The sequence below is a fragment of the Candidatus Margulisiibacteriota bacterium genome (assembly GCA_003242895.1).
Taxonomy (GTDB): domain Bacteria; phylum Margulisbacteria; class Riflemargulisbacteria; order GWF2-39-127; family GWF2-39-127; genus GWF2-39-127.
On the sequence record QKMY01000020.1, the window covers coordinates 1 to 57,671 of the forward strand.

Sequence of the window (57,671 nt, forward strand, 5' to 3'; positions counted from 1 at the left end):
TAAGTTGATCTGCTATTATTTCCATAAGGGAATTCCTTTCTTGATATAGTCTGATTAACTAATATCTTATCAGGAATTCCCCCATCTTTGATGTACAGCCTTTTAAATGATTTGATTCGTTGAAATACATGATATTGACAAAATCTATTAATAGTAGTTAAGCTTATAGTGGGTCCGGAATGTTTTTAAAATAATTCCGGAGGTTAATTACAATTAATAGGCGGGCCACTATTATAGTTAAGCTATGGTAGTGGCTATTTTTTTATCTATACATAGTTTATCAGCAATAAAACTCTTATTAATTATATAACAAAGTGTCTGTGAAAGATATTAAGGGTGCTATCGCATGAAAAATAAAAAAGTAATTTTGGGAGGAAATAACTATATGAAGAAAAGATTTATTGCAACTATGATAATACTGACATTTGTACTTTCTAACTATGGATTTAGTGCGACAAGGACATACCAAAAAGTAACCAGAAAGAATGTTAAAGTTGTGCCGAAATCCGAAATACAAACAACATACAAGGATATTACTGACTTGAATACAAATACTGCACCTGCAAAGCCACCACTCCAAGAAGAGCCAAAGAAGGAAACTGAACCAGAAGAAACGATCACACAAGCGCCAGAACAAAAAAAGCCAGAACCACCTATATCACCGGATCTACCAGCTTTACAGTTTGGCATAAGGACAGGAGCGATTGCCCCAGCTTTTGGCATTATTGCTGATGCGACGGTGCTTCCCGTAGCATTATCTGAGACAGTGGCTCTTTTTTCACGTGTTAGTGTTGGCATGGCGCAGGAGAGAAGTGCAAGTTCCACCGTAGCATATATTAATGAGCTTATCAGGTTCAAAAACCAGAATAACCCGATAGCCTTCTATGCTGGTGCGGGAATAAACATACCCTTTGCAACTGGTGCAAGTACCGGATTTAATATCGTCCTTGGAGTAGAGCGAAAACTTTCGTTCTTAGGAATGAAAGATGAGGCTGTTTTCCTGGAAACAGGTCTGAACAGCTTCAAATCAGATGACACAAACAATTCTTTGATCAACTTCCTTGGAGGCTATATGTTCTCCTTTTAGTTCCCTATGGCACTGGGGTCCCCTTCTCAACCCCAGTGCACATCTAATTCTGTAAGGATAATCAGTATGCTTGAAGAACCAATAGAACATAAAAAAAGACAATCGGTTACAGATTTTGCTATTTTTCTTGTGATACCTTTACTCGCATATCTGATTACATTTGCTTATCGTGTAGGCTTTGCCCATTTCCTAAGACTCTCTTATATTAGTGTTTCTATTAATGCGATATCTATATACGTTACCACCATATTGCTTAGTACTATAGTACTCATGATACTGTTTGTCCGGGATGTTATTTTTCGGATTTTTCCAGAATTACGACAGATTACCTATATTTGTTTCCGAAGAATAATTATTCCTATCATGATTATTGGGTCTTTTTTGTTTCTTCACCGACTGTCATGGAATCATCAGTTGCAATTGATTGCTCTCTCATTTTGTATACTTTTTCTCTTACTCCTTTTTCTCATTAGTGAATTTGGCAGACCTCATAAAAGTTTTAAATTAGAAGACGGAGATATTATCAAAAAGCCAGCCGGCCTAGTTTTAAGTTGCCTCTATAATTCGATTGGCAAAAAGACTCTCTTTGTCATTCTCTGTATGTGGATTGTCTTATCTCTTTCGTATGTTGCCGGTAGAGCCACTGCTATGAAAAAGACCGGACCAACTGCCATAGCTATACAGTTCCAAAAGACTATTTGGGTTGCCTGATTTAAGAAAGGATTATATGGCGATTATAAATAAGACTTGTTTATTAACTCTTCTAATACCTTGGAGTCTCGTAATTCTAGTTATTGCCAGGGTTCTGCGTATGAAAAGAAAATCAGATTCTAGCGATTCACTGACCTCAGAGTTAAAACCTGAACTTTTAAAAAAAATCATTATTATGCACAAGAAATAAAAAGTAATTACAATGAATATGCTCGTTATTTCATCACTTATACTTATAATATCTTATCTTTTTATAGCCTGGGAGAAATTTCCTAAGACCACCGTCGCGATGCTTGGCGCAGCGCTCATGCTCATGATTGACCATACCCCAGCAGCAAAAGTCTTTGCTCATATAGATTTTGCTGTGATATTTCTACTCATAAGCATGATGATTATTGTCCATATAACCAGCCGAAGCGGTGTATTTAATTGGTTAGGAATTGAGATGCTGAAACATACCAAAGGCAGTCCCAAGCTAATACTATTCTCTTTAGCAATGTTTACTGCCTTTTTTTCTGCGCTTCTTGATAATGTTACAACTGTAGTGCTTATTCTACCGATTACTTATACTATCGCAAGAGAATTGAAAATTGATCCTATTCCATTCCTGATAACAGAAATTATTGCCTCCAATATCGGAGGAACTGCGACCCTTATTGGAGATCCGCCTAACATCATCATCGGTTCAGCAGCCGGTCTGACCTTTATGGATTTTGTCAGAGAATTGACTCCAGTGATTATTATTATACTCATTATTAGTGTCTTGGTACTGCTGTATATGTTCCGCAAAGATTTACAATCAAGTGTTGAACTTATGGAAAAGGTTGCCTGTCTTGATAATTCAAAGACGATAACCAATAAACCACTAATGATAAGGTCCCTCATAGTGTTATTACTGGTGATCGCAGGATTTATGCTGCACGAAATTATCCATATCGATGCTTATGTCATAGCCCTGTTCGGGGCAAGCATACTCATGCTCTTTGAGACACCACGCCAAGTCATGCACGAAGTTGAATGGACAACCATCTTTTTTTTCATAGGATTATTCATAATTATCGGCTCCTTTGCGGAACATGGTGGAGTTAAGTTACTGGCAAGTCAGGTTCTAACGCTCACACAAGGCGACCAAAAGTCAACTGCTATGCTTATTCTCTGGGCATCAGGGGTTTTTTCTGCAATAATTGATAATATTCCCTACACAGTAACCATGGTTCCTCTAATAAACGAGTTGAAAGCAAGTATGGATGTATATCCCCTCTGGTGGAGCCTTTCTCTCGGGGCATGCTTAGGTGGTAATGCCACCATCATCGGTGCTGCGGCAAATGTAATCATTGCTGAATCGGCTCATGCGTTCGGCTGTAAGATTTCTTTTTGGCGATTCCTGAAATACGGACTATTAATAACCTTTATTTCCTTTGTTATTAGTTCAATATTCTTATATATAAGATTTTTCCAATAACCAGGAAATTAATAAAACAGCTTACCAGAAAATAGTTTTTGATATAAAACAAGTAATTCCAGCACCGCAAATACCAACACGGTCTAAAGAATAGCTCGTTAACAGTAAGCTATTAGTCTTTATAGATGTTGTTTCTTATTGAAATACCAGATCGATTTATGGGTAAAGCATTAATAAACAGGAATATTCTGTTTGAACATCTCGGCAATAATATTCTCCATCGAGTATAGGCCAGCGGGCTGATTAACAAGCCATTTTGACGCAAATATTGCTCCCTGACCAAATACCGCACGATTAAAACTCTCATGAACAAGGCGCATCGTTTGGTTGGGTAGTCCAAAAATGATTTCGTGACGGCCTACAATACCGCCAACTCGAATTGAATTAATATGTTCTTGTTCGCTCAAGTTAAGTGCTTTAGCTATTTTCTTTGCTGTACCGGATACTTCTTTCTTTTCCCTGAAGTGTTCCTCAACGATTTCAATATCAGCATGCGGCGCAATTTTCTGAAGAATTTGTCCAGCAATTAACAGCACATTAACCCCAAGAGTAATATTGGGAGAATATAAAACCGGTGTTTGTGAACTTAATGATTTAAGCAGATCAAGGTCTTGCTGTTCGTACTTCGAGATGGCTGATACAATCCTTGTTCCCTGGTAAGCTGCTGGGGCATAGGAATAGATCCCAGTGGAACTGGAGAAATCAATAATAAGATCGGTATGATTTTTTACGTAGAAATCCTCAGTAATATCATCTATGGAATAAATCTCTCCACGGTCGAATTCAAAGCCAAGTAATCGGCTGGCATATTTGTGATTATCAGTACGACTCTCGCGGATGACCCATGAAAGGTGAAACTCATCGCTTTTTAAGAATTCTCCGGCAACAAGTCTGCCTGTTTTTCCAAAACCAAATACTCCCACAGTTAGTTTTTTCATTTATGCTCTCCTCGAAAATTATATTGCTTCCCAGATATTAGCAAGCATAAAAAAAGACCACTATCAAAACATAAAAATATGTTTTGATAGTGGCCCGCCTATCTTCTATTATCCTTCAGAGTTAATTTGTGGATGAACTCTGAACCCACTTTTATGATATTTTACCGGATTGAATTTGTCAAATCCTGCGACTGACGAAATCAACATTAATAACCCTGGCTCAATTTACTTTTTTTATGAACTGCGTATAATGCGTGCCAGGGAGGTGATGACACCTGAACACCAATACTTTTTTAGTCCGTAACCCTTCCTACCGGGGTATCGTTTACTTTTATACGAGGAGGAACTTTATGAAACAGCCTATTATGCAATGTATGCTTTTATTTTTAGGAATATTCCTTATAACAGCCTGCACAAGACAGGCAAGTGTAAAAACAGTTGAGCCTAATGCTGCAGCGTTTATTAATCCTGCAAACAAGAGCAAGGTAACTGGATTACTCTCGTTCAGACAGACGGACAATGGTGTTAGAATTAGCGGAACAATAACTGGGCTAACACCTGGGGTTCACGGTATCCACATCCATGAGTATGGCACCTGCAATGCAGATGCAAGTGCCGCGGGAGGTCATTTCAATCCAAACAAATCCCAGCATGGTTCTCCAGCTTCAAAGAGCAGACATGCCGGGGACCTTGGCAATATAACTGCTAACCAGAAAGGTGTCGCCTCAGTCAATACTATTGGCAAACACATCTCATTAGGAGGCAATAATAACGTTATTGGGCGTGCCATCGTTATTCATGAACGGGCAGACGATTATATAACCCAACCCTCAGGTAACTCAGGAAAACCTATAGGTTGTGGAACTATCGGAATAGCAAAACAACGAGAACAGTCCAATGCGAAAGCAAAATAAAAAAGAGGACAGACCGCAGATTTTATTCTCATCAAAAGCTCAAAAGAACTCTCCGGGTTCAAAGCCTATAAGGGATTGACAGAATTCGCACTCATTTATTATGATATGAATGGGTCTGGTATATGCGTTGCAAAATGCTCCGAAAATTAAACATAATCGACTATCGGGACTCTACCAAAACTAAGCTTTGAGTCGCAGTTTTTTGTTTCTGTCACAACTAAAAAATCGTTACTATTATTTCTATAGAGCAAAAGGAGGTGTCACAATTAATAGCGTTTTTTAGCTCGGATACTGCAAGAAATAACAAAACAGCTAAAAAGCAATAAACGTATTGATTGTGACATCGTCAGTAGACAACGGACAATATTATTTGTTACGAGATTAAGCATGGAGGATAAATATGTATAGAAAAATTATTATAACAGCCTTAGTATTAACTTTTGCACTATCAAACTATGGTTTCAGCGCAACAAGGACGTATCAGAAAGTTACCAGAAAAGCAGTCGAAATATTACCAAAAACGACAACAACAAAAACACCCTATCTTACTCAGGATATAAAAACAAATACTGCCCCCGCTAAACCACCGACAAAAGAAGAGCCTAAAAAAGAGGTAATACAAGAAGTTGCAGATGTTAAAGATCCAATTCCAGCACAACCAGTTGTAGTTAAGAGTGTTCGTGATCCATTGCCGGATTTTCAACTTGGACTCAGAATCGGCGCGATTGCTCCAGCATTTGGTATAATTGCGGACGCTACTGTGCTTCCGGTTGTTTTATCTGATACTACAGCATTGTTTACTCGAATTAGTGTCGGTACTGCCCAAGATGGCAGTACTAGCTCGACGGTAGCTTATATCACTGAGCTCGTCAGGTTCAAGAAATCGAAAGACCCAATGGCGTTCTACGCAGGTGCTGGAATCAATCTTCCTTTTGCCTCCGGAGCAAATGCCGGGTATAACATTGTATTAGGAGTAGAAAGAAGTATATCGTTTTTAGATATGAAAAATGAAGCTGTCTTCCTGGAAACGGGACTAAACAGTTTTAAAGCAAAAAATGTCGAAAAATCGATGCTGAACTTCCTTGGCGGATATAAGTTTTCATTCTAACTTTCATGAGGCACTGAGGACATTTCCCGGTGCCTCTATTTCTTATCTGGCAGAAACGATTATCTTACATTGAAGTGCATCAAAAAACCTGCTTCTTCGCGGGCGGTTAGGACGTTTGCTTATTCACCCGGCAATTATTAGCTCATTTTCTATTTCTGTAGTATATGTTACTATTATAATTCATGAAAAAGCATAAAGTTATTAATTTCTCTGCATTTAGCAAAAAAGAAAATCTCTTGAGAGAACTTCTGGCAACTTCTCCTTTCTCAAAAGCTGCCTATCAAAAAATAGACGAATTGACCAAAGAAGCTGATATTGACAATTTTCTTACCATTAAATTAAAATCGGCAAGCATAGACTCCATAGACTTAATCGGCTTTATTATAGAATCTTATGGAAAAGTACCGGCATCTCTGTCTCTGACCGACTATCTTAATAACGAAACCTATAGCTATTACCAAAAACACAGAGTTTACAAAATGGCGGAATTCTTTAAGCTTTCAGAGATTGCCGAGCCAAAAAAATCACCCCGTTATGAGCCGGGAAATGACATAAAAAAAACCAGTTTGCTCGAAATGCTCGATATCTCAGAACAAGGAGATATGCAAGCTGCCAGCGTCGTCAATACTCTTCTCGATTCTGCAAAGGCCCAAATACTGGACATGATCGACTATATTGGTAATTTCGACGATCCCCGAACTTTTAATCTATTAAAATTTTTTGGGGTTGATTCAGATAATGATATAAAAATATCTGCGATTTCGCAGCTGGGCTTTATTAAAAACAAACAATCATTAGCCTATTTAGCTAACTTTTTAGAGACTTCCGGTGACAATAAGGACATTGAGTTAGCTTGTATACAGTCTTTGCAGAAAATTGTTTATTCAAGGGAAATAGACCTCTCTTCGGTTACCCCCTACCTCGAATAGCTCTTTCTATCTCCTTATCGCTATCTTTCTTTTTCATATCTTCGCGTTTATCATAGAGCTTCTTAGCTTTGCAAAGTGCAAGGTCTACTTTTACTTTGTTCCCTTTCCAGTGTAGATTGAGAGGAATAAGCGTAAGTCCTTTTTCTTTAATTTTCCCAAATAATTTTCTTATTTCGTTACTATGAAGAAGCAACTTTCTTTCTCTTGCCGGAGGTGGATTAAACATGTTTCCCTGTTCATAAGGATTAACATGCATGTTAGTAATCCAGACTTCGCCATTCACTACCCGGGCGAAACTATCGTTAAGGTTCACCTGATGATGCCGAATGGACTTTACCTCAGTTCCAGAAAGTACAATACCGGCTTCGTACGTCTCAATTATCGAATAATTAAACCGGGCTTTACGATTATCAGTAATAAGATACGGTGTTTTCTTGTCGTTCATATACACTCTACCATGCCAGGGAAATTGTCTGGTCTTAATACATTGTATCCCAACTATACTACTATACATCAAAAATTGACAATATCATTTTAAAAATGCTACTATTCTTTATAGTTCAGAGGAAACCGGACATGAAAAAATATCTATCAATCTTAATTAGCCTACTAATCAGCATATTATTATTACTGTCGCTCTCATCTTGCTCTAACGTACAAAGCCAGGTAACTCCCAGGTTGCAAGGGTTTGACCAGATACCTGCACAGGTAGATCTGCTTGCTGATGACGGCAAATTTGTAAAAACCGAACTTCCGGCTGTGAATATAAAGGCCGAGGTGAATACGCCTTCTAATCCTTTAAGCATAATACGGACAGAGAACCTCCCGGGAATAACAATAACCTCATACAAAGTCAAACTCTCCTACCAGAATACAACACTTTCTTCCACACCAATCCCCGAATACTCAACAAAAACTACAGTATATATTAAACCAAATGAGACCGTAAAGTTTTCTTTTCCATTCTTCAATGACCAACAGTGGAAATTGATCCTAAATACTTATGCTGTAAACAACCTGTCAGATCAGAGTGTTTATAGTTGGTTTATCGGGGTAAATGCTTCTATAACATTCTATGGACATGACGATGCCGGAAATGACTTTGAGATCCCAGGGTCATTTACTGCATCCTTTGGAAATATATACTAATTAGCTCTGTCTCCGAAAAAATCTCAACAATAACAAACTCGAGTAAACGCCTCTTAGATTTCATATCCGACAAGCATCCGAACTACATCCATGATATAATAACAAATGGATCAAATGCCTTGTATAGCTTAGCGTAGACGAAAATACGATAGCTATGGGCCTGATTATATAATAAGGGGCAATGGAGCTAGTAATGGACATATATTATTTTATGATACAAGCTGAACCATTAGATTGTAATACTGAAAAAGCACAACATTTAGGGGCATACGTGAATTGCTGGGTAAAAGCTGAGAATAGTGATAGCGCAATTGAACAGGCCTGCGGATATATTAATAATGAAGAATGGAAGCCGCTTAAAGTTGAAGAACACTTTATTCCAGAGAGAGCCGAGTACTTAGAACAAGGGCTTGAAGCCTCTTTAAAATGCTATGATCAGGCGGTTGAAGAAGGCATTAGTGGAATATTTTACTGTTACACTGAAGAAGACTGCTAATTTCAATACCTTACCTGGCGGCAGCTGAAGCTAGATTTGATGCGCCAGGAGAATAATTCAAATAGTTGTCTACCGCTATAACATAGAAGCTGTAGACTTGGCCTGAATTTAACCCGGTTATTATATAAGGACCTGCCTTTATCACGGTTTCATCTCTTAGGAGCTGATACGTACCACCTATCAAACAATACAATCGATATCCTGCAAGGTCCCTCTCGGAGTTCCCATTCCAGGATAAAATAATTGAGCCTGTATCTATTCCGGTTCCAGCAGAAAGTCCAGTAACATTAACAGGCGACTGATTATTAGTATAATAACGCTGACACATCACGCTCTCGTTACCGGAAAAATCATACGAACTTATCCGATACCAATAATCACTGTTTGGTGCTGTCGTGGCATCTAAATAGGAAGTGTGTCCAGTTTTTCCAATATAATGGTACACCCCTTCATAATTGGAATCACCATCTGCTCTGTAGACCTTATATCCGGCAATATCAGTCTCTCCGTTTTCAGCCCAGGATAGCATCATAGTTGAATTAACCGGGCTATATCCGCGAACCCCCAAACTTGCAGGAATTGCTGGAGCAATATTATCTAAGGAACTTACGGTCCCTGATTGTAAGGACTCTTTTCCATCTTTCGAGATAGCTGTGATCTTATACCAATACTGAACTCCAATCCCCCGGTCAGTATAGGTCGTAGTGTTCGCTGACACTTCTTGATACCGAGTATTGAATGGCCCGGCCTCTGCTATTGACCGATATATTCTATAGCCGGACAAATTATTCCCTATCGCACTTCCATCCATGTAGGTTGTAACAGCGTTCCAGGTAAGAATAATTTCGGCTATCTGGGTGTTAACATAAATGCCGGCAGGAATTGCAGGAGTAATCGTCGGATCAACGGTAACCGGCTGCTGATATGCACCAGAATTGTTGTTCTGGTTATTATTATTGTTATTATTCTGGGTTACATTGCTTGTCGGGTAATTGATATAAAATAGCCAGGAATATCCGGACTCATCAGTACCGTCACTCACTTTTGCTGTAATTGATATAATATCGCTATTTCCAGTGAAGTTAGGCGCCGTCCAACTTACAGACGTTGTATTCGTTGCCGAAAGCATTCCCGCTGAGCATTCCCATAAGTAAGTAAGGCTATCGCCATTAGCATCAGTGGCGGCAAAATTCAATGAGACCCCCTGTCCATCAATAACGTAGAGATTTGGTTTGGCAACACTAATTATTATCGGAGCGGTATTTCCTGAGCTTTTTGTTATTTGACCGCAACCAGTTACCGTTAACAACAGAATCGCACATAAAAGATACCAGTATAACTTCATATACTATCCTTTTTTGCATCAGATAATAGAATATAATTGGGATGAACGCCCTTTTCTCTTAATCATAACAAAAGTAAAAATATTAATCAAATAATATGAATGGGTGAGCCAATTCGATGCGTTAGCGAAGGCTCTACAAAGGATTTATTTTTCCGCAGACATTATCAGGAATCCAGCCGTTAAAACCATTATCAAGCGTTATTCTCGTCCAGCCGGAATTGGTTTCTTTGACAATCGAAAACTTAAATCCTTCATGGACCACGAAAAGTGTCTGGAAGCTCTCGCCCGGACCGCTTCGAACGTCCACTTTTTCTGTAAGGACTATTCCTCGAAGTATATCTGAATAACTGACGTATTTAAAAGAAAACCAGAGACTTGAGAGAATAAATAACGGAATAATGGCATAATAGTAAGTCAATTGTACTCTATGGTTATTCCGATTATTGATAAACACCAGAGCACCCACTAAAAAACTGATTGCCGCCAGCCAGAAAACCCATGAGACTTCATTCATACTGAAATACGCTAGCGTTGTTCGAAGCAACATAGTACCGAATGAATTCGTCGGTTCAACCTTATCTATTACTTTGCTCTGAGCAATCAGCAGATTATCTTTAATATCCTTGTCCCTAGGTGCGAGCAGCAACGCCTTTTCATAATAAAGGATCGATTTCCCTATATTTCCTTGTTTATAAAAAGTATTACCGAGATTATAAAACAAACCTGCATTCTTGATACCGTAGTTATCTGCCAATTCAAGGTATAATTGTCCCGCCTTGCCATAATCCTGACTTTTGTAATAATCATTCGCAGTTTTAAACGTGGCAGTTGCATCGGCAAATACACAATTGGTTGCAGTAACCATCAAAAACAGAATAAAAAGAAAAGAGAACTTTTTCATAACATCACCTTCGAAAATATTTATCGATCTCAGTCAATACCATACGGGTTTCATTGTACATTTCCTGCAGTTCATTATTATGAGAATTTTTTCCGCCATACCGGCTTATATCACACAAATCCAGTATTGAAATAAGCTTTTTAATTACCTCTTGCGGCACTCCAAGTCCACTGCACTTATCAACGATCTCAGTCTTGGTAAGGCCCTGAGATGATACTCCGAATTTATCGGCGACAGCAATAGTTACAGCCTCATTTATAAGCAGATAGAACTCCGCCGGTGTATTTTCTTTCATCGGCTTCCTGGCTTTCTGTAATATCCCCAATCCTTTGCTGACGGCATTTCTCATACGCAAAGAATCGGAGTTCTTGTAACGCAAATGCTTTGCAAAAAGATACAAGATATTGATAAAAAGAACAGATATCCCAAACAATAACGATAATTTAAAAAATAAAGATTGATTGAAACTGGCAACAGGCTCAAGCCGGGACGTTTCTTTAATATAATTAAGATCTTCTTTCAGCTCATTTATAGTTTTCTTGTTAACGAGTCCAGATGAATCCGCAGTCTGTTTATTATTACCGCTGCCCTTTATAACGGTTATCGCTGGCATATCTATAGCGGAGGTAATATATTTTTTTTTGCTGACAGAGAAATAGGTAAAACTAACCGGATCGAGCTTATAGGTGCCGGCAACTCCGGGAATTAAAATAATCGAGGCCTTCTTCACCCCTCGCAACTTGTCTCCATCTACTTTTACATCGACAGATTCTTTAGAATCGAACTTTTTAATGTCTTCAGGCAACACGAGTTCAGGTAGCATAACGTCTTTGACATTTCCCTCACCTTCAACTTCTACCACAGCATTAATAACATCGCCGACAGCTACCTTCGTCGCATCAACGCTGACAGAAAACCGGTAATCGCCAATACCGCCGCGCGCATTTCCCTGAGACACGGATGGTAAAGGCAGAACCATTATTGTAAGAGGTTTTGAGAGAACTTCTTGAGCCGGATCAAAATAGCTCATTTGCAGGGTAACTTTTGCCGGATCAATGCTAATCGCATTTGTTTGATATGCAGGAACGATTATCGCTCTGACTTCATCAACTATATAGTCATGATTACCTCTCGTCTCCTGATAAGTCCTTGTACTTTTATCTTTATCAAGAGGATAGGTCACAAATCCTTTGAAAAGCGGAGGTCGATAACTCACATCCCCAAAAATCCTTATTCTTCGATAAAACTTCGCTTTATAAATTATCTGCTCACCTACGTAGGGATCTCTTTTGGAAACACTCGATTCAAGGAATACTTCAGGCATCGAAGCGTTCGACCCCCGTGTATTTTGTTGAACTGAACTTGGAGAAATGACAGCCCGCGATTGCCCGGAAGATACCACTTTCAGGACAAGCTCTTTTGTTTGATAATTTTTATTGGCAATAGTAAACTGAAATGAAGGAATTTTGATCGTTCCGGCTTCACGCGGGGCAAGTGTGTATTGGAATTGTTTGCTACTGGAAATTTTTCCGTTAATCCATGAAAACTGGGATGACTGAGATGTATTCATAACCGAGAGTTTATCCAACTTCGGGAGGTCGGGCAAATCAATATTTCCGACATCCCCTTCCAAGGTAAGAGTCAAAACAACGCTTCCATCAAGGCTAATCTCATCGGTCGATAAAGAAGCCGCAACGTTTACCTCACTGTAAGCCATTCCAACAAAAGTGAGCAAAAATAACAATATTAATAAAGGTTTACCAATCTTTCTCAACATTCGTCTCACCCTTTGCAGATTGCTGAAGCTTAGTCGGATTTTGACCTTGCTCTTTTGCTACCATATCAAGTATCCGCTGCGCATCTTCCTTGGATATATCACCTTTTTCAGGAGGTTTTTCATTGTTTTTCTTGTTATCATTTTTATTATTATCATCGTTTCCCTGATTGTTTTTTTTATCTTTCTTCTGCTGATTATTATCTTGTTTGTCACCTTTTGAATCCTGATTATTCTTTTCTTTCATAACTCCTGATTGATTGTTATCTTTATGTTTTTTCCGAACAAATCCTAAGTTATATTTAGCATCCTGGTTCGTATTATCGAGATCGACAGCAGTCTTATACGCCTGGATAGCTTTGTCATATTGCCCGGATTTATAATAGTTGTTACCAAGATTATAGTTTACGATGCTCCGGTTCTTACTGCTCAGTTCAGGCGATGCAACAGCCTCCGACAAATACTTCCCGGCATCCTGATACCGGTTCATTTTATAAAAGGACACACCGGCATTGTTGCCGACCTTAGGATTTTTAGGCTCTTTTGAATATGCTTGCACATAGTGCTCAAGTGCATTCTGATATTCACCGGACCTGTACGACTTGTTCCCTGCGGCTACATCAGAACGTACCGAGGCACAGGCACTGCTGGACATAAATGCGGCTATTAATATAATAAAGATGAGTAAGTTTTTCATTATTAAAAAAAACGTCAGGTCCGTTCCCTCTTTCTCTCAGAAATTAATAACTCAAGCAGCAACAGCATGAAAGCCAGAAATAACGGATATTGATAGCGATCTTCATACTGCTCAGCAAGTTTTGAGCGGATCTCTTTCTGGTCCATGCTTCTAATTTCTTTATAAATCGTATCCAACTCGAATTCCGCCGGACTTGCATGATAATAGCCACCTTCAGTTGTTAGTGCAATATCTTTTAATAGTTTTTCGTTTAATCGAGAAACAATGATAGTCCCATTCCGGTCTTTCTTGTACCCGACCTTTACGCCATCGTTATCGAGCTGAGGAATAGGCTCACCTTGGACACTTCCGATCCCGACAGTAAAGATGATAACTCCTTCTCTCGCAGCTTTTTTGGCTGCCGCAAGAGCATTATTATCAAGGTCCTCGCCATCGGTTATCAGCAAGATGACTTTGTATTTTCTCTCCTTGTTACCGAAGACCAGTAACGAGGTCTCGATTGCTTTGGATATATTTGTCCCAGGCTCAGGAACAGTGTCCGTATCGATATTATTCACGAACAAGGAGGCTGCCTCATAATCGATAGTCAGGGGACATTGAATAAACGCGTTGCCGGAAAACGCTATAATGCCAATTCTATCCCCACGAAGTTTGTTCACAAATGATTTGATCTCATGCTTTGCTTTAATGAGACGGTTGGGCTTGATATCTTCGGTCAACATGCTCTTTGAAGTATCAACTGCAACAACAACATCCAGTCCTTTTCTGGTCACCGGCTGCATCTTAAATCCGTATTGGGGCCGGGCTATTGCAAGAATTAACAGTCCTAGTACCGCTATGCGCAACACATATTTGATTGTAGTTTTCTGCCGGCTTTTATTTGCATACATCTTTTTTACGACTTCAGCATCGCCGATACGTGAAATAAGCCGGGAACTATGACGAACAAACACAATGTACGCCACTATGAATACCGGAATACTCCATAATAAAAACAGATAATAATTATTTGCAAACCGCATACCACATTCACCATATCAAGCTGTTTATTGAGTGCTATGGCACCCGTCTTAACCACGTTAAGGATAAGATTATCTCCAGCAGAAAGATCAACATTGCCGGAACAAGAAAATAATTCGCAAGCTCGCCAAAATTATCATACTCTTTTATTTTCATTTCAGTCTTTTCTAATGAATCGATCTTCTTGTATATTTCTCTTAATTTATTACTATCGGTAGCCCTGAAATATCTTCCGCCGGTTATACTCGCGATCTGCTTAAGCGATTCTTCATCGATTTTCGTCATAACAAGACTTCCGTCAGGGTTCTGGTAATAGACTTTACCGTAGAGAGGATGGCTAAAGGGGATGGGAGCGCCGCCTTCTTTGCCAACACCTATGGCATATATCTTAATGTTAAAGCTCCTGGCCAGTTTCGCAGCTGTAATCGGGTCTATCTCTCCTGCATTATTATCGCCATCTGTCAGCAAGATAATTACTTTGCTCTTTGAGTCAGACTTACGCAGCCGATTAATGGAAGTCGCAATTGCCATTCCAATTGCAGTTCCATCCTCGATCATCCCAATTTTAACATTATTGAGAAAGGTCTCAAGTATGGCGTAATCAAGGGTCAGAGGAACCTGCGTATAACTTTTTCCGGCAAAAACAATGAGGCCGATCCGGTCATTTTTTCTTCCACGAACAAATTCTTTAAATAATTCCTTGGCTGTTTCAATACGATTTTTCGGTTTAAAATCTTCGGCTGCCATTGTTCCGGAAACATCAATTGCAGAAATGATATCAACGCCATGTGTAATGACGTCAATTGTTCTTGTACCGTACTGAGGACGCGACAGCGCTATAATGATGAGAAATAAAACAAATAAATGAATAGAGGGCAGCGCCTTATAAACCTTTGCTTTTAAACTAATAGTGTAATTCTTTAAAAGGTTAATATCCGAATAAAGAAAATACGAGCTTCTTTTTGTATAAAAGGTTTTCAACCACCAATAAATAAGGGGTAAAAAAACCAACAATGCCAGATAGTAAACAGAGCCAAATCTTATCATTTACAAACCCTGAGAATGCGATGGAGTTTCCATCCTAGATTTATATACATCGTAAAACTGGTCTAATATCGAATGTGCCTGAACCAGATATTCTTCTCCTTCTATTCGCGTAGGAAAATGTTTTGCGAACTTAACCAAATCAGCTGATTGCAGCCACTGCCGAAAAGTATCTTGCGTTTCCCACGTAAGCTTAAACGATTTCGTTGCCACTAATAATTCGCTGGTAGTCATCTCCAGCGCGTCCATTCGAAACTGTTTTTGCAGATATTCCCGTATCACCTCGGAAACTGAACTATAATATTCTTTATACATTTCATCGATAAGGAAACTTCCGGCATTTATGCTCTCGAACTTACGTTTCGCCTCTTCATATGGCTCAAGTTGAATTACGACCTGAGGCTCGTCAACAGCTTTCTTTCGTTTGAAATAGCGGATCAAGGCAAAAATAATTGCAGAGAAAATTGCCAGGCCTGCCAAAACAGCCGCAATAAGTTTCCAGGGATAGGGAATTGAAAACGGCGGCTTCACATCGCGAATATCACCTTTATCGGCAGCATTTGCACTCACTTCCCTCACGGTTACTTCCAGCGGAGGAAAAACTATACTGCGCTTACTAGTGCCATCCTGAATAGAAACATTCATTGTGGGTATGGTAAAATTGCCAAGATCATAAGCCGCAAGCAAATAGACGCCTTCGACTTTCTTCGCATTATTTGCATAGGTATTCTTAACAGTCTTCTCCTGAAACGATTTCACCTCAAAACTTCCAAAGCCTGAATCCGGACGGGGAAACGTAACTACTGCATTCCTGGGTACAATAATGGACAATGTATAGGGAAAATGATCTCCGATTATAACGGAGTTAACGGACACCTTTGCTTCAGGGCGCAACGAGTTTTCAGCATTAACTACAGGCAGTACCGAGAGAAAAAACACGGCAATTATTATTACTTTGAACCTCAACATCTTTCGTCTCACTATTGCTCCTTCTTATTATCGTCGCTTTTCACGGTATCTGAAATACCTCATCAAGGACTCGACATACGAACCGGTAGAACATATGAAAATAGGTTCGACATTGATAGTCCGGAATAATTTATCAAGATTTCGCTGCGCTTCTTCCCGGTCTTTTTTAAACGTTGCTGCAAATTTGCGGTCGGAAGTATCGACAACCAGCAATTCGTCTTTTTCCTCATCATAAAGCTCAATAAGCCCAATATCCGGCAACGATTGCTCCATAACGTCATTAATAACGACCGGAATAACATCATGTTTCTTGTTCAAAATCGACAACGACTGTTTCCAATCAGAATCAATAAAATCTGAAAGAATGAATATCAAACTTTTCTTTTTGACAGTTTTATTCAATCGATCTAATGCTGCCTTAATATTTGTGGCTTTATGCCGGGGACTAAAATAGAGGACCTCTTGAATAACTCGCATGGCATGCTTTTTGCCTTTTTTCGGTGGAATATACTTTTCGAAACCATCCGAGTAAATAGCAAGTCCTACATTGTCATTATTTTTGATGGCTGAGAAAGACAACAACGCGCTCATCTCGGCTGCGATTTCACTTTTGGTGGCTATTCTTGTCCCTAATTTGAGCGATGCAGAGGCATCAACAACAAGGATAACAGTCAATTCACGTTCTTCGTGAAATACTTTGATAAAGGGATATCCGCTTTTTGCTGTCACATTCCAGTCGATTGCCCGAATATCATCGCCAGGCACATAAGCCCGAACTTCGCTGAACTCCATCCCTTTCCCTTTGAAGGCACTATGATAGCCGCCGGAAAGTAACGAATTAACAGTTCTCCGGGTTTTTATCTCAAGGTATTTTACTTTCTTTATTATATTTCCAGGAATAAATTGAGTCATAATTCCCTTGGTTATGGAACCGGTATCTCATCAAATAATATTTTTATAATTTTCTCAGAATCGATCTCTTGAGCTTCGGCCTCATACGAAACAATTATTCTATGTCTTAGAACATCGTAACCTATCTCCTTGATATCCTCAGGGATTACAAATCCTCTCCGGTTAATAAAGGCATGGGCTTTCGCAGCTTTCGCCAGATAGATAGAAGCGCGGGGTGACGCGCCGAATTCGATAAATTCCTGGATCTTTGCAAGACCTGGATATTTGCCGGGATTTCTGGAAGCATCTATAATATCGACAATATAATTCTTTATTTTTTCATCGATATAAACCTGATTAACGATTTTCCTAGCTTCAACAAGCCTCTCCGGAGTAATCACCTTTTGCAAGGTTACCACCGTGTCCTGGGTAATCAGATCGATAATTTGTCTTTCTTCGTTTTTTGAAGGATAATCTACTTTGATCTTTAACATGAACCGATCGACTTGCGCCTCAGGCAACGGATAGGTGCCTTCCTGTTCGATCGGATTCTGGGTAGCCATAACCAGGAATGGCAGGGGCAATAAATACGTCTTATCACCGATGGTCACTTGTTTTTCCTGCATAGCTTCTAGCAAGGCACTCTGCACTTTTGCAGGTGCTCTATTGATCTCATCAGCAAGAACAATGTTCGCAAATATGGGACCTTTTTTAGGCACGAATTCATTAGTTTTTTGATTGAAAATCATCGTTCCAACAATATCCGCAGGCAAAAGATCCGGCGTAAACTGCATTCTGGCAAACGAAAAATCAATAATCGATGCCATTGTTTTGATAGTTAAGGTCTTAGCTAGACCGGGAACTCCCTCAAGAAGAATATGTCCGTCAGCAAGCAGACCAACGAGCATTCGCTCGATCATATATTTTTGACCAATGATCTGTTTGGCAATCTCAGACATAATCTGGGAAATAAAAACACTTTGTTCTTGAACTTTACTATTAATAACGGTAATTTCTTGTAGCAAGGCAGGTCCTCCTTACATGAATTGAATTATGATGCCGCACTTTCTTTACTCGAAGCAGGAGAGCTGGAACTCCCAGTCGTCGTTGACGCTTCTTTCGGAGAAGTTGTTGATACGGAAGCCGTATTAGATGAAGCTGTGGTTGTTGACGAAGACGCAGTACTTGATGAACCGGAACTCTTATAATCAGTAACATGAAAGCCGGAACCCTTGAACGAAATACCAATAGTCTGCGAAATCATTTTTTTCGATTCGCCATTACATTGAGGACATGGCAATTCAGGACTTTCTGATATACTATGGAATGTCTCGAATACATGATTACAGCTTTTGCATTTATAATCATAAAAAGGCATAGATATTGATCCCTTCTGTACTTTTTCGCTAAATTCACTTAACTACAAAGTGTAATTATAATCAAATTCCGTATATTTTCAAGAGGGTCGAGCAACCTCCTATTTCCTGAATTTCGCTAATTGCTCAAGTACATTCCGGAGCTTGCGCAGGGATTCCCCATACCCAGCCCAGTCCCCGCTCTTTTGTTTTTCCAGCGCTTCGTTATAATTGTCGAGAGCTTGTTTCGCGAGTCTTTCGTATTCCGGACTTGCGGTAACAACATTGCCAGTCGTTTGAACTGCGACATTTTCGGTAATAGGTATATTTCCGAATACTTTGGCTATCGCTTTCTCCAAATCGGTTTCCATAACAACATTATCTCCATAAGCAACAATCACACGTTTAAGCTGCGGAAGGTTCGATGCTGTGGCCTGAAGATAAAGAGGCTCGACATAAACAAGCGAGTTCTCTATCGGGATAATCAGGATATTGCCTCTGATGATCGTAGACCCTTTTTGTCCCCAGAGGGTAAGCTGCTGAGAGATGTACGTATCCTGATCAATTCTTGATTCGATTTGCGTAGGGCCAAAAATCTGCCGTTCTTTCGAAAGCTTATAAACCGAAAGCTTGCCATACTCATCAGGATTATTTTTTGATACCAGCCAGGAAATCAGATTATTCTTGTTAGAGGGAGTATATGGTATCAGCTGCAAGAAATCAAAATTATTTTCATCAGGCAGCTTCATAGTAATGTAGTAAGGCTCCATCACAGCTTCAGATTCATCGTTCTTCTGTTTCGGGATTTCCCAGACATCCTCCTGGTTGTAGAATACCTGAGGGTTCGTCATATGATAATTTCTGTACATATGTGCCTGTATCGCGAAATAATCATTGGGAACCCGGACATGGCTTTTGAGGGAATCGGGCATCTGAGAAAAAGGTTTGAACACCCCTTTGAAAATGCTTTGATAGGTCTTAATAATCGGATCTTTTTCGTCCATAAGGTAAAATGCAACGGTACCATCATAAGCATCGACCGTAATTTTGACAGAATTACGAATATAATTGATTGAATTATTAAACGGCTGAGAATAAGGATACTGATTCGAGAGGGTATATCCATCCATCATCCAGTAGATCCGGCCATCAGCTACAACAACATAGGGATCTCTGTCATAAGTAATAAAAGGCACTATCGTTTTAACGCGGTCCATAATGTTCCGGTTATAGAGGATCTTGCTGCCTTTCTTAATATACGAGGTAAAGAAAATATTCTTATCGCCAAACTGCACTGAATATAGCAGCCGGTTCAACCATGAATCAATTGCAATGCCTCTACCTCCTGCGTATTGGGTATAGACGTTATCGTCGCCTTTCGGATAATCAAATTCCTTAATGTCAGTGTTTACGATAACATACTCATTTGCCCGTTCACCAAAATAGATCTCCGGACGATTGATTTTGTACGGTACCGTCGATACCGGAGGAATATTCTTTATGTAGAATTCCGGCATCCCGTCACTGGTAAACTGATTAACCGGGCTCATGACAACACCGTAGCCGTGGGTATACTGCAGTTTCCTGTTAACCCAGCTCTGAGCTTTGTCCGATAGCTGACTTCCGATCAATTCCCTCGCAGATATCATGACTTGCTGAGATTTGCCGCCGAGGTCGTACCTATCGACGTCGACATTCGCAAACTCGTAATAAAGGCGGATCTCTTGTAACTGAGAAAAGGTCTTAAGGATAGGAGTTTCATCCCAGACCCTGATGTTATCAATTATCTCCTTATTATTTCTGATCTCGTTCATGTTCAGCTCTTCTAATGCCGGGAAAAAACTCTCAGAAACATTTTCAAGATTAAAGGCTTTCCTTGTATAATTGATGTTATGCTCGAGATAGGGTTTCTCTTTTTCATATTCGTTTGGGTTAACAACAAAATTCTGGATCAGCCCAGGATATATTCCCCCAAAAAACACGCCGCTTACCAGAAGGACAAACAACACCATAATCACCGGTTTAAAAGTCGGAATATAAATATCCAGGAACAAGATAGCCCCTGTCAATAACGATAGCCCTGCCAGCACCGCGTAGTTGAGAAATCCGGCATGAATATCCGTATATCCCGGACCATGGAACAACTTACCGCCAGTCGTAAGCAACAACCCATAACGAGACAACCAGAACTTTATAGCTAAGAGAACGAAAAATAGAGCACCCAAGGTTAAGAGATGGGCTTTAATTTTTTTATCTCGAAAGATAGATAACGAGATTCTTAGTAACCCGAACTGAAGATAAACGGCAAAAAGAATAATGAGGGCTATAACAATAATCAACATCAGGAAAGCAACAATAAAATTATAGAAAGGTAAACTGAAAAAATAAAAAGAAATCGATTTCCCGAATAATGGATCTATAACCGTTGAAGGAGCCTGGTAAATGAACCGGAGTACTTTATCCCATTGAACGTATCCCTGAACCCCCCCGACAACAAAACTTACCAGGGCAATAACAACCAATAAAACGATTAAGGTATATCGTCTTATAGCACCCTTAAGCAAATCCATGACAGGATTATAGGTAAACTTATCTTGCTTAAATAAGCGGTCCAGAAGTGAGTCGACAATCTCGGACTTGTTTTCAACATCGCGAATAATTCTCTGCGCAATAAATAAATTTGCGGCAAAGAACAGAAACGTGCCGAGAAAAAAAACAGCAAACAAGCCAATTTTGGCCAGCGTAGAAATGAGAAAAACATTTTTGAAGCCAACATCGACAAACCATAAATAGGATGGATATATCCTAATGAACAAGTAAACTACCAACAGTGTTAAAAGTAATAACACAATACGCCAGAAAAACTTCACAGAATTAATCATCAGGCTCCCCTTTGTAATAACATAAGACCTCTGGTGAACACTACGTTCACCGATACTCTACTGTCGAGCTGCCACTAGCTTTACTGCTTCAGCCACGACCAATGCAACCTGCTTATCAAAAACCGAAGGGATGATTTTCCCACTCGCTAATTCCTCTTCAGTAACAATAGAAGAAATAGACCTGGCTGCTGCGGTAAGCATATCAACGGTAATCTTCCTGGCCTTTGCGTCAAATAACCCCCGAAACAAGCCAGGGAAACACAATACATTATTAATCTGATTAGGATAATCCGACCTTCCGGTAGCAATTATAGCGCCAATATCGGCAATTTCCTCCGGCATAATCTCAGGAGTAGGGTTCGCCATAGCAAAAACAACCGGGGTTTTGCTCATGGTAAGGACCATCTCTCTCGTTAGAGATCCTGGGCCTGAAACGCCGATGAAAACATCGGCATTTTTGATTACATCTTGAAGCAATCCGCTTTCATTATCAGGATTGGTCCTGGTGACATATTTTTTCTTCGCACCGTTCAAATCTTCCCGGACATTAGATAAGGCTCCGCTTCGATCACAGCCAATAATGTTCCTGGCGCCATTTGCTAAAAGCAGATTGGTGATAGAGGTCCCCGCAGCGCCAATACCGTTAACTACGATCTTCACATCGCTAAGGTTTTTGTGAACAATTTTGAGAGCGTTAATAAGTCCGGCAAGTGTTACAACTGCCGTACCATGTTGATCATCGTGGAAAACCGGTATATCAAGTTCGTCAATCAGCCTGCGCTCAATTTCAAAACAACGAGGTGCGGCAATATCTTCCAGGTTAATGCCGCCAAAGGTAGGGGCAATCAATTTTACGGTTTTGATTATCTCTTCCACATCCTGGGTATCAATCAGGATAGGAAAGGCATTAACCCCGCCAAATGCCTTAAAAAGCATTGCCTTGCCTTCCATAACAGGCATCGCAGCCTTCGGGCCAAGATCACCAAGTCCAAGTATAGCAGTCCCGTCAGTAACTATCGCAACCGTGTTTCCGGCGATTGTATAATCAGGATAGATCTTAGGATCATTCGCAATTTCTTTGCATACTTCGGCAACTCCGGGAGTGTAGGCTAAAGATAACTGGGTATAGTTATCAAGGCTCGTTCTATTCTCAATCGAAATCTTACCATTTTTATGAAGTTCAAATATTTCTTCTCTGCTTATCTGTATCATTATCTATCCTCTTTATTCATTATTCTTAATAAATTTTCCTTATTATAAGCCCTGGGAGAAACAATGTCTATTTGCTTTTGCTTATCAGTATATACGTAGCAGACAAGACATTTTATCCTTATCATAACTGAGAAAAATTATTATCATAAATAATTTTTTCTGCTTGTCATTATCGAGTATTATACTATAATGTATCTATGATTACCTTCAAATTAGAGACTGAATATATTGAATTAAACAAACTGCTCAAAGTCACGCAGATATGCAGTAGCGGCGGGATAGCGAATCACCTTATTACGGACAAGCTGGTCAGGGTTGACGGAGAGATTGAAACCCGCAAACGCTGTAAGATCAGAAGCGGACAGCGGGTCACCTACAAGAACAAGTCAATACTTGTTGAATAAGTTATTTCCCTTTTAGAAACAATTACAGGGAGTCTCACATGGGAGAATATTTAAATTGGGGTGAAGACGGAATTTTATATAACACCTTGCCGGAAAGGTTCACACCTGAAACCGCCTCGAATTATATAAAAGAGCTGTCACAAACAGTTAACCCGAGAAAAGATATCAGGCAACTCATAGATGCCAGCAAATTGAACTATTTACCCAATGATGAGGCAAAAACCATCCTCGTTGAAGGGGTAAAAAAACTCAGGCCCCCCTGTAAAAACGAAAAAAATGCTATATATGGAATGACTGCCTTCACGAGAATAGCTACGAGGATGATAATAACGCTTGCCCAGAGGAATGACATTAAAATATTTGAGGCAAAAAAAGAAGCACTCGAATGGTTAATAAGTTAAAAACAAGATAATCTTAAATACTTTATCCCCCACCTTAAAACAAAAATAATGGGCAGTATCAGGTAGTTGGAATACTTGATCCAAAACTTGATCACCAGTAAAAACTTCAGGCACTGTCGCCTTGAAATTTCCTTTGCTATCAAACTTTAGAAGAATGCTACTGGACATCATATTACAAATTTCTTTAACGGTATCGAGCAACATGTCATCATCCAATTCTTCCCTGCTCATACCGGAAAAACCTGTAGCTATCTCATAACAAAAAGGTTTATCAAAAATAAACCAAAACTTTCCAGCAAATTTACTTCTGAAGTCGATCCTCACCATAATCTCAGATTGGAAATCGATCTGATCGAAAACAGGTTCAGTCGTACTTTGTAAAACCTGATCAATCACACCAGCAGCTGCTTCAGAAATTAAGCTATGGATTTTATCAAACTGCCCCAAATATGACTCCTCCATATGGCAATTATTTCACTTACCCCCACGTTAAACCGGATAATTCTTTCAAATTTTTCCATAAAAATATCATTTCCAAAATTAGTTTTGACCTTTTAAGACAAGCTCTATTTAAATAGAGAAAAATCAGCATTTAGAAACATGTATATAATATATAATATATGTTTATTAAAGTAAAAATCAAGCAAAATAAACATTTCAAGCTCTTCCATAAATATAGGTCATCTCAGCCAGCCTATCACGTACATAGGAATTAAGCTGATCTGGCAGCAAACGCCATAACCAATTGCCATTTGTTGTCGCTGGAATATTCATTCGAGCTTCTTCTCCTAGTGAAAGGATATCCTGGACTGGCACCATTGCAACATTAGAACCAGAGCTCAGAGCAAGCCGCATCAGTTCCCAACTCGCCTCGTCTTCCGAAACTTCTTTTCCGATATAGCGAAACAAACGCCGTTTATCATCATGCGAAGCTTCCTGCCTAAACCAACCTTTTGCTGTGTTATTATCATGAGTGCCAGTATATACCATGCTGTTTTTTACATAATTATGAGGAAGATAGGGATGGACAGGATTATCTTCCCCGAAAGCAAAAAGAAGCACTTGCATCCCGGGAATTCCAAATTGACGCATTACTTCCCTGACATCAGGGGTTATCGTTCCCAGGTCCTCTGCGATAATCGGGAAATAAGGAAAAAACTTATAGAGGACAGTAAAAAAATCCACGGACGGAACATCAGCCCATCTACCATTGATAGCGGTCCTTTCACCGAAAGGCACTTCCCAGTAGGCAACTAACCCACGAAAATGATCTATTCTTATAATGTTATAAAGTCCCAAATTATGCCGGATACGCTGTATCCACCAATGGTACCGCTGATATCGCAAAGCATCCCATTCGTAAACCGGATTGCCCCATAGTTGCCCAGTAGAACTAAAGTAGTCAGGCGGAACCCCCGAGACTGCGACCGGCCGCTTATCATAATTCAACTTGAAGAGATAAGGATGTGCCCAAACATCTGAACTGTCATAATTAACATAGATCGGGATATCACCAATAATCTGTATTCCATTAAGGTTACAATGGCATTTGACTGCTGACCACTGTTTATAAAAAATGTATTGTAAAAACTTTTCTTTCTCAATTTCTTCATTTAGGAGGGACCTCATATGATTAAGAGCTCCGTCATGCCGGTCTCGTATCTCTACAGGCCAGTCACACCAAAGGCTCCCCTGGAAATGATTTTTAAGGACTGAAAAAAGCGCATAATCTTCGAGCCAATCATTGTTCTTTTGGCAAAAATGGATGTAGCCATATCGCTCTTCTTTCACTTTGAACTTCATATGAGCCTGATTAAAAAGAAATTGTTTATACTGAGTAACTGACTCATAATCGACTTTTCCTTCGGGAAAAACCGGCATTTTTCCTATATCGGAAACATCAAGGTACCCTTCGTCAACCAATAGCTCAGGACTAATAAGCAGTGTATTTCCGGCAAAAGCAGAAATACTACTATATGGTGAGTTACCAAGAACTACCAGGGTTGGATTGAGCGGCAATACCTGCCAGTAGCTTTGTTTCGTATGGATCAGAAAGTCTATAAACTTATAAGCGCCTGGACCCATATCTCCAATGCCAAAAGGCGAGGGTAATGATGTAACATGCATAAGGAGTCCACTTCCCCGTTTATTCATTCTTCATACCTCCAGACAACTTATTATTCATTAATTATTATTTTTATCGATCAAAAAAGCACATTGTGTACCAATTTGGCTTAATATTCCTTTTTTTGCCATCTTTGTCAATTTATATTTTATCGACAAACGAATCGTAGCCTTGATTTCTTGATAATAACAAAAAATAAATATTTAATCTCAGTATTTTTTTTGGGAATACTCTCTATGAAGAAGATTAATGCCTTCCAGTCTTTGGTATTAGATTGTAATTCACATTATGGATATTTTTATTATAAATAACATAACTGTAGAGCTAAAATTACTTTTGGTTCAAAACCCGTAGCGAAACTGAATTAAAACGCCAGACACTCAACGTTGAAAAGTTCTTACAAGAATCCCTGACTCGCTTTCGGGAGGATATAATGTCATGAGAACTCCATTTAATAGAGTATCACAAACTATTTTCCACAATAGCATTAAATATGCTAAAATCGCTACATATGCTCACTCTAGACAGGTAGTCGAAATTTATATTACACTTAGAAGGATCATAAATCATTTCAGGAGGATATTTATGAAAAAGGTTAGAATATTATTGGTACTATTAATGGTGTTTGGTTTGAGCGCGCCTTCGTTTGCTCTTTTTAAGATCGGTGCAGCTTATACGGGATATTCCCAAGGTCAAGGAATGAGTGCTTCGCTGGAGTTCCCATTAATTCCATTGTTGCCGACTACATTCTATATAACTCAAATGAACAAACAAAACGTTGATCTCCCTCCTGTCACCTACGGCGGGAAGTCGTTTGCGGGATCAGTAGAATTCACATCTTTGGTTGGAGAATTACAAATAAAGACGCCGTTAAGCTTTATGGGCGTTTCATTTGGTGTTAATGGCCTGTTCGATGTAATCGCGGGTAAAGACGGAAGTGGCGAAATGGTAGCTTTACCGGGAAATGGCTATGCTGGAATGTTCGGAGAGTATACCAAGGACCTTTTGCCTTTTATTTCAGGGTATGCCCAATTAGGCTATCTTGTTAAAGTGCTCGACGGAGAAAAAACAATTAATGACAAAATTGAACCGGTTGAAGTAAATCTTAAGGATATCGATAAATCAGGATTGTTCTACAGAGCCGGATTAACTATCGGATTCTAATGAATAAACAAGAATACCTTTACGAGCACCGCGAATGCGGTGCTTTTTTTTGAGCAGAAACCCTATTTAACCAATTCACCGGTTTTATTTGTTTCGTTATTTGATATTGAAAAAACATGGAAGCTCATATATAATTAAGCCAATTAAACACGAGATAAATTAAATAAATGAACTATACAAAACAAACAAACCTTTTTCTACTCAATTTATTACTCGCCCTGCGCGGCGAATAATAACCATTTACCTATTTTTAATACAATCAACAATCCCACTCAAACAATGACCACTATAATAATATTTGGGGTCTAACCAGTCCCAAATTATAGTAATTAATGCTAAAATTGTATAAGGTTAAAAAAGGAGCCCTAAAATGAACAAAGATTTTTTGAAAAAATATAGACCCTATCCAAAAATAGATATTCCTGACAGGACCTGGCCAAATAATAGCATCACAAAAGCGCCGATCTGGTGCAGCGTTGATCTCAGGGACGGCAACCAAGCACTGGTAACCCCAATGTCGCTTGAAGAAAAACTTGAGTTTTTCCAGACATTAGTGAATACCGGCTTTAAGGAAATTGAAGTTGGATTCCCATCCTCTGCTCAGGTAGAGTTCGATTTCTTAAGAAAACTCATTACTGAAAACCTTATACCAACGGATGTTAGAGTCCAGGTACTCGTACAAGCAAGACGACATCTTATCGAAAAAACTTTTGAGGCTCTGGCCGGATCGAAGAAATCGATCCTTCATCTCTATAATTCGACATCTACGAACCAACGAAAGATTGTTTTTCAGAAAAGCAAACAAGAGATCATAGATATTGCAGTCCAGGGCGTTAACTGGGTAAAAGAATTCTCGCAGAAAACAAATACGCCTGTAACGCTTGAGTATTCAGCAGAAAGCTTTACCGGCACTGAGATAGATTATGCACTGGAAATCTGCAATGCCGTTATTAATGAGTGGGCCCCCACCCCTGAAAATAAAATTATTATTAATTTGCCGGCGACAATGGAGCTTGCAAGCCCTAATTATTATGCCGATATGATCGAGTGGATGTCCCGCCGCCTCAACAAAAGAGACTGCGTCATACTAAGTCTTCATACGCACAATGATAGGGGAACTGCTATTGCAGCGTCAGAACTGGGAATACTGGCAGGCGCCGACAGAGTCGAAGGGACCTTGTTTGGTAATGGCGAACGTACAGGAAATGCAGACGTCATAACACTAGCCCTTAACCTCTTTACACAGGGTATTGATCCGGAACTAGACTTTTATACTATTAATAACATCATTACTGCTGCTGAAAAGTATAATAAGATACCGGTCCATGTGAGACATCCTTATGCAGGAGATCTGGTCTATACCGCATTCTCCGGTTCCCATCAAGATGCTATTAAAAAGGGAATTGAGTACCAGAATAAAAAAGATGACCCATATTGGGAAGTGCCCTATTTACCGATCGACCCGGCTGATCTGGGTAGGAGCTACGAAGGTATCATCCGGATTAACAGCCAGTCAGGAAAAGGCGGTGTCGCTTACATCCTGGAAAAAGAGTTCGGCTACCAGCTTCCAAAGGATATGCATCCGGAATTCGCCAAAGTTGTACAGGCTATTGCGGATGGCACAGGAAAAGAAGTTAACAACCAGGACATTTATGCCGCTTTTGAAAATGAATATATCAAAAGAAAAACCCCGATTTCTTTTGTTTCTTTTGATATTTTGTCACACCAGAATAAACAGCTTACCTGCAAGTTAACTATCGAGGTGAACGCAGAGAGAAAAGAGCTGACCGGAATTGGTAACGGTCCGGTTGACGCATGCAAGGACGCACTCGCATCAATCAAGGAACTTGTGCAATTTAATATCAACGAATATTACGAACATGCCTTGAAAAAAGGTTCGACATCAGAAGCCATCGCCTATATCGAAATCGAAAACCCCTCTACTTTCAGTAAATATTTCGGGGTAGGAATTGATACTGATATTATGCAGGCGGCTATTAAGTCGATGATTAGTGCTCTAAATAGATCAATGAAATAATAAGTACTCCGGCTCCCCTCGCGCAGGGGAGCACATTTTTTGTGAAAAGACTCACTAGCTTTTACAGTTTTTGCTTTTACAAAAGGTACAATGACTGATTCTATGTTGCTCAGCAGCACATCGCGGACACTTAATAGTTTTGTAGGTACAGGCTATTTCGTCACGTTTTAACTTAAACACCAAATTACATTTCTCGCAGGTAATATCAATTGACTGTTCTTCAGATGAAGACATGAGAAATCACTCCTCCAACAAAAAAAGCCATAAACAATGTTCCCAGCCATATCAAAAGTGCGTGTTTCCAGCTTTGCTCTTTAAACAGAATTACAAGCGATGCTACACAAGGAACAAAAAGCGTTATCGTCACTAAAGCAATTACTATCTGAATGGGCGTAAGCGCCAAACTGGTAAGTCCGGCTGCACCGAAATCACGTCTTACAAATCCCATAATGAAAACTCTCGCTGCTTCTTGCGGCAACTGGAGCCATTTAACAACCAAGGGTGCAAATACAACCTCAATTGACTGTAGCAGATTAAACACATGGAGAAACGAGACTATCAATGCGCCGAGAACAAACCAGGGAATCGCCTCATACATAAAATGATAAGTTTTCATCGTTGTTTTCGTCATGACGTTTGAGATCTTGGGCATACGAAGTGAAGGCAACTCTATAAATAAAGGAGTACTCTCTCCCTTCAATGTCAAATTAAGCAAAGATCCGACTGCAATAAAAAACCCAAAAATTACTACACTATACAAAAAAAGATATTTACTGCCGATAGGTGCAAGCAACGCAGCAATCACGCCCAGCTGAGCAGAACAGGGAATTGCAAATTGGAGCAAGATGATGGCTATTTTCTTTTCTCTCTCAGAGCCAAGCAACCGAGTCGTAATTGTCCCTGCAGTTACACAACCAAACCCCAGAATCAAAGGGATTATCGCCCTTCCATTAAGGCCTAACACATTCAAAGACCTATCAACAAAAACGGCAAGCCGAGGCAAATAGCCGCAATCTTCCAATATGGACAATGCAAAATAAAAACCGAACACTAATGGTAAAAGCAATCCAACAAGATAGGTCACCGTCATTGTTAACAAACCAAAATCACCAACCAGAATATTACCCAGAATACTTACCGGATCAATCATTTCTGCAACTAGCCCTCTCATGGCAGGCTCATAAATCCCTTGCATAACTGTTTTCTCTGTCACTCCTACAACTGTTTGAGCAACGAAAACACCCACAAATTTATAAACAACAAATAAAGCGCCGCACATTATCAAAAATGCCAGGAAGGGTTGCAGCATCCACTGTTCAAGTTTGTTCTTGAACCTATGGACCTTAGTAACATCTCTCACAACATGATCAATGATATCATTTACGATTTCCCGTCTTTTAATGTAGATGTCTCCTCGTGCTTCTACCGGCTCTATTCCATGCCGCTCACTGACATAAGGATCACCTTCCATTATCATCAAAGCTTCCGGCTGGGAGCCAACTACCCGTAACATCTCATGAAGCTTGAGGTGAAGTTCCGGGTTGATATTACCAGGCATTGCTTTGGGCAATAGTTCTTTAATCTCATCGAACCCCTGTTTTTTAACAGCAATTGTCCCTACAACAGGAACTCCTAAAAGATGGGACAGCAGATCAAGGTCAACCTCTATTCCTTCTTTTTTGGCCTCATCCATAAGATTAACGGCAACGATCATAGGAATACCCATGTCGATTAGTTGCTGCGTCAAAAACAAATCTCGTTCAAGATGCACCGCATCAACAATATTAATAATAATGTCTGCGCCAAGGATAATATCCCTCGCGACTTTTTCTTCATCATTAAAAGAAGATACACTGTAAATTCCAGGGGTGTCGAGGATAATATAATCGCCATACTTTCCCTGGCTGATTTCAATCGTCGTACCGGGATAATTAGAAACATCGACATACATCCCTGTGAAGTAATTAAAGAATATCGATTTCCCCACATTAGGGTTACCTACCAAAACAACCGTCTTCTTGTCTAAGGCAGTAGCAGCCGGTTTATGCGATTGATGGCGATGCATTATTATTCTCCTATAATCTCTAATATTATTTTTTGGGCTAACATCCTCCCGATGGCTAGTTCCTGATGGTTCTTTTTTATAACAATCGGTCCGCCCGGCAATTTTCCGATGCAGACTATCTTTGATCCGACACACAAACCCAATCTAACAAACTGCACAGCCAATTGCCCTTCCGGCAACGATACGATCCTTGCAACTGCTCCAACTTTCATTTGGTCTAATCCCATAATAATTACCCTCTATTCTGATATTTTTCCAGATACACTAGACTAAATAGGTTACTCACCTTCTCTGTTCTAAATATCCGGTAGCCGAGCTTTTGATAGAGATAAAGGTTTCGCTCACTTTTAAACCCGGTAAAAAGTTCAAATCTCTCAACTGTAAGATATCGTGATTCAACCTCACAGAGAAGCTGCGTTCCCAATCCCCGATTCTGGAAATCCGGGTGAACAATAAGTTTGCCTATATAACAAGAACCCTTATTCTCGTATGCTCTTACGGAACCTACGAGCTTATCTTCAATAACTATTTTAAGGACAACCTGCTTCTCGAAATCTCTTCTTATCTCCTCAATAGTTTGAATAAGCGGCGAAATCGTGTAATTATTATAGATCTCCGCTTCACTTACATAAGACTTCTTTTGAAGGGCAAGTATCTGTTCAGCATCTAGTATAGTCGCTTTCTCGATAATCAAATGCAAATCACTCCGAATCATGAGTACTCTCCAAATACCGGATATCCCATAGATCGATTGGTAATATCGTCAACGGTTTGCCGTTATTATCTACATAAATATTCAAATAATCCAGCAAACTATTCTTTGTCAAGTTCGCCCTCACACCAAAAAGCCTGTCAAAAGAGAAAAATGGCGGTTCCGGGAATTCAAGAAGCGTAACTTCTGCCGCTTCAGGGATTCCAGCTTTTTCCTTAGCAATTCTTAGTGCGACGTCCATTCCACCAAGGGCATCCACAAGCCCTACCCTCAAGGCTTCTTTCCCTGACCAGATCCTTCCTTGAGCCACAGTTTCGATGTCTTCAGGTTTTTTATTTCTTCCAACCGCGACCTTGTTAACAAAAAATCGGTATATATTGAAGATCTCTCTCCGGGCGTGTTTCAGCTCTTCATCATCCAGCTTTCGATTAGGAATGTAAAGACCCAGAAAAGGAATTGGGACACTAAACCCGGAATAGATATCGGAGTGCTTACCTTTCTTAACCAAGTCGGTACTTATTCCGAGATTTTCTTTAAGCCCTGAATTATATACGTACCCGCCAATTACCCCGATGGATCCGGTCATTGTATTCTTATGGGAAACAATCGCGTCACCGTTAATAGACAGCCAGTATCCGCCAGATGCTGCAACCAGCCCTTGAGATATGATGACAGGTTTCTTCGCTCTACAACGTGTAATCGCTTCAGCTATAGTATCTGACGCGATCGCTGACCCGCCTGGAGAATCAATCCTCAGCACAACTGCCTTGATTGAAGGATTACTCATAAGAGCTTCAAACAATCTTGCCATAGCATGCGCATTAACACCACTGTCCATAGCCACTGAACCAAGGGCATAAACAACGGCTATTTGAGGAGCTTCACCCCACTTATCATCTTGAGGCAGCTTATACTTTTCTAACGATGAGATTCCGACTACCTGTTTGGCAACGCCTTCGTATTCTTTGATCACTTCGTTCACGGAAGCCCAGGTCCCTATCCCGTCGACTAACTTAAGTTGTTGCGAATTCTCTGCCGGCAAAGACAAAAAGGTTTCATTGTCAATAAGATTATCAAACTGTTCTCCCGTTATTTTTCTCGACATACAGATATCTGACTGATAGACACCATACTCATCCTCAACGAATTTCTTTAATTGTTCTCTATCTCCCTCAGACATGTTTTTTCTCGAAAACCCCTCAAGAGCTGACTTGTATTTAAAGTATCCAAATTCCTGAAATCCAATCCCGATCTTCTCCAAACTCTCTCTATAATAGGTCTTACCAATAGAAAAACCTGACATTGAAACCGCTCCTAACGGATGAATAATGACCTTGTCAGCAATAGAGGCAAAATAGTACATGTCCATCGAAGCTTCATTTATAAAAACAACGACATGTTTTTCTGCTGCCCGGAATTCTTTCAACTTATCCCGCAACTCCCATAAAATCGAAGGATTAGTTACTTTCATATCTGTGGCATTGATCGCAATACCCCCGATCTGCTTATCCTTCCTGGCAGCATCAATAATATCAAGTACCGCCAGGATAGTATTGGATTTATCAAATAATGAATTATGGCGATAGTTAAGGTACCCGGAGAGATCAAGGATCAGGTAATTTGTCTCTTTCTTCATGTATGTCCTGAAGATATTACGATCGTAGCCGCCTAATCTCAGGTTATAATAAGAAGTATCTTTCTTGCCGATAACGTGCCGCTGGCTCGATATTCCGGTGCCGCCAAAGCTGAAGTCCAAGCCAAAAGAAATATGATCTTTATTGAAATAGCGGGTGGCAAAACGAATACCCGAAAAAGGCTCAATAACGGCACCAAGGCTTTTTCTTCTTTTACTGGGTTTTTCATTGTTTTTTACAGCATAATCGGCAAACAAAGCTATAAACTCATTGCCATATGGCCGATATGCAATATCATAAATCCCTTCCTGTTCCTTGCCATTCGTCTCGAAATTACCGACGATACCGAAGGAAAATTCAGAAGAACGCCACAATGATCCGATAGTGAACAGCTTCTTTCTATTAAAAGTGTTAGTATCCCCGTCAGACCAGCCATACCCGAACCCCAGACTGAAATCCCGATCACCAAATGCATTGGAAATCCGATAATCATTAATGTGCCCGCTGGCATCTTTATTTTTTATAACGCCCAGCCCAAGTCCCGGCACACCGAAAAACAATCCGCTCCGATCGCTATGAGTAGAAGCTGTCCAGACATAGTCAAATTCCGGAGAATCCAAATATTGCAATAATGCAGGATTATAATAGCCTTCGTAGCCTGTTTTAAAAGCTCCCGGAGAAGAAAGAAAAAGTTCGGATTGATCATGATAGTTTGGGATAAAAGCAAAAGCAGTATTCGTCATAACTATTAATAACACAAGAAAAACCTTAAATTCAGATAATTTCATCGGGCATCCTTCCTGCATAGTAATTATTATCAATAACCAAGTATATTATGGATAGACATAATATATTTGGTTATTGATTTCAGCAATAGATATTTTGCTGGAACCTTTATTCCTGATTGAAACCTTTAAAGGATTAAAGGTCCACCGAATTTTTACTTTAACAAAGAATTGGCACAAAGCTCTTCCCGGATTATTCTTCCAGCAACCACACCAAAACATCCCAATTGGCATTAATAACAATTAGAGTATAATGCCCTCGGACAGGGGGAAAAAGGACATGGACTTTCAATTAACAAGCGCAGCCTTCGTAGATCGGCAGCGAATACCGATACAGTATACGTGTGATGGAACGAACATTTCTCCTCCTCTGGACTGGCAGATTATTTCAAATCGGATATTAAGCTTTGCGCTTATTTTGGAAGACGTGGATTCGATAAAAGGAACCTGGGGCCACTGGGTTATAATAAACATTCCTGAAAGCAGAAGATCACTACCTGAAAATATTCCAAACGAGAAAAATCCGGAAGGGATGGGAATACAAGGAATTAACGATTACGGTGCTATCGGTTATGGTGGGCCCTGTCCTCAAAAAGGCGAGCATCGCTATATCTTTAATCTTTTCGCTCTCGATAGAATACTTTACCTAAAAGAGTCGCTCACGAGATATGAGGTGCGTAATGCGATTGAAGGAAATTTTCTTGCATCCTGCCAACTGACAGTGCTCTATGAACGCCGCTCATAAATAATAAACTATCATAGCAATATAAACCATACGAAATCCATACAGGAACATCTGATAAAATTGATTAGCCCTACCGATATCTATACCATAATTAGCAACTTATATAACAAGCAATGGTCAGGAGGCGTGTGGATATGAAAGCAATAGTTAAATTAATTCATTACTCATCGTTATTGTATCTATTAGCATTAGTTTTTATGACTAATTCGATAGGCTATACGCAAGATTTACCCATCGACAAAATCATGTTACCCCAGGGATTCAAAATCTCTATCTATGCAGAAAACGTACCCGACGCGCGATCAATGACCTTAAGCCCGGGAGGCATTGTATTTGTCGGCTCTCGCGTAGCCGGAAAAGTATATGCAATTATTAACAACAATAAAGATAACAAAGCAGACGAAGTCATTACAATTGCATCAGGGCTAAATGAGCCAAATGGCGTCGCATTTAAAGACGGCTCGCTTTACGTTGCTGAAGCTACCCGGATCATTCGCTTTGACAATATCGAAAATAGGATCTACAATCCACCTCCGCCGATAGTAATCAATGACAGCTTTCCTCAGGCGAAAAGCCATAGCTGGAAATATATAGCCTTCGGACCGGAAGGACTTCTCTATATATCCGTTGGCGCTCCCTGCAATGCATGCATAAGCAAAGTTGAAAATTATGCCACAATAATGAGAATGAATCCTGACGGCTCCGGACTTGAGATCTACGCCCGAGGAGTTCGAAACTCTCTCGGGTTTGATTGGAATCCCGAAGGAGAAGACCTTTGGTTTACCGATAATGGCCGTGACCTAATGGGCGATAATCAACCGCCGGACGAACTCAATCGAGCTCCACGTAAAGGGCTCAATTTCGGGTTCCCTTATTGTCATGGGATAAATATTCCAGACCCTGAGTTCGGAAAACTACGTGACTGCAGCGAGTTCACACCTCCGGAAATAGAATTGGGCCCTCATGTCGCAGCTCTGGGAATGAAGTTCTATACGGGATCGTTGTTCCCTGCCGAATACAAAAACCAGATATTTATTGCCGAACATGGATCCTGGAACAGATCAGTATCTATCGGATATCGGATAACTCTCGTACGCCTGGAGAACAACAAGGCTGTTGGATATCAACCCTTTGCAGAAGGCTGGTTACAAGATAACGGAGCAGCATGGGGCCGTCCGGTTGATCTCCAGGTCATGCCGGATGGAGCACTCCTGGTTTCTGATGACAAGAACGGCACAGTATACAGGATAAGTTACGAAAAATAAAAAACAGCGACTAGAGGCAGGAAGTTAGTGCCTTACCTCTAATCGCACATATATTACATTGTTTTGGCCAGGGCAACGCCCTCTTTGACCATTTGATTCGTGTATCCCCATTCATTATCATACCAGCTCATTATCTTAACCAGATCTCCATCAACTACCTTCGTTAACGTAAGATCTATGATTGCAGCGTGCGGATCCTTGATAATATCCGAAGAAACTACCTCATCCTCAGTGACCCTCATCACACCTATATATTTCTCCGTCGCGGCTTCTTCTTTAAAGATATTGTTAATTTCTTCAATACTTGTCGTCCGCTCGGTAATGAGAACAACATCCGAGATAGACCCTGCCGGGACCGGACCACGTATCGCAATACCGTCAAATTTACCTTTATATTGAGGTAAGGCACGGGTTGTCGCGATAGCTGCTCCTGTGGATGAAGGAACAAAATTAATCGCCGCCGCCCTTCCCCGTCTGAGCTTCTTGTTGGGCGAGTCAACGATAGACTGAGTCGCAGTATATGCATGAAACGTTGTCATTATCGCTTTCTTTAAGCCTATCCGTCTTCCGATGATCTCGATAACAGGAGCGATGCTGTTGGTAGTGCAACTAGCACACGAGACCAGATTGACATTACCTTCGGGACTATTAACCCCATAAATAACCGTGCCGACATCTTCGCTTTTCGATGGTGTCGACAATATAACCGTCCGTGCCCCGGCATTGAGGTGTTTCTGGAGATCTTCTTTTTTTGTAAAAACACCGGTACACTCAAAAACAATATCAATATGCAATTCCTTCCAGGGAAGCCCTCCTGGATCTTTAACACTTAAGAACTTGTATCGCTTATCTTCAATCAACAAATCATCATCGGCATCAATTTTTTTTTCATACCTTCCATAAACCGAGTCATACTTAAGTAAATAAACCAGACTATCAATCTTTCCCAGGTCGTTAACAGCTACCAATTCCAGTTCCGGCGTTTCCAAAATGACTTTAAGCGCAGCTCTCCCAATCCTTCCTAAACCATTAATAGCAACTCTTGCCATATTGATTCCCCCCTTTTATCCTCTCAATTAATAATTTGTTATCAACCGGCGATTTGGGCTAATGCAAAGCATTTTATAAAACATTATATTTAGTTATTTATTTGGGAGTTCATTTTATAACAAAGACAGCTCTCGTCAACAATAAAGATTACTGTTTACATGGCAGGTTTTCATCGCATAAAGAACTGAGGAGAATTCCTGTATTTTACCGTTTTTCATTGTGGCCGGATTTAAACCCGGATAATTGGCGACTATTCAAAAACATGGCGTTATGTTAAATAGAGTTCATTAACCTTAGTTCTTATGATTGTTATTATAAATTTTATATTTATCAATTACTTTATGCTTTTATATGATAATTAAAACCATCTTTAAATGTTCGCATTACGACTCGAATTCAAAATAGATGGAGTAGACGCATGAAACCTCCTGATTACCTGGATTTATCCGGCATTACTGAAAAAGATGCGCAGGAACGGTCACAAAACGAAGGGTACAACGAGCTTCCTTCTTCGAAACAAAGAAGCGTAATTGCGATCACCTTAGAAGTATTTCGAGAACCGATGTTTATTTTACTAGTAACCGGAGGGATTATCTACTTCCTGCTCGGAGAACCTCAAGAAGCCTTACTTTTACTCAGTTTCGTATTCGTCGTCATGGGGATAACCATTTATCAGGAAAGAAAAACCGAACACGCCCTTGAAGCGCTAAAAGAGTTATCAAGTCCTCGGGCACTCGTTATTCGATGCGGGATTCAAAAACGGATAGCCGGGCGTGAAATTGTCCGGGAGGATATTATGATACTCAAAGAAGGTGACCGCGTTGCTGCCGATGCCATCGTGCTCCAGGAAACCAATCTGCTGATAGACGAATCTTTACTAACCGGAGAATCTGTGCCCGTCAGGAAATCAGCTTGGAACGGAGTCGCACTTACTGTCGCTCCAGGTGGTGACGATCTTCCTTTTGTGTACTCAGGATCTCTTATTATCCAAGGACAAGGGATTGCGAAAGTCACGGCTACCGGGACAAATACAGAAATCGGTAAAATAGGAAAAACCTTAGAATCGCTAAAACCGGAACCAACACCACTTCAACAGGAAACAGGTGATCTTGTTAAAAAAATAGCTTTGATTGGTTTTTTTTTATTTTTGATCATTGTCTTTACCTATGGCTTAGTACGTAACGATTGGCTGAATGGACTGCTCGCCGGGATTACACTGGCAATGGCGATATTACCTGAAGAATTCCCTGTGGTATTAACTATATTCCTGGCTCTCGGAGCCTGGAGAATGTCTCGTAAAAATGTATTAACCCGAAAAATTACCGCCATTGAAACTCTCGGATCTGCGACTGTCTTGTGCGTCGACAAAACCGGGACGTTAACACTTAACCGTATGAGAATAAAAAAAATATTTGCTAATAACGATTTTTATGACCTGGAAATGAAAAGAAACGAGAGCCTCCCGGAACAGTTTCATGAGCTTGTTGAATATAGTATATTAGCAAGCCAAAAAGATCCATTTGATCCTATGGAAAAAGCCATAAAAAAACTGGGAGAATACAAACTCTCAAATACTCCGCATATCCATTATGATTGGAATCTTATTCATGAATACCCTTTATCAAAAAGTCTGCTCGCGATGTCGCATGTCTGGCAATCACCTAACGGGCAAGATTACATTATCGCCTCCAAGGGAGCACCCGAAGCCATATTAGATCTGTGTCATCTCTCCCCGAGCCAAATCGATGATTTATCGAAAAAAATCAGCATGCTGGCAAACGAAGGGCTCAGAGTCATCGCCGTTGCAAAAGCTTCTTTTCGGAAAGAACAACTTCCGAGTCAACAACATGCATTTAATTTCTTATTTCTCGGGTTAATCGGACTGGAAGATCCAATCCGGGCTTCAGTTCCTGAAGCCCTCGATGAATGTTACAGAGCCGGAATCAGAATAATTATGATTACCGGAGACTATCCTGCAACTGCCCAAAATATCGCCCGCCAGATCAAACTCCAGCAAGCAACCGAAGTTATCACAGGACATGAATTGACTACCATGAATGACTCTGAATTACAGAACCGGATAAAAAGTATTGGTATTTGCGCGAGAGTAGTACCCGAACAAAAACTTCGAATTGTTAACGCACTGAAAGCTAACGGAGAAATAGTCGCAATGACAGGAGACGGGATAAATGACGCGCCGGCACTTAAAGCTTCGAATATCGGGATTGCAATGGGAGGACGAGGAACTGATGTCGCCCGTGAAGCTGCGTCACTTGTGCTGCTCGACGACGACTTTTCATCGATTGTTGCAGCAATAAGAATGGGGCGCAGAATATTTGATAATCTCCAAAAAGCTATGGCCTACATAGTATCCATCCACATTCCCATTGCAGGTATGTCATTGATTCCAGTACTCGTTAACTGGCCACTCGTACTGCTTCCGGTCCATATTGCATTCTTACAGTTAATAATCGACCCTACCTGCTCGATAGTTTTTGAAGCAGAACCTGAAGAAAAAAACATCATGGACCGTCCTCCACGAAAACAACACGAGCATTTGTTCAACAGAAACGTACTTGTCATCAGCCTGTTACAAGGACTCAGCGTCCTCTTCATTATTCTGACGATCTTTTTCTTTTCACTTAATTCTGGACGAGGAGCTTCAGAAGCACGAGCAATGACATTCACTACCTTAATTATCGCAAACCTTGGCCTCATACTCACCAATCGCTCCTGGTTAACGACAATACCCTCATCACTGGCTTCCCATAATCGTGCCCTGGGATGGGTCCTTGGAGGGGCGGTCCTTTTTTTGGCCCTAGTTCTATATGTTCCTTTTCTAAGAGGATTATTTCGTTTCAAGATACTCCACCCGAATGACCTGTTCATCTGTTTTAGTGCAGGAATAATTAGTATTATCTGGTTCGAGTTCCTTAAAACAATAAAAAACAGAGAAAAGAAAACCTCCCTCCTATTATAAGAACTTGCATTCAGGACAATGAATAGTAGATAATTAATAGTATCACTCTTAAGTTAACAGGCCTTTTACAATGATACTCAGAATAGCTTTTTTTCTTATGCTCGTCAGCAGTTCCTGTGCCTTCGCAGTCTCTTTGAATGTACAATCATTTAGTGTGACATCTGACATTAAAAAGACAGAACCCTCTAACTTCATAGAAAGCAATGTGTATAACGTGATGAAAACAAGCCAACTAGGCTTATCAGTATGGAACTTCTATTCTTCATTGTATAGAGAAAATGAAAACAACTCATTAACGCAAAATATACTTATTAGTACAAGGAAGCTACTGAGCGGCAAGCAAATTGAAATCGATTGCAATAATTATCTGGGAAAATCAAGTGCCTTCAGAGAAGTAAAACCCAGGATATTCATTAGCCTTCACACAATAAGCTTAAAATGCTCATATGACTTTTGATAATGAGAATTGCGTACTTTATCATTGACAATTTGTATTTTTAACTGATAAAATTTCTTCGCACACAACAATTAATAAAGTTTGGTATAATATAATGTTTGAATTTATTGTTGAACTTGGAATATTGTTACTGTTATTGTCCCTAATCTATATACTTTTTGCTTCCAATAAATTGTTCTCTACGATCATTTTCGGCATTTCCTGTATTTCCCTTTTCTACGGATGGTACCTAATTCCTGTGCCGGCATTCCTTATTGCTGCGGTTATTAGCGGAGTTCTCGCAATTATCGTTAAGCCTGAAGTGAACAACAACAACATTATGCAGGCCTTAAAGAATGTCAACAAACATTCAGTCAACAGGAAAACTATTCAAGTTCAATAGCTTTATATTTTGTCGAGATAAACATCCATTTCAATTCGTCACTATCTTTATTAAACATTTTATTTATTATACCTAAAAAGAATAAATCATATTCTTTCGTCGGAAAATCTATTTTTTTCTGGTGATAGCTGCACATTTTTTGTAACAAGCTTTCCTTAGAATATAGTTCGAAACTAACTGTGGGATAGTTTATATGCAACTCTCTTGCAATCGCGTACTGTTCAGATTCCTGTATATTCTTAAGAACAAGTACAGGAATCCATACCTGGTTATTTTGAGAAAATGATCTATCTTCATAAACCACATAGCTCTTCGACTCACTGGAGTTCGTTTCAACATAGCGGGGAGCAGAGGGTATGCAGCTAAAAACCAATGCGATTGCAAAACAAATAAATACCGGATTCACCTTTGCCCTCCAGCCCTAAAGAATTGAGCATATATTAACGAAAATGGAATAAAAAGCAACTGGTCATTTAGGTTTGATGTAGAGACTTTCAACCTGAGTTCGACATAAGAGAGGGATGCGTCTCTATCGTGACGAGTAACAGGAAAGAACCTATCGGAGGTTATTTATTAATAAGGGGGATATTCTTACAGTAATCATATTCCAGTTGAAGGATAACATGGGTTATTTCAAACTTATCTTTTAATATCATCTCAATCTGATCTTTTAAAAGACAGCTCTCGCTGATCAGCATATCTTTAGACACATTGATATGCGCTTCAAAATGGATTGTTTCTTCCGTCAACTGCCATATATGGACGTGGTGTATATTTTTTACCCCGTCTATTTCTTCAATAATTTGCTGAATTTTCAGTACATCAATATGCTCAGGAGTATGCTGCATCAAAATACTTATTGCTGTACTTAAAATTGAATATCCTTCTTTTATAACATATATTCCGATAGCTATACTGAGGACCGGATCAATCCAATAAATATGATAAAAATAGATGAGAATACCTCCGGCGATTACTGCCAGCGACGTTAATGCGTCAGTAAACAAGTGGACGTACGCAGACCTCATGTTAATATTGTCATGAGCATCTTTTCGTAAAAGCAAGACGGAGGAGGTATTCGCAAGAAAACCGATACTTGCAACAAGAATCATCAGACTACTATTAATACTATCAGGTTGCGGGGAGATTAGCCTCTCCAGGGCATTCCTGAACAACGCAAAAGAGGCAAGAATTAAAATCGCTGCATTGAATAACGCTGCCATGATTTCGGCCCGTTTATAACCAAACGTTTTCTCCGCCGTACTCTCCTGTTCACTTAGCCTAATCGCGATATAACTTGTAACAAGCGCAAAGGCGTCACTAAAATTGTGAAGCGCATCAGAAATAAGGGAAAGGCTTCCCGAAAACACCCCGCCGACAAGCTGAACTCCGGTGATAATAAAGTTGAGAATAATGGAAAAAATAATTTTGGCCTTTTTCCCATGCCCCCAGGAATGATCATGATGATGTGAACTATGACCCATAAGTATGACTTCCTATTTAATTTTTCCGAAACAACAGTTGTCTCGGACATACTAACAATGGAAGATAATACTCTTTCTGACAAGAGAAGTATATCGGCAATTTCTTTCATATACGTTGCCAATTTATGCACTTGACCCTCACGATAATCGACCTATAATCCAACGAGCAATGATCGTCCTAATAAGTTATCGTATCACCCTACAACTTCGATAATAATAAGCAACCTTGATTCTTTAATAAAAATAAAACAATAAAAGGACCCCGCTATGACAGATAAAAATGATCAGATGAAAGAAAAGAATGGAAACCACATCAATCTTATAACCATATCAGGAATTAAGATCAATCTCGACTATTCATGGTTCATCATCTTTTTTCTCGTTTTCTGGAGCCTCACTTTCGGTTATTTTCCAAGGTATTATCCGGGACAAAGTACCCTGATCTATCTTCTTACCGGAGCACTGGCAACTTTTTTCTTCTTCTTATCAATAATCATACATGAGCTTTCTCATTCTCTGATAGCACTTAGGGCAGGAATTAATATATCAGAGATCACCCTGTTCATTTTTGGCGGAATTGCCAATATTACGGAAGAACCAAACGATCCGAAAACCGAGTTGAAAATAGCAATTGCCGGGCCTCTAAGCAGCTTTGTCATAGCCGCCATCTTTTGGTCAATCAACGGTTTCTTCGCAAGCAGTATACACGTCATGTTATTTGCGCTCTTCAATTATCTCGGATGGATTAATATCGCACTTGGGATATTTAACCTTGTCCCAGCTTTTCCGCTAGACGGCGGAAGGATTTTCAGGGCTCTCTTATGGTGGAAATCACATTCGCTCAATCAAGCTACAAAGATTGCCTCAAATATAGGTCAGGGGTTTGCCTTAGTTCTTGTTTTCCTTGGAATTCTGGATATCATCCAGGGGGTGTTTATCGGGGGACTGTGGCTCATTTTTATAGGATTATTCCTGCGAATGATTGCACAAGGAGGATACCAGCAGCTTCTTATTAAACAATCCTTAGAGGGCGTAAAAGTAAAGGATGTAATGATTAGAGACGTCATACAAGTTCCCTCCGGAATAACCATTGATGATCTTATCAATAATTATTTCTTTCATTACAGTTACAGAGGATTTCCGGTAGCTGACGATGATGAGCTGTTAGGGGTAATAACACTTTCTGACCTGAAAAACATTCCTTATGAAGAGCAGAAGAAAAAAACAGTAAAAGATATTATGAAACCACTTATCAAGAGCTGTCTTGTTTCTCCCGACACTACACTCATGTATATACTAAAAAAAATGTATGCCGAAAAACGAAACAGTTTCTTTGTCATGCAAGAAGCAAAGCTGGTAGGAATGATCAGCAAAGGCAGCTTGCTACGCTTCATGGAAATAAAAGGTTTTAATAGGTAGAATTAAAAAACTATCGTTGTAGTGACGTCCGCAGAAAGTTTGGTGTCCGAATAGGTATACTCCGCGTTTTTCGGACCCAAAAAACTATTAAGTGCACATCCTATGGTAAAGTTATTTACCATAACATAGCCTACTCCCATTGCCAGGATCGCCGAACCGTCGCTTAAGTTACTTATAATGTTGGTATTAAACGTCATATCCGTAATAGGATATTTATTTATCGTAGTAAATAAAGCAGCATAATAAACACCGGAGTAATTCTGTTCATAATAATTATTTATGAATGTGGACCTTGTGGCGGAATTTTTGAACATGTTCTTGTTATACCCGCTGTTATTGTAGTAAAACTCTGCAATAACATTTATTCTATCTTTAAGCTCCCATTCAAATGACTTCGTTAAGCCTAGACTGGCTTTTGGAATCCATCTGTCTTTTATTATGTGGCTAGAAACGTTGCCGTGGTCATCAACGATAAGTTTTGGCCTGTTCTCGCCATATGACAGGCTTACCTCACCCTTTACGTCGACATCACCGGCTTTAGTTGAATAATCAAAGCCATAAACCGGAAGAGAACCTTTCTTCTTCCATGCAGAAAAAGCCAATTCGCTATTATCGATGAGAAATTCCAGCTTCCCGGCGAGTGCTGTTCTATCAAAATTTCCTGCTTCTGAAAAATCCCAAAACAGATAGATATTCTTGCTTGCTCCAAATGGGACATGGACCTTTGTGCCATAAACCCCTTCCCGATAATGATTAATATTAAGAAAACTGCGTTTCTCAATATTAATGAGATCCGTAGGATTCCAGAAATATGTTCGTCCCCACTGCAAAACCTGTTTTCCGGTACGAAAATAGATACCCTGATTCACGTTCATATCAATAAAAAATTCTTTAACTGAAAACGCCAGAGAGTTCCCGGAAACGGCCAGCTTTTGAGCCGCATTTGCCACTTCAAGATTGATAAAGGCCTTCACACCTTTTTTTAACCTTACATCCAGAAACAAATTCGCATCAGTATAGTTGGTTAAGGTATTGTTATTCCATCCGGCCCTCTTCTCGATCCAGGAACGGTCCATGGCATATATCCCTTTTGACAGGATACTTCCGGTAAAGGAAACGCTCTCTTGCTCAAGTATCGCACCAACCGCATCATCCATAATGTTGCCGGTCTCGATAACCGAACTCGTTTCGTTAAACATCTCGCTCTCATTAACAAGTTCTTCGGCTATCGCAAAAGTTCCGAAACAGAGCAAAAAAATAGCCGGGAAAATATGTGATCGCATCGTAGACATAGGCAGTTCCTTTATTTACTTATATTTTCAAGATAAGCTTTGGTAAAAACAGAATCTTCTACTTTCTTCGTCGAAATACCGGATATTTCTACCATAGTCTTATTCCCTTTTTCGAACTCGTCAATGAACATTGCTTGTATGAAGACATACTTTCCATCAATGAGCGTATATTTTCGATAATAGGCGGTCTCCATCAGCGTTCCTGAAAGAGAATACGACTGCTCCTTTAGCGGGAGCAAATTATCTTTACGGACCCAGTAAGTTAAAGAAGGGTACTTAACATCACTGACTTTTGCTATTAATTTTATTTTATATACCGGAATAGTTCCCAGGACTTCTTCTACGATGGATTCCAGCCCTTTCCCATCAAGCGCAGGCTTATACAGGTCAACAAGCTTTCTTTTCTCAAAATCGTCCGCACTGGCATCTGAACCCCCGATACTCTCGTCACGATTAATATGCTGGAAGGTCCTGGTATTGCGTCTGTACATCCAGAAATTATCTCCTGATTTCAGATAGCCATTTCCTTTCTCTGATTCCGGACCGGTCATAAGGATAAGAAAAGAATCATCTTTATCCCTGCGATAATAAATCATTTCAGTGGCTTTAATGCCTTGGGTCACCTTTTGCTGTGTCATCTTTACTTTTGCGGTAATATCAGTCTTGATATCCTGAAGCTCATCTATGCTATTCATAATCTGAGTTATTTTGCTCTCCGCCTGCACTGAACCCGCCAAACAAATCACACATAGCGTTGTTAGAATCCATTTTCTCATTATTACTTTCTCCTTAATTGTTTTCGATTTTTGATTTTTTCGTTCATTATTCAAAGTGCCTTAGCGCATGAGCCGCCGAAAGGCTTGCTGCCCTTCTCGCCGGGAAATATGATGTTAATCCGGCAATTACCAAGATCAAGAGCATGTTAAATAAAATACCGAAAACACTTGGAACAAAATGTAAATGTTTGTTCACCAATAATATATTGAGCGCAGTCACGGTATTGAACGTGATAAAATGAGTCAAGCCCATAACAATAAAGGCTGCAACAATACCGACAATCGATGCCATAAAAGTCAGCAAAAGGGTCTCTACTATAAAAGAGTTACGGACATCAGGTTTTTGCATCCCTATAGCCCGTAACGTCCCTATTTCACGAGTCCGTTCACGGATGGTCATTCGTAAGGTATTCACCACGCCGATCAAAATTATAAAAAACAAAACCATTACCGCAGTTAACGTGATAAGATTAAGCACTTTTTCCATCTGCAACACACTACTAGCCGTTTCGTACATAGTACGAACATCCATTACAGCAACTGCAGACTTATCCTCAATTATACTTTTCATCTTTTTCATATATTCATCTGAATTACTTGTCCTTTTGAGCAAATTCCATTCTTTGCCGAGTGCTGCATACACAAGGTTACTCGTCGGTGGCTGGTAGACTTCGTTACTAGCATCCGGAGGAAGATTTCTATAATAGGTCTTATAAAAAAGCTTGTCACTCAACAGCAGGACATTATCGGGAAGTATCGTCGGCAGAACAGTATAAATAGCTTTAACCGTATAATTGTTAGTAGTATATCCACCCTCATATTTGTTTTTATAGACACTATCGAAGGTATCACCGACAGAAAGCTTGAGCGATGCAGCTAACTTACCGCTAAGAATAACGCCTTCTTTTCCAAGGGCTTCTTTCACGTCCCCTGAAACAAAAACTATATTCTTAGTTATCACAGCCAAAGAAGCATCATTCCGGTAGAATGCCAGAGTTGTTGCGGGAACGGAGGTATCTTTATACTTCAATTCTCCATAGATTGCCGCAACTCCGGGGGTCAGCTTCTTATAGAGGCTATTCGCTTGTTCAATAGCTATTTTCGGATTATTTAGTATTATCTGCAAACTACCGGTTTCATAAGGCTTTAACCCAACCAGTTGCTTAAGGTTTTTTCGGCTCAGGTATATTGCCATATCCATAAACATGTTCTCTGATTTGACAACTGCAACAATAGTGAGGACATCGGTCTGCTGTTGTCCATAAACGTTCTGGAGCCGCACGCGCAAAACGTCATGCAGTTTAACATTAAGGCTTTTCGCCTTTTCAGCAGAAATGATTACAGGATTTCGTATGCTTTCATCCATAAAGTCAGTGCTCTTTCCAGATATAGCTTTAAAAAAACCATAAAATTCCTTATCCGGATTAACTCCAACAAGCACGACATTGTCGCTCTTTCCATTACCGATCGCTTTGGTAAAAATAGAAAGACTTTCTTCGATACGCTTTATGTCCTTAACATTTTCATTGATGATCTTAAGAAAGCGGTCTTTGTCGCGCATAATGGGGAATCTCATTTTCCCTTCCTCCAGTGTTGCGATCTCCATATGTCCCGCGACGTAAACGATAACTCTATTGAGAAGGGAATCAGAGATACCATGGGAAAAGGAGTTAGCGATAACCAGGATCATCATCCCAAAAGCTATGGCAATTCCCAGCAAAACATTCCTTCTTTTCTGGCGAAATAAATTCCTCATACTGATATCAAATAATATACTCATAGGTTTCTCCTTAATCTCTCGCTATTGCTTCAAGTGGGGTTATGCGTCTCGCAACAATCATAGGATAAATCGTCGCGATAAGTGTTACGACAGCTAATTGAACAATTCCCAGAATAATATCGGACATGCTCAGAAGAGGCTGAAATTTGTCTCCGCCAAAAAACAATTGCAACATTTCATTTGCTGTTGTTATATTCATTAAGGCCAGAATCTTAACGGTAACGATACCTGATATAATCCCAATACCGCCAAATACAAACGATAGCATCGCTGTCTCATATAAGAACATTGATGATATAAAGCTTTTTTTCGCGCCGACCGCCCTCATCATTCCTATTTCCGGAATTCTCTCCAAGGCTGCCATACTCAGTGTGTTCATAATAACTATAATGGCAACAAAAAAGATGAACGTTACAAAAACAAACAGAGCACCTTTCATCAACATTGCCATATCGGCAATCTGGCCAAGACCTTGTTTCCAGGTAATTGCCTGAACATTCACATGTGCATCATTCAACGCTTTGTTTAGCTTTTTAACGGCGACATCCAAAGGCACTCCAGGTTTTAGCTTGATATACACCAGATTAAAGGACCCCTTGTCCGTATCAATCGCTATCTGCTGTTTCTCAGTTTCTTTCTGGATTGACGACGAGTCAAAAATACTATCATCGGTTTTCATTTCTGAGACCAATCCATCCATTGAGAAAGAACCTTCAAGATTCGATTCATCCATCGCTAATAAGGCTTTTTTTTCGTCATCGACCTGAGCTGAGCTATCGGCAGCAGTAACGTAGCCAAAACACTCTCGAAACGATTCAAGGTCAATAATATTAAAAAAGCCCCAAAACTTATTAAAGGATTTATATTTGATGACACCTTTTACCGGGGAGAGAATATCAAGGGTGGTATTCTTATCACTGAACCCCATAAAAACCAGCTTATCCCGAACCTGTAACCGCTGAATATTCGCTTTGGCCTCCGGGGTCAGGTTTGCAGTTGCAAGCGTGCAATTTTCTGGAATAACCCAATAATTGGTGAGATAATCATAGAGCATTTTTCTGTTAACAGTAGTAAGGAGCAATCCTCTCTCTCCAGGCTTAAGCAGGCGCCCTTCGACAGTCTCAACATTATCGAACATCTTCTGGTATTGAGCGAAATCAACACCTAACAAAAAGTATAAATCCGGCTCACCTGCATCACTAAGCACCATAGCAGCACCCTGTGCAGCCGGAAGGAACTTATCGACATAGGGTTGTTGGGTAAGCACATCTTTGATGGCAGGATACCCACTGATCACCTCAATCGATTCGCCCATCATTGGGAACAAAACATCCTTCTTAACCTGTTTATCGGATATTAATACTATGTCTCCGGTAAACCGGTTAACAATATTCTCTTTGAGCCCTTCATTCAAACCGGAAATGATACCATTTCCTACGGTCATTATCCATGCGCCCAAAAACAGGATTACTCCAATTACAAGACTTTTACCTTTATGACGATAAATATTTCTCCAGGCAATCTTTAAACTCAGCATCTTAATACTCCTCAGATCCTTTATTTATCCAGCTATTCTGCCAGTAGACCATCTTTGATCCTGACAATACGCTTCGCGTATTTGATAACATCGGGATCATGGGTAGAAAAGATAAACGTCGTCTTTTCTTTTTCGTTCATTTCTTTCATAAGCTCTAAAATATAACCGCCGGTTTCCGAGTCCAGATTGGCGGTCGGTTCATCAGCCAGGACAATACCCGGTTTGGTGACCAGCGCCCGAGCAATAGCAACTCGCTGTCGTTGCCCTCCGGAGAGTTCGGACGGCTTGTGGTTAATATGCTCCGTAAGACCGACAGCATCGATAAGCTGACTGGCTCTTTCACTTATTTCCTTTTTTGAATATTTCTTCATGAGAAGAAGCGGGAACTCAACGTTTTCCTTAACATTGAGGACAGGGATCAAATTAAATGTTTGAAATATAAACCCTATTTTATAGAGGCGAAGATCCGTAAGTTCTTTGTCTTTCATTGTTGTAATCTCTTTACCGGCGATCTTCATGCTCCCTTCGGAAGGGATATCGATACACCCGATCATATTGAGCAGGGTCGTCTTGCCGCTCCCGGAAGGTCCTATGATCGATAAGAATTCGCCTTCCTGGACGTCGAACGATACTCCGCGAACTGCATGAACAACAGTCTCACCTAAAGGATAATTCTTTTTTATATTTTTCATTTCAACAATATTCATTCCGACTCTCCTTCACAATAATAATTGTAATTAAATTGGATACTCGAAGCCTGGCAGCCATCGTATATTCTACTTTATTACCTTCTTTTTTTAAAGATATTATTAAAATTTTGAATATATCAATTGCGATTCTAAATGTTTGACCATAGTCCCCCAGAATCACCCCCGGCAATTCAGGACCGGGCAGAACATTCTATTTTCTATATATTCTCAGCATTTTTCCCGAGGCCAGATATTCTTTCAGCTGTGCGATCCCGATTTCTTCTTCGGTTGCTCTCTGCACGTCTATATTTTCCAACAGGAATGGACTTATCGAATTAAGATCAGCTATCGATCCTAACGCTGAAGCATACTTTTTCTTTATCTCATTATAAAAATTCAACATTCTTATATACTGGAAGTAATAAACCAGATCTTTTCGGGATAAAAAATCTGTTTCTACCGGGAACACCGAGGACCTGAACGAAATCCAGTTATCCGGATCAACCCGATTGCCCGCAACCAACTCTGAAAACTGCTCAGTTCCGGGCGGAGGATAATAAATAGACGGAGCTATCAGGACATTGAGCCCGCTCAAATATTCGATAGTTTCCTGAATATCTTCTTTCGTCTGGTCCGGCAGCCCTATTATTAGATAAGCAGTAACCTCAAAACCAAGAAGCACTGCAGCTTTCACAACCAGTTCAAATTGTTCGTTCAAGAATGGGCGCCTCAGCTTTTCCTTAAGGCTATCCTGAGCGGTGACCAGTGAGACGTTTAGGTTACGGAACCCTGCCTGCCACATTTTCTGAAGCAGCTCTTCACTAAGCGTCTCCGCAGATATCCCATTCATGGCATATAATCGAATGTCATCATTCCGGAAGGTTTCAGTGACTCCCGCTAAAAGCTCGTCAAACCAGTTCCTATCGAGGCTCAGGTTATCATCCTCAAAATCAAAGACCCGTACATTTTCATGATGACAGAGATAGGACATTTCCTCAAGTATCGAAGCAACACTTCGCTTAATGAAATTGCTTCCGTGCATCGAAGCAACTGTGCAAAACGTACATTTTCTGGGACAACCTCTGGTAGCTATCAAAAAGCTGAAGTTTTTCCTGTGCATTTTATAATAGGAAGAATTAATTAACGATCGATCAGGGACAGTCCGGGTAAAACAGTGTGACTCATCTTCGGGCAGGCCAAGCACCCGAAGGAAATCATTCTCATCCGAACCGCTGATGACCTTATCTATACAGGAATGTTTAAGCAGAATATCCTCTTTATAGACCGTTGCATGATATCCCCCGATTATTATTTTTGTATTCGGGAATACGGCCTTTATTTTTTCCGCAAGTGCCGCAACGATATTAAAATAAGCCGTAAAATTGCAGGTAATGCCAATATAGTCGGGACTTAGCTCACAAACTTTCTTGATTATCTCGTCATCTGTCAGCCCGAATCGATAGTAGGCACCAAACAGCTTAAGAGGACCAATCTCTTTTTCGGAATACACCTCTTTTAAATAATTAAATTCTTTCGGTAAAGGAATGGTTTTTTTCTTATATGGCTTCAAGCAATCAAGGATACTTACGTCCACACCATTTTTCTTGAGCAACGTACCAAGATAGAGCAATCCCAGAGGATAGGTGCGGATTTCCGTAAGATAGAAGTCTTCGATGGGAGGTTGGATCAAAAGAACTTTCATAGTAGTTTAATACTATCCTGCTACTTACTATTTGGAAAGTCTAAAATGATCACCCTAGATCTCATAGAGGAAATATTGATGTAATGGCCTTTCTGCTTGATATATCTGAAAATAAAAAACGGTGGTAAAAAAATCTACATACTATCAATTAATATCAAAGCAGGAACTTGAGTGAATAACAAAACATTGTATATAATATAACTTATGCACATACATACACACACCGTAGTTCTGGGAACAGATTTTAACGCCACGCCAATTGAAACAAGAGAAAAACTTGTTTTTTATTCACATAATAAAGAAAAATTTTTGAAATCCATTGTTAGCCCGGAGACTAAAATCACCGAAGCTGTTGTTCTATCAACATGCAATAGAACAGAATTTTATTTTGTCACCCAAGATACCGATTATTCTACCAATAGTCTGTTAAACGCCATTTCGAGTTATTGCGGCATTGAATATTCCTTGCTGGCTAAAATATTTTATAAGTATACCTGCGAAGCAGCGGCAGACCACCTTTTTCGTGTAACTTCAGGTCTCGAATCTATGGTCATTGGAGAAAATGAAATATTAGGACAAGTAAAGGAAGCTTACCAAATAAGCGTTTGCGCAGGATGCAGTGGAGCATTTCTTAAAAAGTTATTCGAGAAATCCTTTTCAGTGGGAAAAAATATTAGAACAAAAACAGGCATCGGCAAAGGCGCATATTCGGTGTTTTCCGTATCCTACGACCTGATACAGAAACATACCGTAAATTTACCGGCAAAAAAAATACTGATAATTGGGCTAAGCAAGATGGGCTTCGGATTATTGAACAGGATAAAAAAAGATAACAATACCATAGTAACCATAGCGAATAGAACTATTAAAAAATCCGAACATTTCAGCAAATACTATAACTGTAACTATATTCGATATGAACAGATCTACGATCATCTAGATGAATATAACATTGTAGTTGCCGCGACCGCATCCCCGTCGCATATAATTAATTATGACAACCTGTATGGACGTCATTTCAAAACACCTGTAACGTTTATAGATATGGGAGTTCCGAGAAATATTGATCCAGAGATTGACGGCATAGCTAAAATTACTTTATTTAACATAGATGATCTTAAAAAAATATCAGAGGATACGTTAAAAAAACGAACTTCAGAAATAGATAAAGTTGTAGAAATAATAAATAAGTCTGTTGGCTCGTACACCAAATGGCATAAGGAAAAAGTACTCATATGAAACACTTGTTGAAAATAGGTACCCGAGGTAGTGCACTGGCCCTGCGGCAGACCCAAATAATAGAAGGACTCCTCCACCCCTGTAATCCGGATCTTGAGATAAAAAAGATCATTATCACTACGTCGGGAGATCGGGATAAAACAACACCATTAAACCAAATCGGTGGTAAAGGAATATTTATTAAAGAACTCGAACAAGCACTTTTAACCGGAGAAATAGACTGCGCTATTCATTGTTTTAAGGATATTACTGCTGCTATGCACCCTTCACTTGAACTCTGCGCATTTCTTCCGCCTGAATCCTCTGCCGATGTTCTTGTCTCCCAAAACAACCGGCGATTGATCGATCTGCCGGCAGGTTCACGTATTGCGACAAGTAGTATGCGACGTAAAATTCTGGCTGAGAGAATCCGTCCGGATATAAATACAGTCGAGGTTAGAGGAAATGTTGATACCCGATTGAAAAAAATTGACAATAACGAATTTGAAGGAATAATCTTATCAGAAGCCGGGCTTATCAGACTCGGCATGCAGGCAAGAGTTGCAGAGCGATTTAATCAGGATGAGTTCCCTCCAGCCCCAGGACAGGGAGTATTGGCAATACAGGCCCGAAAAGTCGATACTTTAAATAAGGATATACTTACTGCGATAAATGATCGCGAACAGGAACTTAAATCAAGGATGGAAATGCGATTTCTGGAAATTGTAGGATTTGATTGCAATGTCCCGTTAGGCCTCTTCACAACAACAAACGAAGAAAGCATCACTATGAAAGGATTTATTTCAGATATCTCAGGATCACGGTTCCATGAATCATTTATTACTGGAGCTAAGTCGCATAGCATAATGCTTGCAGAAGAATTGGGCAGAAGATTTCTATCATGGCGGAAAAACCTATCATGAACTATTACCCAATCAACATCAACGTTACCGGAAAAACTTGTTTGGTCGTCGGAGGCGGCACGGTAGCGCTCCACAAAGTAATAAGTTTACTTGCCAATGGAGCCTTAGTGGATGTGGTCTCCGAGACTTTTACAAAAGAGTTTAAAAAACTACGAAACAAAAAAAACATTAATCTTCTCTATAAAAGTTTTGATCAGGCTATTCTATTTCAAAAAAAGTATTGTCTCGTGTTTGCAGCAACAGATAATTACCAACTCCATCAAACCATCTCAAGCCTTTGTACTGAACACAACATCCTTTGTAATGTTGTGGACGATCCTCAGCTATGCAATTTTATTGTACCGGCGGTCCTTATCCGCGGTCCGGTCACCGTATCAGTTTCCACTGCCGGAGCCAGCCCCTACCTTGCTAAAATTATTAGAGACAAAATCGGTGAGCACATAGGCAAAAACTATGGCATGCTTGCTATTTACTTGAAAAGCTTGCGTCCCGTAGTCAAGGACCGATACCCGTCCCAAAGTAAACGGAAGTATTTTTGGGACAAATTTTTTGCCCTCGACCCGTTAAATATCGTCGAAACTTCTGGTATCGCCGATTTAGAAACAAAAGCTAAGAGGTTGCTCGATGAATAAAGGAAAAGTATATCTTATCGGTGCCGGTCCGGGAGATCCTGAATTAATTAGCATGAAAGCCATGAGAATATTGCAGTCTGCTGATACAGTACTCTACGACAGTCTGGCAAATCATGACATACTCTTGCTTTGCAAACCAAATGCCAAACTCATCAATGTTGGAAAACGAAAAGGCAACCATTCAGCGGTCCAATCGGAAATCAACCGAATGATATACAAAGAGGCAAAAAAGGCCAATATCGTTGCCAGGTTAAAAGGCGGCGACCCGTTCCTGTTTGGCCGGGGTGCCGAAGAGATGCAGTATCTTATCAAACTCGGATTAGAAGTTGAGGTCATCCCAGGAATCACCTCTGCACTTGCAGTACCAGCATACGCAGGGATACCGGTAACGCACAGAGAGTTGTCGAGCTCAGTAGCGTTAATTACAGGGCATATGATGGAAGGAAAAACCCTCGACAACCTGAAGATACCCGCTGCTGATACAATTATTGTTCTTATGGGAATAAGCAATCTCGCAGAACTGGTCGATAAGCTACTTACCCGTTCTGATTTTAATACAAATACGCCGGCAGCATTAATCCGCGAAGGGACGCTTCCCTGGCAAAAAACAATTATCGGAACATTAGGGAATATTTGCAAAAAAAAAGAAGAACAAAAACTAACCGCGCCAGCTATATTCGTTGTAGGTAATGTAGTAACGCTCAGAGAGTCACTGAACTGGTTTGAATCCAAGCCATTATTCGGACAACGGATCATTGTGCTCAGAACATTGGAACAATCAATGGAAATCACACAAAAACTTAATGATTTAGGTGCAACAGTAGTCAAACGTCCGATCATTCAAATCGTGCCGCTGAAAAAAAACCTGCAAAAATTAAAGAACCGGTTTCTGAATAAATTTACCATGATTATATTTACCAGCCCGAATGCCGTTGACCTTTTCATGAAACAGCTCTTCTCTAAAAATCTGGATACGCGTCAGCTTGCAGGGAAACAAATTATTGCTATAGGGCCCAAAACATCAGATCATCTTAAACAATATGGAATTATTTCTGACAGCGTCCCCCGGGAATATATGGCAGAAGGAATACTGGAGATGCTCCCCCTGGACCTTTCCTCTGAAAATATTTTATTACCAAGATCAGCCGAGTCCCGAATGGTGCTCCCTGATGAACTGAAGAATAGACAGGCAACCGTTACAGTACTGGATATTTATGCCACAATAAGCCCTGACACACTTGACATAGAGTTGAAGAATGATGACTATGTTATTTTTACGAGCTCATCTACAGTCCGGCACTTCTATGCGGTCCAAAACCCCGGCACTATCGATTTTACCGCTTTCTGTATCGGAGCAATCACTGCTGCTGAACTTGAAAAATTTGGACACAAGAAAATTATTGTAGCAAAACAGGCAACAATTGACAGTCTGATAGATTGTATTCTGAACGTCAAAAGACCTACACTATAATTATTGGAAATGGACAAAATGAATTATGATAAGCATTAGCAAACTATGGTGCGATGAAGACTTCCCTCACAATAACCTGCGGTATGGAGAATCCAGGGATACGGACAATCCCTGGGGCAACATACCTTCGGCAAAAGAACGAAAACCGATAATTGTCTGGAACTGTACAAAAAGTTGCAACCTGAAATGCGTTCATTGCTATTCGGATTCAACTGCGCATCACTACGAAAATGAACTCACTACCGCGGAAGGAAAAAATCTTTTAACCCAGTTACGAGACTTTGGCGTTAAAGCTGTGCTTTTTTCCGGAGGCGAACCACTGATGCGTTCGGATATATTCGAATTGCTCGGTTATGCATCAGATCTCGGATTACGCACAGTACTTTCTACGAACGGAACATTGATTGATCATAAGCTTGCCGCACAATTACGTGCACTTAATCCTTCCTACATCGGTATTAGCCTTGACGGCATAGGAACTATCAATGACGATTTTCGGGGCGTAAGCGGGGCCTTCGCTCGTGCATCCGACGCCTTTGATAACTGCATAAAAGAAGGAATAAAAACAGGTTTGCGCCTTACTATGACAAAACACACTATCGCAGGCCTTGAAAATATTTTCAAGTTTATTGAAGAAAAGAACATTCCGCGAGTTTGCTTTTACCACTTAGTACCTGCAGGCAGAGGACAGTCAAAACACTTGCTGTCTGCCCAGGAATCGAGGATGGCACTCGACCTGATTATCGAAAAAGCCGAACAATATGCTAAACAGGGAATAAAAAAAGATATCCTGACCGTCGATAACCATGTTGATGGCGTTTATCTTTACCTGAAAATGATGAAAAAAGACAAGAAAAAAGCAACGGAGATCAAAAAACATTTACTCTGGAACGGGGGCGGGCGGTACAGCACAGGAATCGGAATTGGCGAAATCGATTTTTATGGAAATGTACATCCCGACCAGTTCTGGATGCATTATACTTTCGGCAACATACGAGAAAGGTCTTTTGCAGACATCTGGACCGATGAACGCGATGATTTGCTTAGGGGACTTCGTAACAGGCTGCCTCTACTCAAAGGAAAATGCTCCCGGTGTGCCTATGTAGAAATGTGCGGCGGAAGCTTGAGAGTAAGGGCCGAGATTATACATGGGGACCAGTGGCAAGAAGACCCGGCCTGTTATTTATCTGAAGAGGAGATCGCACAGCATGAATAATCAACTTCGCATCCTGGCTTTAGAAGTCACCTCTACCTGTCCCTTACAATGCCGGCATTGCAGGGGCTCCTGTACCCAACAAGGCATTACGAATGAACTCAATATCCATGAAATAGAAAATTTATTTGCCAATATTTCTTCCTTTGCGGCACCACTGGTCATTATCACAGGAGGAGAGCCTTTGGCAAGAAAAGACATATTTGACATAATAGAAATCGGCAACAAATATAAGCTGCCGATGGCACTTGCAACCTGCGGCTGGTATATGGACCGGCAGAAAGCTCTGGCATTTAAGCAGCTCGGCATTAAAAGGATCAGTCTGAGCATGGATGCTTTTGACCAGGAAGGGCATGATGCATTCCGTGGAATTATAGGGTCCTATGCCAAAGTCAGGGAAGCTGCCGGAATTCTAAATGAGATTGGATTGGATTTTCAGATTAA

At 40.1% G+C, this 57,671-nt stretch carries 54 protein-coding genes (1 of these 54 running past the window's edge); 23 read left to right on the forward strand and 31 right to left on the reverse strand.

The features are described 5' to 3' along the window. Window positions 1–346: 346 nt before the first annotated feature. From DKM50_02100 to DKM50_02110, 3 genes are all read left to right on the forward strand, one after another. The gene (locus DKM50_02100; protein ID PZM83508.1) at window positions 347–1,087 is read left to right on the forward strand and encodes a hypothetical protein; all 741 of its coding nucleotides are present in this window, start codon (window positions 347–349) and stop codon (window positions 1,085–1,087) included. 66 nt (window positions 1,088–1,153) lie between these two features. Then, window positions 1,154–1,798 carry a hypothetical protein gene (locus tag DKM50_02105; GenBank protein ID PZM83509.1) on the forward strand — a complete coding sequence of 215 codons (645 nt, stop codon included), beginning with the start codon at window positions 1,154–1,156 and terminating at the stop codon, window positions 1,796–1,798. A 202-nt stretch (window positions 1,799–2,000) separates the two neighbouring features. Continuing rightward, on the forward strand, window positions 2,001–3,260 hold the full coding sequence (locus tag DKM50_02110; protein ID PZM83510.1) for a hypothetical protein: 1,260 nt from the start codon (window positions 2,001–2,003) through the stop codon (window positions 3,258–3,260). 170 nt (window positions 3,261–3,430) lie between these two features. On the opposite strand, the gene DKM50_02115 is transcribed toward DKM50_02110, so the two are convergent. Further along, complete coding sequence (locus tag DKM50_02115; protein ID PZM83511.1) at window positions 3,431–4,198, reverse strand: dihydrodipicolinate reductase; 768 nt, start codon at window positions 4,196–4,198, stop codon at window positions 3,431–3,433. Between the two features lie 350 nt (window positions 4,199–4,548). Here DKM50_02115 and DKM50_02120 point away from each other — a divergent pair, with 350 nt between their 5' ends. The 3 genes from DKM50_02120 to DKM50_02130 all read left to right on the forward strand — a co-directional run bounded on the left by DKM50_02120 (window position 4,549) and on the right by DKM50_02130 (window position 7,149). Beyond that, a complete protein-coding gene (locus DKM50_02120) occupies window positions 4,549–5,112 on the forward strand; it encodes a superoxide dismutase family protein (protein ID PZM83512.1) in 564 nt (187 codons plus the stop codon). A 400-nt stretch (window positions 5,113–5,512) separates the two neighbouring features. Beyond that, window positions 5,513–6,220 carry a hypothetical protein gene (locus DKM50_02125; GenBank protein PZM83513.1) on the forward strand — a complete coding sequence of 236 codons (708 nt, stop codon included), beginning with the start codon at window positions 5,513–5,515 and terminating at the stop codon, window positions 6,218–6,220. A gap of 182 nt (window positions 6,221–6,402) precedes the next feature. Then, window positions 6,403–7,149 carry a hypothetical protein gene (locus DKM50_02130; protein PZM83514.1) on the forward strand — a complete coding sequence of 249 codons (747 nt, stop codon included), beginning with the start codon at window positions 6,403–6,405 and terminating at the stop codon, window positions 7,147–7,149. Here the strand turns inward: DKM50_02130 and DKM50_02135 are convergent. Then, window positions 7,130–7,594 carry an SsrA-binding protein gene (locus DKM50_02135; protein PZM83515.1) on the reverse strand — a complete coding sequence of 155 codons (465 nt, stop codon included), beginning with the start codon at window positions 7,592–7,594 and terminating at the stop codon, window positions 7,130–7,132. The two genes, DKM50_02130 and DKM50_02135, sit on opposite strands and share 20 nt — an antisense overlap. 131 nt (window positions 7,595–7,725) lie before the next feature. On the opposite strand from DKM50_02135, the gene DKM50_02140 reads away from it, so the two are divergent. Both DKM50_02140 and DKM50_02145 read left to right on the forward strand, forming a co-directional pair. After that, the gene (locus DKM50_02140) at window positions 7,726–8,298 is read left to right on the forward strand and encodes a hypothetical protein (protein PZM83516.1); all 573 of its coding nucleotides are present in this window, start codon (window positions 7,726–7,728) and stop codon (window positions 8,296–8,298) included. A 193-nt stretch (window positions 8,299–8,491) separates the two neighbouring features. After that, on the forward strand, window positions 8,492–8,794 hold the full coding sequence (locus DKM50_02145; protein ID PZM83517.1) for a hypothetical protein: 303 nt from the start codon (window positions 8,492–8,494) through the stop codon (window positions 8,792–8,794). Window positions 8,795–8,804: 10 nt separating this feature from the next. On the opposite strand, the gene DKM50_02150 is transcribed toward DKM50_02145, so the two are convergent. The 12 genes from DKM50_02150 to DKM50_02205 form a co-directional block, all read right to left on the reverse strand. Further along, the gene (locus DKM50_02150; protein ID PZM83518.1) at window positions 8,805–10,139 is read right to left on the reverse strand and encodes a hypothetical protein; all 1,335 of its coding nucleotides are present in this window, start codon (window positions 10,137–10,139) and stop codon (window positions 8,805–8,807) included. Between the two features lie 133 nt (window positions 10,140–10,272). Next, on the reverse strand, window positions 10,273–11,040 hold the full coding sequence (locus DKM50_02155; GenBank protein PZM83519.1) for a hypothetical protein: 768 nt from the start codon (window positions 11,038–11,040) through the stop codon (window positions 10,273–10,275). 4 nt (window positions 11,041–11,044) lie between these two features. Then, on the reverse strand, window positions 11,045–12,817 hold the full coding sequence (locus tag DKM50_02160) for a hypothetical protein (GenBank protein ID PZM83520.1): 1,773 nt from the start codon (window positions 12,815–12,817) through the stop codon (window positions 11,045–11,047). Then, the gene (locus DKM50_02165) at window positions 12,798–13,511 is read right to left on the reverse strand and encodes a hypothetical protein (protein PZM83521.1); all 714 of its coding nucleotides are present in this window, start codon (window positions 13,509–13,511) and stop codon (window positions 12,798–12,800) included. The genes DKM50_02160 and DKM50_02165 overlap by 20 nt, the downstream gene beginning before the upstream one ends. Window positions 13,512–13,525: 14 nt before the next feature. After that, complete coding sequence (locus DKM50_02170) at window positions 13,526–14,533, reverse strand: hypothetical protein (GenBank protein PZM83522.1); 1,008 nt, start codon at window positions 14,531–14,533, stop codon at window positions 13,526–13,528. Between the two features lie 34 nt (window positions 14,534–14,567). After that, complete coding sequence (locus DKM50_02175) at window positions 14,568–15,578, reverse strand: aerotolerance regulator BatA (GenBank protein ID PZM83523.1); 1,011 nt, start codon at window positions 15,576–15,578, stop codon at window positions 14,568–14,570. Next, window positions 15,579–16,544 (reverse strand): hypothetical protein, encoded by a 966-nt coding sequence (locus DKM50_02180; protein ID PZM83524.1) that lies wholly within the window; start codon window positions 16,542–16,544, stop codon window positions 15,579–15,581. A gap of 27 nt (window positions 16,545–16,571) precedes the next feature. Then, complete coding sequence (locus DKM50_02185) at window positions 16,572–17,456, reverse strand: DUF58 domain-containing protein (protein PZM83525.1); 885 nt, start codon at window positions 17,454–17,456, stop codon at window positions 16,572–16,574. Window positions 17,457–17,467: 11 nt separating this feature from the next. Then, window positions 17,468–18,394 (reverse strand): ATPase, encoded by a 927-nt coding sequence (locus DKM50_02190; GenBank protein ID PZM83572.1) that lies wholly within the window; start codon window positions 18,392–18,394, stop codon window positions 17,468–17,470. A gap of 92 nt (window positions 18,395–18,486) precedes the next feature. Then, complete coding sequence (locus DKM50_02195) at window positions 18,487–18,813, reverse strand: FmdB family transcriptional regulator (protein PZM83526.1); 327 nt, start codon at window positions 18,811–18,813, stop codon at window positions 18,487–18,489. A gap of 99 nt (window positions 18,814–18,912) precedes the next feature. Beyond that, window positions 18,913–21,672, reverse strand: coding sequence for a UPF0182 family protein (locus tag DKM50_02200; GenBank protein ID PZM83527.1), 2,760 nt, complete (start codon window positions 21,670–21,672; stop codon window positions 18,913–18,915). A gap of 57 nt (window positions 21,673–21,729) precedes the next feature. Beyond that, on the reverse strand, window positions 21,730–22,884 hold the full coding sequence (locus tag DKM50_02205) for an NAD-dependent malic enzyme (protein PZM83528.1): 1,155 nt from the start codon (window positions 22,882–22,884) through the stop codon (window positions 21,730–21,732). Between the two features lie 197 nt (window positions 22,885–23,081). On the opposite strand from DKM50_02205, the gene DKM50_02210 reads away from it, so the two are divergent. Both DKM50_02210 and DKM50_02215 read left to right on the forward strand, forming a co-directional pair. Then, window positions 23,082–23,288, forward strand: a complete 207-nt coding sequence (locus tag DKM50_02210) for an RNA-binding protein (protein PZM83529.1) — start codon at window positions 23,082–23,084, stop codon at window positions 23,286–23,288. A gap of 38 nt (window positions 23,289–23,326) precedes the next feature. After that, on the forward strand, window positions 23,327–23,689 hold the full coding sequence (locus tag DKM50_02215; GenBank protein PZM83530.1) for a hypothetical protein: 363 nt from the start codon (window positions 23,327–23,329) through the stop codon (window positions 23,687–23,689). Here the strand turns inward: DKM50_02215 and DKM50_02220 are convergent. Continuing rightward, complete coding sequence (locus DKM50_02220) at window positions 23,678–24,151, reverse strand: hypothetical protein (GenBank protein ID PZM83531.1); 474 nt, start codon at window positions 24,149–24,151, stop codon at window positions 23,678–23,680. The two genes, DKM50_02215 and DKM50_02220, sit on opposite strands and share 12 nt — an antisense overlap. A gap of 195 nt (window positions 24,152–24,346) precedes the next feature. Next, window positions 24,347–25,843, reverse strand: a complete 1,497-nt coding sequence (gene malQ / locus DKM50_02225; protein ID PZM83532.1) for a 4-alpha-glucanotransferase — start codon at window positions 25,841–25,843, stop codon at window positions 24,347–24,349. Between the two features lie 556 nt (window positions 25,844–26,399). On the opposite strand from malQ, the gene DKM50_02230 reads away from it, so the two are divergent. Together DKM50_02230 and leuA are read left to right on the forward strand one after the other, a co-directional pair. After that, window positions 26,400–26,978, forward strand: coding sequence for a hypothetical protein (locus tag DKM50_02230; GenBank protein ID PZM83533.1), 579 nt, complete (start codon window positions 26,400–26,402; stop codon window positions 26,976–26,978). A 370-nt stretch (window positions 26,979–27,348) separates the two neighbouring features. Beyond that, the gene (leuA, locus tag DKM50_02235) at window positions 27,349–29,016 is read left to right on the forward strand and encodes a 2-isopropylmalate synthase (GenBank protein ID PZM83534.1); all 1,668 of its coding nucleotides are present in this window, start codon (window positions 27,349–27,351) and stop codon (window positions 29,014–29,016) included. Between the two features lie 54 nt (window positions 29,017–29,070). Here leuA and DKM50_02240 read toward each other — a convergent pair whose 3' ends face one another. Genes DKM50_02240 through sppA form a run of 5 tightly spaced genes read right to left on the reverse strand, consistent with a single transcriptional unit; the run spans window position 29,071 to window position 34,233 of the window. Further along, the gene (locus tag DKM50_02240) at window positions 29,071–29,250 is read right to left on the reverse strand and encodes a hypothetical protein (GenBank protein ID PZM83535.1); all 180 of its coding nucleotides are present in this window, start codon (window positions 29,248–29,250) and stop codon (window positions 29,071–29,073) included. Next, a complete protein-coding gene (feoB, locus tag DKM50_02245; GenBank protein ID PZM83536.1) occupies window positions 29,237–31,081 on the reverse strand; it encodes a ferrous iron transport protein B in 1,845 nt (614 codons plus the stop codon). The genes DKM50_02240 and feoB overlap by 14 nt, the downstream gene beginning before the upstream one ends. A gap of 2 nt (window positions 31,082–31,083) precedes the next feature. Beyond that, window positions 31,084–31,308 (reverse strand): ferrous iron transport protein A, encoded by a 225-nt coding sequence (locus DKM50_02250; protein ID PZM83537.1) that lies wholly within the window; start codon window positions 31,306–31,308, stop codon window positions 31,084–31,086. 5 nt (window positions 31,309–31,313) lie between these two features. After that, window positions 31,314–31,796 carry a GNAT family N-acetyltransferase gene (locus tag DKM50_02255; GenBank protein ID PZM83538.1) on the reverse strand — a complete coding sequence of 161 codons (483 nt, stop codon included), beginning with the start codon at window positions 31,794–31,796 and terminating at the stop codon, window positions 31,314–31,316. Then, complete coding sequence (gene sppA, locus DKM50_02260) at window positions 31,783–34,233, reverse strand: signal peptide peptidase SppA (GenBank protein PZM83539.1); 2,451 nt, start codon at window positions 34,231–34,233, stop codon at window positions 31,783–31,785. Before sppA ends, DKM50_02255 begins: the two co-directional genes overlap by 14 nt. Before the next feature lie 232 nt (window positions 34,234–34,465). On the opposite strand from sppA, the gene DKM50_02265 reads away from it, so the two are divergent. Together DKM50_02265 and DKM50_02270 are read left to right on the forward strand one after the other, a co-directional pair. After that, window positions 34,466–34,957, forward strand: coding sequence for a YbhB/YbcL family Raf kinase inhibitor-like protein (locus tag DKM50_02265; GenBank protein ID PZM83540.1), 492 nt, complete (start codon window positions 34,466–34,468; stop codon window positions 34,955–34,957). 113 nt (window positions 34,958–35,070) lie between these two features. Beyond that, window positions 35,071–36,222 carry a sorbosone dehydrogenase family protein gene (locus DKM50_02270; GenBank protein ID PZM83541.1) on the forward strand — a complete coding sequence of 384 codons (1,152 nt, stop codon included), beginning with the start codon at window positions 35,071–35,073 and terminating at the stop codon, window positions 36,220–36,222. Between the two features lie 53 nt (window positions 36,223–36,275). On the opposite strand, the gene gap is transcribed toward DKM50_02270, so the two are convergent. After that, a complete protein-coding gene (gene gap, locus DKM50_02275; GenBank protein PZM83542.1) occupies window positions 36,276–37,271 on the reverse strand; it encodes a type I glyceraldehyde-3-phosphate dehydrogenase in 996 nt (331 codons plus the stop codon). A 419-nt stretch (window positions 37,272–37,690) separates the two neighbouring features. On the opposite strand from gap, the gene DKM50_02280 reads away from it, so the two are divergent. Then, complete coding sequence (locus tag DKM50_02280) at window positions 37,691–40,252, forward strand: ATPase (GenBank protein ID PZM83543.1); 2,562 nt, start codon at window positions 37,691–37,693, stop codon at window positions 40,250–40,252. 551 nt (window positions 40,253–40,803) lie between these two features. Further along, on the forward strand, window positions 40,804–41,091 hold the full coding sequence (locus DKM50_02285) for a hypothetical protein (GenBank protein ID PZM83544.1): 288 nt from the start codon (window positions 40,804–40,806) through the stop codon (window positions 41,089–41,091). Here the strand turns inward: DKM50_02285 and DKM50_02290 are convergent. Both DKM50_02290 and DKM50_02295 read right to left on the reverse strand, forming a co-directional pair. Continuing rightward, window positions 41,075–41,497 (reverse strand): hypothetical protein, encoded by a 423-nt coding sequence (locus DKM50_02290; GenBank protein ID PZM83545.1) that lies wholly within the window; start codon window positions 41,495–41,497, stop codon window positions 41,075–41,077. The two genes, DKM50_02285 and DKM50_02290, sit on opposite strands and share 17 nt — an antisense overlap. 160 nt (window positions 41,498–41,657) lie before the next feature. Then, a complete protein-coding gene (locus DKM50_02295; protein ID PZM83546.1) occupies window positions 41,658–42,575 on the reverse strand; it encodes a cation transporter in 918 nt (305 codons plus the stop codon). Between the two features lie 267 nt (window positions 42,576–42,842). On the opposite strand from DKM50_02295, the gene DKM50_02300 reads away from it, so the two are divergent. Beyond that, window positions 42,843–43,994 carry a peptidase M50 gene (locus DKM50_02300; GenBank protein ID PZM83547.1) on the forward strand — a complete coding sequence of 384 codons (1,152 nt, stop codon included), beginning with the start codon at window positions 42,843–42,845 and terminating at the stop codon, window positions 43,992–43,994. A gap of 2 nt (window positions 43,995–43,996) precedes the next feature. Here DKM50_02300 and DKM50_02305 read toward each other — a convergent pair whose 3' ends face one another. The 6 genes from DKM50_02305 to DKM50_02330 all read right to left on the reverse strand — a co-directional run bounded on the left by DKM50_02305 (window position 43,997) and on the right by DKM50_02330 (window position 51,770). Further along, window positions 43,997–45,286: a hypothetical protein gene (locus DKM50_02305; GenBank protein PZM83548.1), complete on the reverse strand. Its 1,290-nt coding sequence runs from the start codon at window positions 45,284–45,286 to the stop codon at window positions 43,997–43,999. Between the two features lie 11 nt (window positions 45,287–45,297). Then, window positions 45,298–46,062: a hypothetical protein gene (locus DKM50_02310; GenBank protein PZM83549.1), complete on the reverse strand. Its 765-nt coding sequence runs from the start codon at window positions 46,060–46,062 to the stop codon at window positions 45,298–45,300. A gap of 46 nt (window positions 46,063–46,108) precedes the next feature. Next, window positions 46,109–47,842, reverse strand: a complete 1,734-nt coding sequence (locus tag DKM50_02315) for a hypothetical protein (GenBank protein PZM83550.1) — start codon at window positions 47,840–47,842, stop codon at window positions 46,109–46,111. A 10-nt stretch (window positions 47,843–47,852) separates the two neighbouring features. Next, a complete protein-coding gene (locus tag DKM50_02320; GenBank protein PZM83551.1) occupies window positions 47,853–49,379 on the reverse strand; it encodes a hypothetical protein in 1,527 nt (508 codons plus the stop codon). 32 nt (window positions 49,380–49,411) lie between these two features. Then, complete coding sequence (locus tag DKM50_02325) at window positions 49,412–50,086, reverse strand: lipoprotein-releasing system ATP-binding protein LolD (GenBank protein PZM83552.1); 675 nt, start codon at window positions 50,084–50,086, stop codon at window positions 49,412–49,414. 193 nt (window positions 50,087–50,279) lie between these two features. After that, complete coding sequence (locus DKM50_02330; protein PZM83553.1) at window positions 50,280–51,770, reverse strand: hypothetical protein; 1,491 nt, start codon at window positions 51,768–51,770, stop codon at window positions 50,280–50,282. A gap of 204 nt (window positions 51,771–51,974) precedes the next feature. Between DKM50_02330 and DKM50_02335 the strand changes: the two genes are divergently transcribed. Genes DKM50_02335 through DKM50_02355 form a run of 5 tightly spaced genes read left to right on the forward strand, consistent with a single transcriptional unit; the run spans window position 51,975 to window position 57,230 of the window. Continuing rightward, the gene (locus DKM50_02335; GenBank protein ID PZM83554.1) at window positions 51,975–53,009 is read left to right on the forward strand and encodes a glutamyl-tRNA reductase; all 1,035 of its coding nucleotides are present in this window, start codon (window positions 51,975–51,977) and stop codon (window positions 53,007–53,009) included. Next, window positions 53,006–53,911 (forward strand): hydroxymethylbilane synthase, encoded by a 906-nt coding sequence (locus DKM50_02340; GenBank protein ID PZM83555.1) that lies wholly within the window; start codon window positions 53,006–53,008, stop codon window positions 53,909–53,911. The genes DKM50_02335 and DKM50_02340 overlap by 4 nt, the downstream gene beginning before the upstream one ends. Then, entirely contained in the window at window positions 53,890–54,543 is a 654-nt protein-coding gene (locus tag DKM50_02345; GenBank protein PZM83556.1) for a hypothetical protein, read from the forward strand. The genes DKM50_02340 and DKM50_02345 overlap by 22 nt, the downstream gene beginning before the upstream one ends. Next, on the forward strand, window positions 54,536–56,014 hold the full coding sequence (cobA, locus tag DKM50_02350) for a uroporphyrinogen-III C-methyltransferase (GenBank protein PZM83557.1): 1,479 nt from the start codon (window positions 54,536–54,538) through the stop codon (window positions 56,012–56,014). The genes DKM50_02345 and cobA overlap by 8 nt, the downstream gene beginning before the upstream one ends. A 25-nt stretch (window positions 56,015–56,039) precedes the next feature. Next, window positions 56,040–57,230 carry a hypothetical protein gene (locus DKM50_02355; GenBank protein ID PZM83558.1) on the forward strand — a complete coding sequence of 397 codons (1,191 nt, stop codon included), beginning with the start codon at window positions 56,040–56,042 and terminating at the stop codon, window positions 57,228–57,230. Here the strand turns inward: DKM50_02355 and DKM50_02360 are convergent, their stop codons facing one another. Then, window positions 57,231–57,557, reverse strand: coding sequence for a hypothetical protein (locus tag DKM50_02360; protein PZM83559.1), 327 nt, complete (start codon window positions 57,555–57,557; stop codon window positions 57,231–57,233). Window positions 57,558–57,597: 40 nt separating this feature from the next. Between DKM50_02360 and DKM50_02365 the strand changes: the two genes are divergently transcribed. Further along, window positions 57,598–57,671 carry the 5' portion of a hypothetical protein gene (locus DKM50_02365; GenBank protein PZM83573.1) on the forward strand. 583 nt of this gene lie beyond the right edge of the window, so 74 of the gene's 657 nt are visible here — the first part of the coding sequence; its start codon is at window positions 57,598–57,600; its stop codon lies beyond the right edge, outside the window.

What these genes read in the sequence shown, in the direction of transcription:
- DKM50_02355 (PZM83558.1), top strand. Translation starts at nt 56,040, where the DNA reads ATGATAAGCATTAGCAAACTATGGTGCGATGAAGACTTCCCTCACAAT.
- DKM50_02180 (PZM83524.1), bottom strand. Translation starts at nt 16,544, where the DNA reads ATGTTGAGGTTCAAAGTAATAATAATTGCCGTGTTTTTTCTCTCGGTA.
- DKM50_02190 (PZM83572.1), bottom strand. Translation starts at nt 18,394, where the DNA reads ATGTCTGAGATTGCCAAACAGATCATTGGTCAAAAATATATGATCGAG.
- DKM50_02200 (PZM83527.1), bottom strand. Translation starts at nt 21,672, where the DNA reads ATGATTAATTCTGTGAAGTTTTTCTGGCGTATTGTGTTATTACTTTTA.
- DKM50_02340 (PZM83555.1), top strand. Translation starts at nt 53,006, where the DNA reads ATGAAACACTTGTTGAAAATAGGTACCCGAGGTAGTGCACTGGCCCTG.
- DKM50_02155 (PZM83519.1), bottom strand. Translation starts at nt 11,040, where the DNA reads ATGAAAAAGTTCTCTTTTCTTTTTATTCTGTTTTTGATGGTTACTGCA.
- DKM50_02195 (PZM83526.1), bottom strand. Translation starts at nt 18,813, where the DNA reads ATGCCTTTTTATGATTATAAATGCAAAAGCTGTAATCATGTATTCGAG.
- DKM50_02360 (PZM83559.1), bottom strand. Translation starts at nt 57,557, where the DNA reads ATGCTCAGACTGATCCTTTTAATGCCGAGCTGCTTAAATGCCAGAGCT.
- DKM50_02320 (PZM83551.1), bottom strand. Translation starts at nt 49,379, where the DNA reads ATGCTGAGTTTAAAGATTGCCTGGAGAAATATTTATCGTCATAAAGGT.
- DKM50_02130 (PZM83514.1), top strand. Translation starts at nt 6,403, where the DNA reads ATGAAAAAGCATAAAGTTATTAATTTCTCTGCATTTAGCAAAAAAGAA.
- feoB (PZM83536.1), bottom strand. Translation starts at nt 31,081, where the DNA reads ATGCATCGCCATCAATCGCATAAACCGGCTGCTACTGCCTTAGACAAG.
- DKM50_02335 (PZM83554.1), top strand. Translation starts at nt 51,975, where the DNA reads ATGCACATACATACACACACCGTAGTTCTGGGAACAGATTTTAACGCC.
- DKM50_02175 (PZM83523.1), bottom strand. Translation starts at nt 15,578, where the DNA reads ATGATAAGATTTGGCTCTGTTTACTATCTGGCATTGTTGGTTTTTTTA.
- DKM50_02310 (PZM83549.1), bottom strand. Translation starts at nt 46,062, where the DNA reads ATGAGAAAATGGATTCTAACAACGCTATGTGTGATTTGTTTGGCGGGT.
- DKM50_02110 (PZM83510.1), top strand. Translation starts at nt 2,001, where the DNA reads ATGAATATGCTCGTTATTTCATCACTTATACTTATAATATCTTATCTT.
- DKM50_02270 (PZM83541.1), top strand. Translation starts at nt 35,071, where the DNA reads ATGGTCAGGAGGCGTGTGGATATGAAAGCAATAGTTAAATTAATTCAT.
- DKM50_02205 (PZM83528.1), bottom strand. Translation starts at nt 22,884, where the DNA reads ATGATACAGATAAGCAGAGAAGAAATATTTGAACTTCATAAAAATGGT.
- DKM50_02185 (PZM83525.1), bottom strand. Translation starts at nt 17,456, where the DNA reads ATGACTCAATTTATTCCTGGAAATATAATAAAGAAAGTAAAATACCTT.
- DKM50_02105 (PZM83509.1), top strand. Translation starts at nt 1,154, where the DNA reads ATGCTTGAAGAACCAATAGAACATAAAAAAAGACAATCGGTTACAGAT.
- DKM50_02165 (PZM83521.1), bottom strand. Translation starts at nt 13,511, where the DNA reads ATGAAAAACTTACTCATCTTTATTATATTAATAGCCGCATTTATGTCC.
- DKM50_02345 (PZM83556.1), top strand. Translation starts at nt 53,890, where the DNA reads ATGGCGGAAAAACCTATCATGAACTATTACCCAATCAACATCAACGTT.
- DKM50_02305 (PZM83548.1), bottom strand. Translation starts at nt 45,286, where the DNA reads ATGTCTACGATGCGATCACATATTTTCCCGGCTATTTTTTTGCTCTGT.
- malQ (PZM83532.1), bottom strand. Translation starts at nt 25,843, where the DNA reads ATGAATAAACGGGGAAGTGGACTCCTTATGCATGTTACATCATTACCC.
- DKM50_02285 (PZM83544.1), top strand. Translation starts at nt 40,804, where the DNA reads ATGTTTGAATTTATTGTTGAACTTGGAATATTGTTACTGTTATTGTCC.
- DKM50_02300 (PZM83547.1), top strand. Translation starts at nt 42,843, where the DNA reads ATGACAGATAAAAATGATCAGATGAAAGAAAAGAATGGAAACCACATC.
- DKM50_02240 (PZM83535.1), bottom strand. Translation starts at nt 29,250, where the DNA reads ATGTCTTCATCTGAAGAACAGTCAATTGATATTACCTGCGAGAAATGT.
- DKM50_02250 (PZM83537.1), bottom strand. Translation starts at nt 31,308, where the DNA reads ATGGGATTAGACCAAATGAAAGTTGGAGCAGTTGCAAGGATCGTATCG.
- DKM50_02120 (PZM83512.1), top strand. Translation starts at nt 4,549, where the DNA reads ATGAAACAGCCTATTATGCAATGTATGCTTTTATTTTTAGGAATATTC.
- DKM50_02135 (PZM83515.1), bottom strand. Translation starts at nt 7,594, where the DNA reads ATGAACGACAAGAAAACACCGTATCTTATTACTGATAATCGTAAAGCC.
- DKM50_02330 (PZM83553.1), bottom strand. Translation starts at nt 51,770, where the DNA reads ATGAAAGTTCTTTTGATCCAACCTCCCATCGAAGACTTCTATCTTACG.
- DKM50_02255 (PZM83538.1), bottom strand. Translation starts at nt 31,796, where the DNA reads ATGATTCGGAGTGATTTGCATTTGATTATCGAGAAAGCGACTATACTA.
- DKM50_02315 (PZM83550.1), bottom strand. Translation starts at nt 47,842, where the DNA reads ATGAGTATATTATTTGATATCAGTATGAGGAATTTATTTCGCCAGAAA.
- DKM50_02125 (PZM83513.1), top strand. Translation starts at nt 5,513, where the DNA reads ATGTATAGAAAAATTATTATAACAGCCTTAGTATTAACTTTTGCACTA.
- DKM50_02325 (PZM83552.1), bottom strand. Translation starts at nt 50,086, where the DNA reads ATGAATATTGTTGAAATGAAAAATATAAAAAAGAATTATCCTTTAGGT.
- DKM50_02210 (PZM83529.1), top strand. Translation starts at nt 23,082, where the DNA reads ATGATTACCTTCAAATTAGAGACTGAATATATTGAATTAAACAAACTG.
- DKM50_02265 (PZM83540.1), top strand. Translation starts at nt 34,466, where the DNA reads ATGCCCTCGGACAGGGGGAAAAAGGACATGGACTTTCAATTAACAAGC.
- DKM50_02295 (PZM83546.1), bottom strand. Translation starts at nt 42,575, where the DNA reads ATGGGTCATAGTTCACATCATCATGATCATTCCTGGGGGCATGGGAAA.
- DKM50_02280 (PZM83543.1), top strand. Translation starts at nt 37,691, where the DNA reads ATGAAACCTCCTGATTACCTGGATTTATCCGGCATTACTGAAAAAGAT.
- sppA (PZM83539.1), bottom strand. Translation starts at nt 34,233, where the DNA reads ATGCAGGAAGGATGCCCGATGAAATTATCTGAATTTAAGGTTTTTCTT.
- DKM50_02100 (PZM83508.1), top strand. Translation starts at nt 347, where the DNA reads ATGAAAAATAAAAAAGTAATTTTGGGAGGAAATAACTATATGAAGAAA.
- DKM50_02150 (PZM83518.1), bottom strand. Translation starts at nt 10,139, where the DNA reads ATGAAGTTATACTGGTATCTTTTATGTGCGATTCTGTTGTTAACGGTA.
- DKM50_02145 (PZM83517.1), top strand. Translation starts at nt 8,492, where the DNA reads ATGGACATATATTATTTTATGATACAAGCTGAACCATTAGATTGTAAT.
- DKM50_02115 (PZM83511.1), bottom strand. Translation starts at nt 4,198, where the DNA reads ATGAAAAAACTAACTGTGGGAGTATTTGGTTTTGGAAAAACAGGCAGA.
- leuA (PZM83534.1), top strand. Translation starts at nt 27,349, where the DNA reads ATGAACAAAGATTTTTTGAAAAAATATAGACCCTATCCAAAAATAGAT.
- DKM50_02170 (PZM83522.1), bottom strand. Translation starts at nt 14,533, where the DNA reads ATGCGGTTTGCAAATAATTATTATCTGTTTTTATTATGGAGTATTCCG.
- DKM50_02160 (PZM83520.1), bottom strand. Translation starts at nt 12,817, where the DNA reads ATGTTGAGAAAGATTGGTAAACCTTTATTAATATTGTTATTTTTGCTC.
- DKM50_02215 (PZM83530.1), top strand. Translation starts at nt 23,327, where the DNA reads ATGGGAGAATATTTAAATTGGGGTGAAGACGGAATTTTATATAACACC.
- DKM50_02220 (PZM83531.1), bottom strand. Translation starts at nt 24,151, where the DNA reads ATGGAGGAGTCATATTTGGGGCAGTTTGATAAAATCCATAGCTTAATT.
- gap (PZM83542.1), bottom strand. Translation starts at nt 37,271, where the DNA reads ATGGCAAGAGTTGCTATTAATGGTTTAGGAAGGATTGGGAGAGCTGCG.
- DKM50_02140 (PZM83516.1), top strand. Translation starts at nt 7,726, where the DNA reads ATGAAAAAATATCTATCAATCTTAATTAGCCTACTAATCAGCATATTA.
- cobA (PZM83557.1), top strand. Translation starts at nt 54,536, where the DNA reads ATGAATAAAGGAAAAGTATATCTTATCGGTGCCGGTCCGGGAGATCCT.
- DKM50_02230 (PZM83533.1), top strand. Translation starts at nt 26,400, where the DNA reads ATGAAAAAGGTTAGAATATTATTGGTACTATTAATGGTGTTTGGTTTG.